Annotated in this window: 58 protein-coding genes, 1 pseudogene and 1 riboswitch (2 of these 60 only partly in view); of the genes and pseudogenes, 44 read left to right on the top strand and 15 right to left on the bottom strand. The window is 39.5% G+C overall.

Going from position 1 to position 57,671, the window contains the following annotated elements; genetic code table 11:
• The 10 genes from MKY71_RS13795 to MKY71_RS13750 form a co-directional block, all read left to right on the top strand.
• Nucleotides 1-1,878 carry the 3' portion of a 3-hydroxyacyl-CoA dehydrogenase/enoyl-CoA hydratase family protein gene (locus MKY71_RS13795; protein WP_340732960.1) on the top strand. The gene continues 507 nt to the left of window position 1, outside the view, so the window shows 1,878 of its 2,385 coding nt (coding positions 508-2,385); its start codon lies off the left edge, out of view; its stop codon occupies nucleotides 1,876-1,878.
• Nucleotides 1,879-2,052: 174 nt separating this feature from the next.
• A complete protein-coding gene (locus tag MKY71_RS13790) occupies nucleotides 2,053-3,225 on the top strand; it encodes an acetyl-CoA C-acetyltransferase (RefSeq protein WP_339172880.1) in 1,173 nt (390 codons plus the stop codon).
• 253 nt (nucleotides 3,226-3,478) lie between these two features.
• On the top strand, nucleotides 3,479-5,263 hold the full coding sequence (locus MKY71_RS13785; RefSeq protein WP_340732959.1) for an acyl-CoA dehydrogenase family protein: 1,785 nt from the start codon (nucleotides 3,479-3,481) through the stop codon (nucleotides 5,261-5,263).
• Nucleotides 5,264-5,574: 311 nt separating this feature from the next.
• Nucleotides 5,575-5,931: an arsenate reductase family protein gene (locus tag MKY71_RS13780; protein WP_251690097.1), complete on the top strand. Its 357-nt coding sequence runs from the start codon at nucleotides 5,575-5,577 to the stop codon at nucleotides 5,929-5,931.
• An 80-nt stretch (nucleotides 5,932-6,011) separates the two neighbouring features.
• Complete coding sequence (gcvH, locus tag MKY71_RS13775) at nucleotides 6,012-6,392, top strand: glycine cleavage system protein GcvH (protein ID WP_008408686.1); 381 nt, start codon at nucleotides 6,012-6,014, stop codon at nucleotides 6,390-6,392.
• A gap of 102 nt (nucleotides 6,393-6,494) precedes the next feature.
• Nucleotides 6,495-6,821: a toprim domain-containing protein gene (locus tag MKY71_RS13770; protein WP_339195575.1), complete on the top strand. Its 327-nt coding sequence runs from the start codon at nucleotides 6,495-6,497 to the stop codon at nucleotides 6,819-6,821.
• Between the two features lie 7 nt (nucleotides 6,822-6,828).
• Nucleotides 6,829-7,131: a thioredoxin family protein gene (locus tag MKY71_RS13765; RefSeq protein ID WP_339172869.1), complete on the top strand. Its 303-nt coding sequence runs from the start codon at nucleotides 6,829-6,831 to the stop codon at nucleotides 7,129-7,131.
• A 61-nt stretch (nucleotides 7,132-7,192) separates the two neighbouring features.
• Nucleotides 7,193-7,295: riboswitch (SAM riboswitch) on the top strand.
• A gap of 145 nt (nucleotides 7,296-7,440) precedes the next feature.
• The gene (locus MKY71_RS13760) at nucleotides 7,441-8,469 is read left to right on the top strand and encodes a methionine ABC transporter ATP-binding protein (RefSeq protein WP_340732958.1); all 1,029 of its coding nucleotides are present in this window, start codon (nucleotides 7,441-7,443) and stop codon (nucleotides 8,467-8,469) included.
• Nucleotides 8,462-9,130 (top strand): methionine ABC transporter permease, encoded by a 669-nt coding sequence (locus MKY71_RS13755; protein ID WP_340732956.1) that lies wholly within the window; start codon nucleotides 8,462-8,464, stop codon nucleotides 9,128-9,130. The genes MKY71_RS13760 and MKY71_RS13755 overlap by 8 nt, the downstream gene beginning before the upstream one ends.
• A 153-nt stretch (nucleotides 9,131-9,283) precedes the next feature.
• Nucleotides 9,284-10,090, top strand: coding sequence for a MetQ/NlpA family ABC transporter substrate-binding protein (locus MKY71_RS13750; RefSeq protein WP_340732955.1), 807 nt, complete (start codon nucleotides 9,284-9,286; stop codon nucleotides 10,088-10,090).
• Nucleotides 10,091-10,180: 90 nt separating this feature from the next.
• Here the strand turns inward: MKY71_RS13750 and MKY71_RS13745 are convergent, their stop codons facing one another.
• Nucleotides 10,181-11,083, bottom strand: coding sequence for a LysR family transcriptional regulator (locus MKY71_RS13745; RefSeq protein WP_340732954.1), 903 nt, complete (start codon nucleotides 11,081-11,083; stop codon nucleotides 10,181-10,183).
• 118 nt (nucleotides 11,084-11,201) lie between these two features.
• Between MKY71_RS13745 and gltB the strand changes: the two genes are divergently transcribed.
• The 8 genes from gltB (at nucleotide 11,202) to MKY71_RS13705 (ending at nucleotide 23,321) form a co-directional block, all read left to right on the top strand.
• Entirely contained in the window at nucleotides 11,202-15,722 is a 4,521-nt protein-coding gene (gene gltB / locus MKY71_RS13740) for a glutamate synthase large subunit (RefSeq protein ID WP_340732953.1), read from the top strand.
• Between the two features lie 15 nt (nucleotides 15,723-15,737).
• The gene (locus MKY71_RS13735) at nucleotides 15,738-17,219 is read left to right on the top strand and encodes a glutamate synthase subunit beta (RefSeq protein WP_340732952.1); all 1,482 of its coding nucleotides are present in this window, start codon (nucleotides 15,738-15,740) and stop codon (nucleotides 17,217-17,219) included.
• Nucleotides 17,220-17,577: 358 nt separating this feature from the next.
• Nucleotides 17,578-18,357, top strand: a complete 780-nt coding sequence (gene sufC / locus MKY71_RS13730) for a Fe-S cluster assembly ATPase SufC (protein ID WP_008408673.1) — start codon at nucleotides 17,578-17,580, stop codon at nucleotides 18,355-18,357.
• Between the two features lie 18 nt (nucleotides 18,358-18,375).
• Nucleotides 18,376-19,683: a Fe-S cluster assembly protein SufD gene (gene sufD, locus MKY71_RS13725; protein ID WP_339172854.1), complete on the top strand. Its 1,308-nt coding sequence runs from the start codon at nucleotides 18,376-18,378 to the stop codon at nucleotides 19,681-19,683.
• Nucleotides 19,683-20,912: a cysteine desulfurase gene (locus MKY71_RS13720; RefSeq protein ID WP_339172851.1), complete on the top strand. Its 1,230-nt coding sequence runs from the start codon at nucleotides 19,683-19,685 to the stop codon at nucleotides 20,910-20,912. Before sufD ends, MKY71_RS13720 begins: the two co-directional genes overlap by 1 nt.
• Nucleotides 20,902-21,342, top strand: a complete 441-nt coding sequence (gene sufU / locus MKY71_RS13715; RefSeq protein ID WP_008408670.1) for a Fe-S cluster assembly sulfur transfer protein SufU — start codon at nucleotides 20,902-20,904, stop codon at nucleotides 21,340-21,342. Before MKY71_RS13720 ends, sufU begins: the two co-directional genes overlap by 11 nt.
• Nucleotides 21,343-21,411: 69 nt before the next feature.
• Nucleotides 21,412-22,809: a Fe-S cluster assembly protein SufB gene (gene sufB, locus MKY71_RS13710; RefSeq protein ID WP_339172847.1), complete on the top strand. Its 1,398-nt coding sequence runs from the start codon at nucleotides 21,412-21,414 to the stop codon at nucleotides 22,807-22,809.
• A 368-nt stretch (nucleotides 22,810-23,177) separates the two neighbouring features.
• Nucleotides 23,178-23,321, top strand: coding sequence for a hypothetical protein (locus MKY71_RS13705; RefSeq protein ID WP_339172844.1), 144 nt, complete (start codon nucleotides 23,178-23,180; stop codon nucleotides 23,319-23,321).
• A 46-nt stretch (nucleotides 23,322-23,367) separates the two neighbouring features.
• Here the strand turns inward: MKY71_RS13705 and MKY71_RS13700 are convergent, their stop codons facing one another.
• Nucleotides 23,368-23,721, bottom strand: coding sequence for a thioredoxin family protein (locus tag MKY71_RS13700; RefSeq protein ID WP_445265751.1), 354 nt, complete (start codon nucleotides 23,719-23,721; stop codon nucleotides 23,368-23,370).
• Nucleotides 23,722-23,790: 69 nt separating this feature from the next.
• On the opposite strand from MKY71_RS13700, the gene MKY71_RS13695 reads away from it, so the two are divergent.
• From MKY71_RS13695 to MKY71_RS13670, 6 genes are all read left to right on the top strand, one after another.
• Nucleotides 23,791-24,642 (top strand): DUF72 domain-containing protein, encoded by an 852-nt coding sequence (locus MKY71_RS13695; protein WP_340732951.1) that lies wholly within the window; start codon nucleotides 23,791-23,793, stop codon nucleotides 24,640-24,642.
• Nucleotides 24,643-24,667: 25 nt separating this feature from the next.
• On the top strand, nucleotides 24,668-26,032 hold the full coding sequence (locus tag MKY71_RS13690) for a bifunctional metallophosphatase/5'-nucleotidase (protein WP_340732949.1): 1,365 nt from the start codon (nucleotides 24,668-24,670) through the stop codon (nucleotides 26,030-26,032).
• 66 nt (nucleotides 26,033-26,098) lie between these two features.
• Complete coding sequence (locus MKY71_RS13685) at nucleotides 26,099-27,202, top strand: HD-GYP domain-containing protein (protein ID WP_340732948.1); 1,104 nt, start codon at nucleotides 26,099-26,101, stop codon at nucleotides 27,200-27,202.
• Between the two features lie 42 nt (nucleotides 27,203-27,244).
• Nucleotides 27,245-28,015 (top strand): sporulation protein YunB, encoded by a 771-nt coding sequence (yunB, locus tag MKY71_RS13680; protein ID WP_340732947.1) that lies wholly within the window; start codon nucleotides 27,245-27,247, stop codon nucleotides 28,013-28,015.
• Nucleotides 28,016-28,127: 112 nt separating this feature from the next.
• Nucleotides 28,128-29,039 (top strand): lipoyl synthase, encoded by a 912-nt coding sequence (gene lipA, locus MKY71_RS13675; protein WP_340732946.1) that lies wholly within the window; start codon nucleotides 28,128-28,130, stop codon nucleotides 29,037-29,039.
• 155 nt (nucleotides 29,040-29,194) lie between these two features.
• Complete coding sequence (locus MKY71_RS13670) at nucleotides 29,195-29,542, top strand: YutD family protein (RefSeq protein WP_340732945.1); 348 nt, start codon at nucleotides 29,195-29,197, stop codon at nucleotides 29,540-29,542.
• 39 nt (nucleotides 29,543-29,581) lie between these two features.
• On the opposite strand, the gene MKY71_RS13665 is transcribed toward MKY71_RS13670, so the two are convergent.
• Nucleotides 29,582-29,848: a DUF3055 domain-containing protein gene (locus MKY71_RS13665; protein ID WP_339172824.1), complete on the bottom strand. Its 267-nt coding sequence runs from the start codon at nucleotides 29,846-29,848 to the stop codon at nucleotides 29,582-29,584.
• 91 nt (nucleotides 29,849-29,939) lie between these two features.
• Between MKY71_RS13665 and MKY71_RS13660 the strand changes: the two genes are divergently transcribed.
• On the top strand, nucleotides 29,940-30,392 hold the full coding sequence (locus MKY71_RS13660; RefSeq protein ID WP_340732943.1) for a DUF86 domain-containing protein: 453 nt from the start codon (nucleotides 29,940-29,942) through the stop codon (nucleotides 30,390-30,392).
• Nucleotides 30,392-31,156 carry a TIGR01457 family HAD-type hydrolase gene (locus MKY71_RS13655; protein ID WP_340732942.1) on the top strand — a complete coding sequence of 255 codons (765 nt, stop codon included), beginning with the start codon at nucleotides 30,392-30,394 and terminating at the stop codon, nucleotides 31,154-31,156. The genes MKY71_RS13660 and MKY71_RS13655 overlap by 1 nt, the downstream gene beginning before the upstream one ends.
• Nucleotides 31,157-31,178: 22 nt before the next feature.
• Here MKY71_RS13655 and MKY71_RS13650 read toward each other — a convergent pair whose 3' ends face one another.
• Nucleotides 31,179-31,418, bottom strand: a complete 240-nt coding sequence (locus MKY71_RS13650; protein WP_079524177.1) for a YuzB family protein — start codon at nucleotides 31,416-31,418, stop codon at nucleotides 31,179-31,181.
• Nucleotides 31,419-31,695: 277 nt separating this feature from the next.
• Between MKY71_RS13650 and MKY71_RS13645 the strand changes: the two genes are divergently transcribed.
• On the top strand, nucleotides 31,696-32,763 hold the full coding sequence (locus MKY71_RS13645) for an NAD(P)/FAD-dependent oxidoreductase (protein ID WP_340732940.1): 1,068 nt from the start codon (nucleotides 31,696-31,698) through the stop codon (nucleotides 32,761-32,763).
• A 93-nt stretch (nucleotides 32,764-32,856) separates the two neighbouring features.
• Here MKY71_RS13645 and MKY71_RS13640 read toward each other — a convergent pair whose 3' ends face one another.
• A complete protein-coding gene (locus MKY71_RS13640) occupies nucleotides 32,857-33,189 on the bottom strand; it encodes a YuzD family protein (protein WP_340732939.1) in 333 nt (110 codons plus the stop codon).
• A 28-nt stretch (nucleotides 33,190-33,217) separates the two neighbouring features.
• Between MKY71_RS13640 and MKY71_RS13635 the strand changes: the two are divergent.
• Nucleotides 33,218-33,510, top strand: a pseudogene (locus MKY71_RS13635) (NifU family protein).
• 52 nt (nucleotides 33,511-33,562) lie between these two features.
• Here the strand turns inward: MKY71_RS13635 and MKY71_RS13630 are convergent.
• Nucleotides 33,563-34,255: a DUF2225 domain-containing protein gene (locus MKY71_RS13630; RefSeq protein WP_340732938.1), complete on the bottom strand. Its 693-nt coding sequence runs from the start codon at nucleotides 34,253-34,255 to the stop codon at nucleotides 33,563-33,565.
• A 211-nt stretch (nucleotides 34,256-34,466) separates the two neighbouring features.
• On the opposite strand from MKY71_RS13630, the gene MKY71_RS13625 reads away from it, so the two are divergent.
• The gene (locus MKY71_RS13625) at nucleotides 34,467-34,841 is read left to right on the top strand and encodes a HesB/IscA family protein (protein ID WP_079524175.1); all 375 of its coding nucleotides are present in this window, start codon (nucleotides 34,467-34,469) and stop codon (nucleotides 34,839-34,841) included.
• 309 nt (nucleotides 34,842-35,150) lie between these two features.
• Nucleotides 35,151-36,620 carry a methyl-accepting chemotaxis protein gene (locus MKY71_RS13620; RefSeq protein ID WP_340732937.1) on the top strand — a complete coding sequence of 490 codons (1,470 nt, stop codon included), beginning with the start codon at nucleotides 35,151-35,153 and terminating at the stop codon, nucleotides 36,618-36,620.
• Nucleotides 36,621-36,719: 99 nt separating this feature from the next.
• Here MKY71_RS13620 and MKY71_RS13615 read toward each other — a convergent pair whose 3' ends face one another.
• Nucleotides 36,720-37,958 carry an IS110 family transposase gene (locus tag MKY71_RS13615; protein ID WP_340716285.1) on the bottom strand — a complete coding sequence of 413 codons (1,239 nt, stop codon included), beginning with the start codon at nucleotides 37,956-37,958 and terminating at the stop codon, nucleotides 36,720-36,722.
• A gap of 337 nt (nucleotides 37,959-38,295) precedes the next feature.
• Here MKY71_RS13615 and MKY71_RS13610 point away from each other — a divergent pair, with 337 nt between their 5' ends.
• The 5 genes from MKY71_RS13610 to MKY71_RS13590 all read left to right on the top strand — a co-directional run bounded on the left by MKY71_RS13610 (nucleotide 38,296) and on the right by MKY71_RS13590 (nucleotide 42,442).
• The gene (locus MKY71_RS13610; RefSeq protein ID WP_340732936.1) at nucleotides 38,296-38,538 is read left to right on the top strand and encodes a hypothetical protein; all 243 of its coding nucleotides are present in this window, start codon (nucleotides 38,296-38,298) and stop codon (nucleotides 38,536-38,538) included.
• 239 nt (nucleotides 38,539-38,777) lie between these two features.
• Entirely contained in the window at nucleotides 38,778-39,989 is a 1,212-nt protein-coding gene (locus tag MKY71_RS13605; RefSeq protein WP_340732935.1) for an EAL-associated domain-containing protein, read from the top strand.
• A 150-nt stretch (nucleotides 39,990-40,139) separates the two neighbouring features.
• Entirely contained in the window at nucleotides 40,140-41,351 is a 1,212-nt protein-coding gene (locus MKY71_RS13600) for an NAD(P)/FAD-dependent oxidoreductase (RefSeq protein ID WP_340732934.1), read from the top strand.
• A gap of 144 nt (nucleotides 41,352-41,495) precedes the next feature.
• A complete protein-coding gene (locus MKY71_RS13595; protein ID WP_340732933.1) occupies nucleotides 41,496-41,993 on the top strand; it encodes an NUDIX hydrolase in 498 nt (165 codons plus the stop codon).
• A gap of 122 nt (nucleotides 41,994-42,115) precedes the next feature.
• On the top strand, nucleotides 42,116-42,442 hold the full coding sequence (locus MKY71_RS13590; RefSeq protein WP_339172800.1) for a YuiB family protein: 327 nt from the start codon (nucleotides 42,116-42,118) through the stop codon (nucleotides 42,440-42,442).
• Between the two features lie 76 nt (nucleotides 42,443-42,518).
• On the opposite strand, the gene MKY71_RS13585 is transcribed toward MKY71_RS13590, so the two are convergent.
• Nucleotides 42,519-42,998, bottom strand: a complete 480-nt coding sequence (locus MKY71_RS13585) for a divergent PAP2 family protein (RefSeq protein WP_079524169.1) — start codon at nucleotides 42,996-42,998, stop codon at nucleotides 42,519-42,521.
• 157 nt (nucleotides 42,999-43,155) lie between these two features.
• On the opposite strand from MKY71_RS13585, the gene MKY71_RS13580 reads away from it, so the two are divergent.
• The 3 genes from MKY71_RS13580 (at nucleotide 43,156) to MKY71_RS13570 (ending at nucleotide 45,637) form a co-directional block, all read left to right on the top strand.
• Nucleotides 43,156-44,655 carry a leucyl aminopeptidase gene (locus tag MKY71_RS13580; protein ID WP_339172798.1) on the top strand — a complete coding sequence of 500 codons (1,500 nt, stop codon included), beginning with the start codon at nucleotides 43,156-43,158 and terminating at the stop codon, nucleotides 44,653-44,655.
• Between the two features lie 119 nt (nucleotides 44,656-44,774).
• Nucleotides 44,775-44,981 carry a hypothetical protein gene (locus MKY71_RS13575; protein WP_339172795.1) on the top strand — a complete coding sequence of 69 codons (207 nt, stop codon included), beginning with the start codon at nucleotides 44,775-44,777 and terminating at the stop codon, nucleotides 44,979-44,981.
• Nucleotides 44,982-45,076: 95 nt separating this feature from the next.
• Nucleotides 45,077-45,637, top strand: a complete 561-nt coding sequence (locus MKY71_RS13570) for a YufK family protein (RefSeq protein WP_339176638.1) — start codon at nucleotides 45,077-45,079, stop codon at nucleotides 45,635-45,637.
• A gap of 64 nt (nucleotides 45,638-45,701) precedes the next feature.
• On the opposite strand, the gene MKY71_RS13565 is transcribed toward MKY71_RS13570, so the two are convergent.
• Both MKY71_RS13565 and MKY71_RS13560 read right to left on the bottom strand, forming a co-directional pair.
• Nucleotides 45,702-47,552, bottom strand: a complete 1,851-nt coding sequence (locus tag MKY71_RS13565) for a transglycosylase domain-containing protein (protein WP_340732932.1) — start codon at nucleotides 47,550-47,552, stop codon at nucleotides 45,702-45,704.
• A 122-nt stretch (nucleotides 47,553-47,674) separates the two neighbouring features.
• On the bottom strand, nucleotides 47,675-48,883 hold the full coding sequence (locus MKY71_RS13560; protein ID WP_339176637.1) for an MFS transporter: 1,209 nt from the start codon (nucleotides 48,881-48,883) through the stop codon (nucleotides 47,675-47,677).
• 196 nt (nucleotides 48,884-49,079) lie between these two features.
• Between MKY71_RS13560 and MKY71_RS13555 the strand changes: the two genes are divergently transcribed.
• Both MKY71_RS13555 and MKY71_RS13550 read left to right on the top strand, forming a co-directional pair.
• A complete protein-coding gene (locus tag MKY71_RS13555; protein ID WP_079524164.1) occupies nucleotides 49,080-49,667 on the top strand; it encodes a peptidylprolyl isomerase in 588 nt (195 codons plus the stop codon).
• Nucleotides 49,668-49,689: 22 nt separating this feature from the next.
• On the top strand, nucleotides 49,690-49,923 hold the full coding sequence (locus MKY71_RS13550) for a hypothetical protein (RefSeq protein ID WP_339172788.1): 234 nt from the start codon (nucleotides 49,690-49,692) through the stop codon (nucleotides 49,921-49,923).
• Between the two features lie 73 nt (nucleotides 49,924-49,996).
• On the opposite strand, the gene MKY71_RS13545 is transcribed toward MKY71_RS13550, so the two are convergent.
• Nucleotides 49,997-51,172 carry a MalY/PatB family protein gene (locus MKY71_RS13545; RefSeq protein WP_340732929.1) on the bottom strand — a complete coding sequence of 392 codons (1,176 nt, stop codon included), beginning with the start codon at nucleotides 51,170-51,172 and terminating at the stop codon, nucleotides 49,997-49,999.
• 78 nt (nucleotides 51,173-51,250) lie between these two features.
• On the opposite strand from MKY71_RS13545, the gene MKY71_RS13540 reads away from it, so the two are divergent.
• Nucleotides 51,251-51,511 carry a DUF1871 family protein gene (locus MKY71_RS13540; protein ID WP_339176635.1) on the top strand — a complete coding sequence of 87 codons (261 nt, stop codon included), beginning with the start codon at nucleotides 51,251-51,253 and terminating at the stop codon, nucleotides 51,509-51,511.
• A 37-nt stretch (nucleotides 51,512-51,548) separates the two neighbouring features.
• Here the strand turns inward: MKY71_RS13540 and MKY71_RS13535 are convergent, their stop codons facing one another.
• Together MKY71_RS13535 and MKY71_RS13530 are read right to left on the bottom strand one after the other, a co-directional pair.
• The gene (locus MKY71_RS13535) at nucleotides 51,549-51,755 is read right to left on the bottom strand and encodes a helix-turn-helix domain-containing protein (protein ID WP_339172783.1); all 207 of its coding nucleotides are present in this window, start codon (nucleotides 51,753-51,755) and stop codon (nucleotides 51,549-51,551) included.
• Nucleotides 51,756-51,867: 112 nt separating this feature from the next.
• Nucleotides 51,868-53,196, bottom strand: coding sequence for a sodium-dependent transporter (locus MKY71_RS13530; RefSeq protein WP_339172781.1), 1,329 nt, complete (start codon nucleotides 53,194-53,196; stop codon nucleotides 51,868-51,870).
• A 246-nt stretch (nucleotides 53,197-53,442) separates the two neighbouring features.
• Between MKY71_RS13530 and yugI the strand changes: the two genes are divergently transcribed.
• From yugI to MKY71_RS13515, 3 genes are all read left to right on the top strand, one after another.
• Nucleotides 53,443-53,817, top strand: a complete 375-nt coding sequence (yugI, locus tag MKY71_RS13525) for a S1 domain-containing post-transcriptional regulator GSP13 (RefSeq protein ID WP_079524158.1) — start codon at nucleotides 53,443-53,445, stop codon at nucleotides 53,815-53,817.
• A 231-nt stretch (nucleotides 53,818-54,048) separates the two neighbouring features.
• Nucleotides 54,049-55,293, top strand: a complete 1,245-nt coding sequence (locus MKY71_RS13520) for a Glu/Leu/Phe/Val family dehydrogenase (protein ID WP_079524157.1) — start codon at nucleotides 54,049-54,051, stop codon at nucleotides 55,291-55,293.
• Between the two features lie 69 nt (nucleotides 55,294-55,362).
• On the top strand, nucleotides 55,363-56,526 hold the full coding sequence (locus MKY71_RS13515; protein WP_340732926.1) for an iron-containing alcohol dehydrogenase: 1,164 nt from the start codon (nucleotides 55,363-55,365) through the stop codon (nucleotides 56,524-56,526).
• Nucleotides 56,527-56,577: 51 nt separating this feature from the next.
• Here MKY71_RS13515 and MKY71_RS13510 read toward each other — a convergent pair whose 3' ends face one another.
• Together MKY71_RS13510 and MKY71_RS13505 are read right to left on the bottom strand one after the other, a co-directional pair.
• Entirely contained in the window at nucleotides 56,578-57,567 is a 990-nt protein-coding gene (locus tag MKY71_RS13510; protein ID WP_339172771.1) for a cation diffusion facilitator family transporter, read from the bottom strand.
• A gap of 13 nt (nucleotides 57,568-57,580) precedes the next feature.
• On the bottom strand, nucleotides 57,581-57,671 hold the final stretch of the coding sequence (locus MKY71_RS13505) for an MgtC/SapB family protein (protein ID WP_340732925.1). Its footprint extends 629 nt past the window's final position; the window shows 91 of its 720 coding nt (coding positions 630-720); the start codon falls outside the window, past its right edge — the gene reads right to left on this strand; it ends in the stop codon at nucleotides 57,581-57,583.

The raw sequence follows: 57,671 nt of genomic DNA, 5'->3' as shown, positions 1-57,671 counted from the left end.
TTACTTGAGATCATTCCGGCTAACACGACAAAACCGGAAGTTGTAAGTTTCATGCAAACATTCGGCGAGGATGTATTAGGTAAAGGTGTTGTTATCGCAAAAGACACACCGAACTTTATCGCGAACCGAATCGGAACATACGGCTTGATCGTAACAATGAACGAAATGATTGCACGTAACTATACAGTAGGTGAAGTAGATTCAGTAACAGGTCCACTAATCGGCCGTCCGAAATCTGCAACATTCCGTACATTGGACGTTGTTGGTCTTGATACTTTTGCACATGTTGCAACAAATGTATATGACCAGACAACAGGTGAAGAACAGGCAGTATTTGAAGAATCACCTATTTTAAAGAAAATGATCTCAAATGGCTGGATCGGTGCAAAATCGGGCCAAGGTTTCTTCAAAAAAGTAGGAAAAGAAATTCTGCAATTGAATTTATCGACATTTGAATATGAACCGACTACTAAACTAGTTGCTCCGTCACTAGAAATGGCAAAACAAGCGAAAGGTCCAGGAGGTAAATTAAAAGTTTTAATTTATGCTAATGACCGCGTAGGGGAACTATTATGGAATTCATTCGCACCGACATTAATTTACTCTGGAAAATTAGTAGGTGAAATTGCAGACGATATCGTTGCAATCGACAATGCGATGAAATGGGGCTTCGGCTGGGCTCAAGGTCCATTCGAAATGTGGGATGCAATCGGCGTAGAAAAATCAGTCGCTAAAATGAAAGAAGAAGGCCGTGAAATTCCCGAATTCGTTACTGGCTTATTAGAAAAGGGTCTGAAAACATTCTATTCGGAAATCGATGGCGATCTAGCTTACTACAACGGTTCAGAATACGTAAAAGTACCGGTGAACGAAAAAGCAATCGACTTAAGACGCTACAAGAAGAAACACGGTGTGATCAAATCAAATTCAGGTGCAAGCCTAATCGATTTAGGTGATGGAATCGCATTACTTGAATTCCACTCAAAATCAAATGCAATCGGTTTAGACATTGTTCAAATGATCAACTATGCGATTGATGAAGTGGAGAAAAACTTTAAAGGTCTCGTAATCGGGAACCAAGGCAAAAACTTCTGTGTCGGTGCAAACCTTGCCATGATTTTAATGGAAGCACAAGATGATAACATTTTCGAACTGGACTTTGTTATTAAGTCATTCCAGCAGGCAATGCGCCGTATTAAATATTCTACAAAACCGGTTGTTGCGGCACCATTCCAAATGGCGTTAGGTGGCGGAGCGGAAGTATGTTTACCGGCTGCACATATTCAAGCATCGGCTGAAACATATATGGGTCTTGTAGAAGTAGGTGTCGGCTTAATCCCAGGAGGCGGCGGTAACTTAGGTCTTTACCAAAAGTTCATCAAAGGCTTGCCAAATGGCGTAGATGTAGACTACCAGCAAATTGCGAATAAAGTATTCGAAACAATTGCAATGGCAAAAGTTTCGACTTCTGGTGAAGAAGCGCGTGAAAATAACTTCCTGGACTTTGCAGACGGTATTTCAGTAAATCCGGATCACTTAATCTATGATGCAAAACAAGCAGCACTTGCACTTGCAGAAGCAGGCTATACACCACCAGTGAAAAAGCCGGTGAAAGTAGTAGGCGCACCAGGTTATGCAACATTACTGTTAGGTGCTCAAGGAATGTTCGATTCAGGCTATATTACAGAGCATGATTTGAAAATCGCGAAGAAACTTGCATATGTAATCGCGGGCGGTAAAGTACCATACGGAACAGAAGTTTCTGAAGAGTACTTATTAAACCTGGAAAAACAAGCATTCTTAGAACTGGTTGCAGACCAAAAATCACAAATGCGTATGCAGCACATGCTTGTAAAAGGAAAGCCATTACGTAACTAAAAATGATTGATGACTAAGGCATTTTAAATACACATTTAGTTGATTGGAATGTAGGCGACGACTCCTGGAGAAAGCGTTCGCCGAAATGGAAATCAACGGGTATGTCTAGAATATTTTGCCGGCAACTAGCTTACGAGTTTACTTGCTGGCTAATCACAAGGGGGAAACATCATTATGCGTGAAGCCGTTATCGTTGCAGGAGCACGAACACCAATCGGACGTGCGAAAAAAGGATCACTTGCGAACACTCGTCCAGATGATTTTGGTGCAGTAGTAGTAAAAGAAGCATTAAAGCGCGCGGGCTATGAAGGTCCGGTTGATGATTTAATTATGGGATGTGCAATGCCAGAAGCAGAACAAGGGATGAACGTTGCCCGCTTAGTTGGGGCATTGGCAGGATTACCGGATGAAACACCGGCATTAACAGTGAACCGTTTCTGTTCATCAGGGCTACAAACAATTGCCTATGCTGCAGAGCGTATTATGCTTGGCCATGCAAAAGCAATCGTTGCAGGTGGTACAGAATCGATGAGTATGATTCCGATGACTGGTAATACAGTTCGTTTAAACCCGAAAATTGCTGAAGATGCACCACAATACTATATCGGTATGGGTCACACAGCTGAAGAGGTAGCGAATCGTTACAATGTAACACGTGAAGAGCAGGATGCATTTGCAGTACGTTCACACGAGTTAGCTGAAAAAGCGATTAAAGAAGGCAAATTCAAAGACGAAATCGTTCCGGTTGAAGTGACGGAATATTATGTTGATGAAAACAACCAGTTAAAAGAAAAAGTGACGATTTTTGATACAGATGAAGGGGTTCGTCCAGGTACATCGGTAGAAACGTTGGCAAAATTACGTCCAGCATTCAATGTTAAAGGTTCTGTAACAGCAGGGAATGCTTCTCAAACTTCGGACGGTGCAGCAGCTGTACTAGTAATGGACCGTGAAGAAGCAGAGAAACAAGGCATGCAGCCACTAGCGAAATTCCTAGGATTTGCTGTCGGCGGAGTTCCACCGGAAGTAATGGGTATCGGACCAATCGTAGCAGTACCGAAAGCACTTGAAATTGCAGGGATTACACAAGATCAAGTAGACCTATGGGAAATTAACGAAGCATTCGCATCACAATCGATTCAAGTAGTTCGTGAGCTAGGCATTGATATGGAGAAAGTGAATGTTAACGGAGGGGCAATCGCATTAGGTCACCCACTTGGTGCAACAGGTGCGATTTTAACAGTAAAGCTGATCAATGAATTAAAACGCCGCGGCGGTAAATACGGTGTCGTAACAATGTGTATCGGCGGCGGAATGGGCGCAGCAGGGGTATTTGAAGTTCTTTAATTGTCTGGGGAAATAATAAGTGTTGTTTGTAGTGAAGGTTCGAGTGTAGCTGACGGCTGTGCCTTTCGCTACAAGCGAGCTTCCAGCGGGAAAAGCACGACGCCTGAGACTAGGAACAAAAGCTAAGGGCGCCACGTCCTGTGGCAACGCTTTTGTGACCAACATCCTGTTGGCCTCGTGCCCGCGGAAAGCGTAACCGAAACGGAAAACAACACAATAAACAATCACAAAGGAAACTAGGGAGGAATTTATAATGGCACAAACAACAAACAGCATTATTAAGGGTGGCGGCTTTTTAATCGAGGACGTGGATATTAACCGAGTAATTACACCGGAAGATTTCACAGACGAGCAAAAAATGATTGCTCAAACAACACAGGAATACGTAACGAACGAAGTATTACCAGTAGTTGAAAACTTAGAGCACCATGAGTTCGATCACTCTGTACGTCTATTAAAAACAGCAGGAGATTTAGGTTTACTAGCAGCTGACGTTCCTGAAGAATACGAAGGCTTAGGCTTAGACAAAATTTCTTCTGCATTAATCGCAGAAAAAATGTCACCGGCTGGCGGTTTCTCAATTACGCACGGTGCCCATGTTGGGATCGGTTCATTACCAATCGTATTATTCGGTAACCATGAGCAAAAAACGAAGTACCTACCGAAGTTGGCTTCAGGTGCTTTAATCGCAGCATATGCATTAACAGAGCCAGGTTCAGGTTCGGATGCATTAGGTGCTAAAACAACTGCTAAGTTAAATGAAGCAGGAACACATTACGTATTAAATGGTGAAAAACAATGGATTACAAATGCAGGCTTTGCAGATGTATTCGTTGTATACGCGAAAATCGATGGCGATAAATTTACAGCATTCATCGTTGAGCGTTCATTCCCAGGTGTTTCTGTAGGTCCTGAAGAGAAGAAAATGGGGATTAAATCATCTTCAACTCGTACATTAATTTTGGAAGACGCAGAAGTACCTGTAGAAAACTTACTAGGTGAAGTAGGCCGCGGTCATATTATCGCGTTCAACATTTTAAATATCGGACGTTATAAATTAGGAGTAGGTACGGTAGGTGCATCTAAACGTGCATTTGAATTAGCAGTTGCTTATACAAACCAACGCCAACAATTCAAAACAAAATTATCGGACTTCAACTTAACAAAAGAAAAGATCGCATCAATGGCTTCTCACATTTATGCATCTGAATCGTTAAACTACCGTACAGTTGGTTACTTCGAAGACCGTTTAAGCCAGTTATCTGATGAAGAGCAAAAAGACGGCAAATCAATTGCAGCAGCAATCGCTGAATATGCAATTGAGTGCTCAATCGCAAAAGTATTCGGTTCTGAAACATTGGATTTCGTAGCGGATGAAGCGGTTCAGTTACACGGTGGTTACGGCTTTATGGCTGAGTACGAAGTAGAACGCATTTACCGCGACTCTCGTATTAACCGTATTTTTGAAGGTACAAACGAAATTAACCGTATGATCGTACCAGGCACATTCATGAAAAAAGCATTAAAAGGTGAGTTACCACTATTACAAGTAGCACAAGAACTTCAAAACGAACTATTAATGCTTATGCCTGAAGAAATCGGTCAAGGTGCATTAGAGCAAGAGAAATACTTAGTGAAAAATGCTAAGAAGATCGCAGTACTTGCAGCAGGTGCAGCAGCACAACGCTACGGTGCAAAACTGGATGCAGAGCAAGAATTGTTAGTGAACATCGCGAACATTGCAAACCAATTATACGCAATGGAATCTGCAGTAATCCGTACACAAAAAGCTATCGAGCGTGACGGTGAAGAAAAAGCAGCACAAAAAATTCTTTACACTCAAATTTTCTGTCAGGAAGCATTCGCAGAAATCGAAAAAGAAGCAAAAGAAACATTAATCGCTTCAGTTGAAGGTGACGATGCACGTATGATTTTATCAGCATTACGTAAATTAACGCGCAACAACCCTTACAACTTAATTCCGAAAAAACGTGAAGCTGCAGCGAAACTAATCGAAGCAGAAAAGTATGTAGTTTAATAAAGACTGTCATCGGGTGCATGAAAGTGCACCCGATTTTTCTGTCGTTTTCTAACAAATCGTAAAATGTTCCAATATAATTTCAGAAATTCTAATATATCTTGGAACTTCTAATATAAGTACTATATTTTCTAATATGTCACGCAAAGGTTCAAATAAGTGAAACCGTTCTTCTAATATAAGTCCGGCATGTTCTAATATTTTCATACATCTTCTAATAAAAACCGCTCCGATCATGCGAACACATTTTTGATTTGTCCTTCTATATCCGTTACAATATAGGAAAATCCAGGGCAAAAAGGAGTACTTACATGACAGTAAAATTCATCCAATATCCAAAATGTACAACTTGTAAAAAAGCGCAAAAATGGCTAGATGAGCAAGGTGTGGACTATGAAAATATTCATATTGTAGAACAGACACCATCGAAAGAAGAACTTAAAGCCATTTACGAAGCAAGCGGTGTACCGTTGAAGAAATTCTTTAATACTTCAGGCATGAAATATCGTGAGTTAGGCCTAAAAGATAAACTACCGACAATGTCCGAAGATGAGCAATTAGAGCTATTAGCATCGGACGGTATGTTAATTAAGCGACCGATCGTTACAGATGGAAAAAAATTAACTTTAGGATTTAAGGAGTCTGACTTCTTAGAAACTTGGAAATAAACAGTTATTCACATTGTATTTCCGAACGAAATATGGCAAAATGAACTTGAATGTACTACATATAACATGGAGGTTTTCAAATGAGCACACCAAAAGAATTACGTTATTCAAAAGAGCATGAGTGGGTAAAAATTGAAGACGGTAAAGCGACAATCGGTATTACGGATTTCGCACAATCTGAATTAGGCGATATCGTATTCGTAGAGTTACCTGAAGTAGGCGATGAAATTTCAAAGGATCAGCCTTTCGGTAGTGTAGAATCTGTAAAAACAGTTTCTGAACTATATGCACCACTTTCTGGTAAAGTTGTTGCAATCAACGAAGAATTACTGGACAATCCTGAATATGTAAATGAATCACCATACGGTAATGCATGGATGGTTACTGTTGAGTTAACAAGTGAAGCAGAAGTTGAAGAATTATTAGACGCAGACGCTTACACTGCATTAATCGAACAATAAGATTAAACAATAAGACCAAACACTAAAGCCTTCTAATTAAAGGTTTTAGTGTTTTTTTGTTATTCTATATATAAAGGTGATGGATGAAAGGAAGCGTGTACTATGGGAAAATGCATCGTTGTTGAAGGACGTGCCGATAAACTGAGAATACTTCCGATATTAGCGGAAGACGTGACGATACTTTGCACGAATGGCACAATAAGTGAAGTCAATTTGATTGATTTATTGGATGAATATGAGCAAGATGAAATTACGACTATGTTTGATGCAGATAAAAACGGTGAAAAGTTACGTAAACTGATGAACCGTGCATATCCTGAAGCGACACAGCTTATCATACCTCACGAATATGTGGAAGTAGAAAAAACACCTACTAAAATCTTAAGGGATATGTTACTACAAGCAAAATTTATAGTAAACGAAGGATGACAGTATAATGGAACAATGGACGAAACAGCAGTGGGAACAGAACGTACAACAGCATGATCAGACAGCGTTTTTCTTATATACGCCGATGTGCGGCACATGTGAAGTATCGGAAAAAATGTTGGATGTAATTGAGAAATTACTCCCAGATCTCCCGCTTGGTATGGCAAATATCAATTATTTGGGAGATTTACCATATGAATTGAAAATTGAAAGTGTACCTTGTTTAATCGTTTCAGACAAGGGAGAACTAACGAATAAAATTTACGCATTTAAATCCGTACCGTTTCTGTATGAAATATTAAAAAAGTAATTGACGAAGTCTCTTTATCGTGATAAAGTAACATTCATAATAATAAAACTTAATAATGTTACTCTTATAAAGAGAGGTGGAGGGAAGTGCCCTATGAAGCCCGGCAACCAGCGTTTACGCAAAGGTGCCAATTCACACAAAGTTTAAACTTTGAAAGATGAGAGAACGGTTTACCGTATAAATGTATGTGAAACCTTTCTACTTGTCATGGTAGAAAGGTTTTTTTCATTCAACGGATGTTTTGGATGAAAAATGAACATGATTTTGAAATAGCAGGAAGGTTATTTCAATTTAGAAGGAGTACAACCGATGATTGATATACAAAATATTACTAAAGTGTATAACACGAAAAACGGTAAACTTACAGCGGTTGATAATGTAAGCTTATCGATTAACAAGGGAGAAATATACGGTATTATCGGCTACAGTGGTGCCGGTAAAAGTACAATGATCCGCCTGCTGAACGGTTTGGAAAAGCCGACAACAGGTTCTGTTGTTGTAGGTGGCCAGGATATCGCGAAAGCTTCCGGGGCAAAATTACGAGAAGCACGCCAAAAAATCAGTATGATATTCCAGCATTTCAACCTGCTTTGGTCACGTACCGTTGAAGAAAACATCGCATTTCCACTTGAAATTGCGGGTGTTTCAAAAGCTGATCGTGAAAAGCGAGTAGAAGAGCTGATTGAACTCGTTGGTTTAAAAGGAAGAGGGAAAGCGTATCCTTCTCAATTGTCAGGAGGGCAAAAGCAGCGTGTCGGCATTGCCCGAGCGTTGGCAAACAATCCGGAAGTGCTTTTATGTGATGAAGCGACATCAGCGCTTGATCCGGAAACAACGGATTCGATTTTGGAACTACTGCTCGATATTAATAAAAACATCGGACTTACAATTGTACTCATTACACATGAAATGCATGTTATCCGCAAAATCTGTAACAGAGTAGCGGTGATGGAAGCCGGAAAAGTAGTGGAACAGGGCGATGTATTGCAAGTGTTCCAGCATCCTCAAGCACCCATTACGAAAAACTTCGTATCACAGGCTTCTGGTGAAACACCGGAAACACAAGCATCACTGGAACAAATTTTTGCCAACTATCCAGGAGGCAAAATCGCCAAATTAATATTTGCCGGTGCTACGACAGAACAGCCTGTCATCTCGCAAATGATCAAGCAGTTTGACGTAGTTGTAAATATTGTGCATGGTAAAATCTCGAATACAACGGGCGGTTCGTTTGGTACATTGTTTATTCATATCAATGGCGAACCAAATGCAGTCGCGGAAGCACTGAGCTTTTTAGCGAAGCAAGAAATTCAAACGGAGGTGATTGAGCATGTTTAATCAATTATTTCCGAACGTCGACTGGGGTAAAATGCTCGACGCAACATATGAAACCATTTATATGACAGCTGTTGCGACAGTCATTACATTTATACTCGGCATTCTGATTGGGATTGTCCTATTTTTAACGAGCGACAATCAATTATGGGCTAATAAAATTGTGCACTTTTTAACAGGATCACTCGTAAATATTTTCCGGTCGATTCCATTTATCGTCTTAATCATTTTATTAATTCCGTTCACAAAGTTTTTACTTGGAACAATCCGTGGCGCCAATGCAGCATTACCTGCGCTAATTATCGGTGCAGCACCGTTTTATGCACGCATGGTATTAATAGCGTTACGAGAAATTGATAAGGGTGTTATTGAAGCAGCCCGCTCAATGGGAGCGAAAACTTCTACGATTATTTGGAAAGTATTGATTCCGGAAAGTTTACCGGCATTAATTTCAGGTATTACGGTTACAGCTGTCGCTTTAGTAGGATATACAGCAATGGCCGGCATTATCGGTGCGGGTGGTTTAGGGAACCTGGCATTCCTTGACGGTTTCCAGCGTAACCGAACAGATGTGACATTAATGGCAACTGTTTTAATTTTAGTTGTCGTATTTATTATCCAGTATATTGGGGACTTCATTACAGCAAGAGTGGACAAACGATAGTTAGTGGCTTTTTAGGCCGTAATTATAAATATTGGTGCATCGAAACAATATGGACGCAAACTTTTAAAAAGTGCGCGTCCATCAGAAAAATAATCAGAATATAAAAAAGGTTTCGATAAACTGAACAAACTAAAAAAAGGGTAGGTAAAACAGATGAAGAAATTATTATCAAGCGTTATTTTAGGAGCTTCAGTACTAGCTTTAGCAGCATGTGGCGGCGAAGATGAAAAATTAGTAGTTGGTGCATCAAATACACCACACGCAGTAATTCTTGAAAAAGTTAAACCAATTTTAGAGGAACAAGGTATCGAGCTGGAAATCGAACCTTATACAGATTACGTATTACCAAACCAGGATTTAAATAACGGTGATTTAGATGCAAACTACTTCCAGCACATTCCATACTTCGAAGCACAAAAAGCGGATTTCGATTATGACTTTGCAAATGCTGGCGGTATTCACATCGAGCCAATCGGTGTTTACTCTAAAAAATATTCATCTTTAGAAGAACTTCCTGAAGGTGCAACAATTTTACTTTCCAACTCAGTAGCAGACCACGGACGTATGCTTTCATTACTTGAAGCAGAGGGATTAATCAAGTTAGCTGAAGGAATCGATAAAACAAAAGCGGAAACAAAAGACATTGTTGAAAATCCGAAAAACTTTGTGTTCGATGCAGACACAGCAGCTGAATTATTAGTGCAAATGTACGAAAATGAAGAAGGTGACGCGGTATTGATCAACTCAAACTTCGCAATCGATAACGGCATCAACCCATTGGAAGATTCAATCGCAATCGAGTCTAGTGAATCACCATATGTAAACATTATTGCAGTTAAATCTGGCGATGAAGATTCAAAAGAAATTAAAGCATTAGTAGAAGCATTACGCTCAAAAGAAGTTCAAGACTTTATCGTTGAAGAGTGGGGCGGCTCTGTAGTACCAGTCTCAGGCGAATAAAATAATCAAAAACCCATTTTCTCTCTTAAATATACTGGAGAAAATGGGTTTTTTTACTGTGCGTCAGTACTTTATTTCTGTCCACGTCTATTATTGGAACCTTGTTAATCGAGAATAAAAATTAGATATAAATTTGACGAATACTTCTTCGGATGGGGCAAGATCTCTTGATGTCGGTGCAATGATGCCGACTGTGCGTCTTATATTAGGAATGGCGATCGGCACTTTGACGGTCATGCGCGGTGTTGAATCGTAGAGTGAACTTTCCGGTAAAAGTGTCACACCGATACCTGCCGCTACAAGCCCTTTTAATGCATCCATATCTTCTCCCTCGGTAGTAATATTCGGTATAAAACCAACAGAGCGGCATGCATCAACAGCCACTTTATTTAAAATATAACCTTCCGGAAAAAGTACAAACTGGTCATGACGCAAATCGACAAGGTTAATCGACTCTTTTTTTGCTAGTGGATGTGTTGCAGGCAACAAAGCATGGATGTTTTCACTGAACAGTACAGTCGTATTTATTGCTTCGTCTTTTGGTGGTAATGGCCCAAGCAAAGCTAAATTCAGCTCGCGATTTTTAACCGCATCAATCAAATACTTATAGGAGCCCTGTCGTAAATGGAAAGAAATGTCCGGGTATTCTTTTTTAAACGCGGAAATGACGGTCGGCAATACATAGCTTGCCAAACTTGTAGGGAAACCTATTTTAATTGTCCCTTTTGCCGGATCCAGATATTCTTCCACCTGCTTTGCAGCAAAATCAATTCCCTTGAGTGCGGTAATACAATGTTCCAAAAAAATCTTCCCGACCGGTGTCAACTTTACGTTACGCCCAATTCGTTCAAAAAGCGGTGTGCCGAGTTCTTCTTCCAAGTTGGCAATTTGTCTGCTGATTGCAGACTGGGCAACGTGTAAATGCTCCGCTGCTTCAGAAATATGCTCCCGTTCTGCCACCTCTACAAAGTAACGTAACTGTCTTAATTCCACAATTCCCACCCCATTCATCTAAAAAGTAGATTGTTTATATCCAAACTATATATTGTTTATATTATTTCGAAAACTTTAAAATGTAAATAAGGGATTGAAAGAATGAGGGGGAATGAATATGAGTTTTCATCAGTTACCAGAAGCACAAGGGTTATATAATCCTGAATTTGAACATGACGCATGCGGTATCGGCATGTATGCAAATATAAAAGGAATACCTTCACATCAGATTGTAAAAAAAGGATTGGAAATGTTATGTCGCTTAGAACACCGTGCAGGACGCGGCGGGGACGGCAAGACAGGTGATGGGGCAGGGCTGTTAGTTCAAATCCCACATGCGTTCTTTCAACAAAACTGTACGGAACTTAATTTACCTGAAATGGGTGAATATGGTGTCGGTCAGGTTTTCTTTACAGAAAATGAAGACGAACGCCTAAAAATTGAACAAAAGATGAACGAATTAATTGAACAGGAAAATCAGCAACTAATCGGCTGGAGAACTGCTCCGACAAATAAAGAAAATTTAAGTGAGATTGCTAAATCGACTGCACCGGTTGTTCGCCAAGTATTTATTCGGTCAAACGAAAACGACAATAAGGCATTCGAACGGAAATTATATGTCATCCGCAAACAGCTTGAACATTGGGCAACGGAGCAACAATTCGAACTGTATATACCAAGTCTTTCAAGTCAGACGATTGTTTTTAAAGGTTTGCTTTCACCAGAAGAAGTAAGTGAATTTTATGTGGATCTGCAGGATGAAAGCTTTGTATCCGCATTGGCACTTGTGCATTCACGTTACTCAACGAATACATTTCCATCTTGGAAACGGGCCCATCCGAACCGCTATATTATCCATAATGGGGAGATAAACACATTACGCGGCAATATAAACTGGATGCGTGCACGTGAGCAGCAGTTCGTATCTGAAGCGTTTGGGGATGACCTTGAAAAGCTATTGCCGATTATTGATACGACAGGTTCGGATTCTTCGATGCTTGATAATGCCTTTGAATTTTTCGTATTAGCTGGACGTTCACCTGCAGAGACAGCGATGATGATGATTCCGGAGCCATGGACAGAAAATCCGCGCATTGATGAAGATCGCAAAGCGTTTTATCAATATCATGCCAGCTTAATGGAGCCATGGGATGGACCGACTGCAATTTGCTTCACGGACGGCAAACAGATCGGAGCAATTTTGGACCGTAACGGCTTGCGACCAGGAAGACTGTATGTGACGAAAGACGATCATGTTATTTTCTCATCTGAGACAGGGGTTGTCGATTACGCTGAGGAAGACATTCTTTATAAAGACCGATTAAGCCCAAGTCGCATGCTGTTAATTGATTTGGAACAAGGGAAAATCATTTCGGATGACGAGCTGAAATCTGCAGCAGCGGCAGAAAAACCGTATGCAGCATGGCTGGAAGAAAATATGATCAAACTTGAAGAGAAGGATGAGCAGTTACCGGAAATTAATGATCTTACTTTACGCCAGAAAATTCACGGTTACACATTTGAGGACATACAAAAGTATATTGTACCTCTTGCAAATGAAGGAAAAGATCCGCTTGGTTCAATGGGAAATGATACACCATTAGCTGTTCTGTCAGATAGACCGCAATCCTTATTTAATTACTTTAAGCAGCTATTTGCACAAGTAACGAACCCGCCGATTGATTCGATTCGTGAACATGTCGTGACATCGACAATGACATTGCTTGGAGCGGAAGGCGATTTATTACAGCCAAATGCACAAAATGCACGTCGCCTCTTGCTGAAAACGCCGGTTTTAACGACTGCAGAATATGAGCAAATCGTAAATAATAACGAAGAACATTTTGAAGTGGCGGAAATCTCGCTAAAATTCACGGAAAATTTAGAAAGTGAACTTAACAGAATCAAAACAGAAGCAGAAGCGGCAATCTTTGGCGGCAAGACAATCATTGTACTGTCTGATTATATGGATGACGCCAAGCAGCTAACAATGCCTGTTCTTCTGGCAGCGAGTACAATCCATCAATATTTAGTACGAATCGGTTTACGTACGAAGGCAAGCATTATCGTTAACAGTGCGGAAGTTCGGGAAGTTCATCATTTTGTTGCGCTAATCGGCTTCGGTGTTGATGCGATTCACCCGTACTTAGCATATGCAACGATTGATGAAGCAATTGAAAAAGGTCATTTATCTGTACCGTTTGAAAATGCGGTTCAAAAATTCAGAAAAGGTGCAGCGGACGGTGTCGTAAAAGTAATGTCGAAGATGGGGATTTCTACAGTCCAATCTTATCGCGGTGCCCAAGTATTCGAGGCAGTCGGAATTTCAAAAGAAGTGATTGACGAATACTTCACAGGTACAGCTTCACAAATTGACGGCATTGACTTACAAACAATCGGTGAAGAAGCGAGACGCCGCCATGAGGAAGCAATGCAGTCGATGTCAGCACAACTGCAATCAGGTTCAGATTTCCAATGGCGTGCAGATGGGGAGCATCACGCATTCAATCCGAAAACAATCCATACTCTTCAGTGGGCTACACGTAAAAATGATTTCGGTTTATACCGGATGTATGCGGAAATGGCCAATGAGGAGCGAATCGGGTTTTTACGTAATTTATTCGACTTTAAAAAGAATGAACGCAAAATCCCGATGGAAGAAATCGAGTCAGTGGATTCCATTGTGAAACGCTTCAAATCAGGGGCTATGTCGTTTGGTTCGTTATCGAAAGAAGCACACGAAACGTTAGCAGTAGCGATGAACCGCCTAGGCGCACGCTCAAACTCTGGTGAGGGTGGGGAAGATCCGGCTCGTTTTACAATCGAACCGAATGGTGACAACAAGCGCAGTGCAATTAAACAAATTGCTTCAGGACGTTTTGGGGTGAAATCGCATTATTTAGTAAATGCCGATGAGCTGCAGATTAAAATGGCGCAAGGAGCGAAACCGGGCGAAGGCGGTCAGCTGCCAGGCAATAAAGTATATCCATGGGTAGCGGATGTACGCGGTTCTACTCCTGGGGTAGGGTTGATTTCACCGCCGCCGCATCACGATATCTACTCAATCGAGGATATGGCACAATTAATTCACGATTTAAAAAATGCAAACCGTCATGCAAGAATTTCAGTAAAGCTCGTAGCAAAAGCGGGTGTTGGTACAATTGCTGCCGGTGTTGCTAAAGGGGCAGCAGATGTTATCGTCATTTCAGGCTATGACGGAGGTACAGGGGCGTCGCCGAAAACATCAATCAAGCATACTGGCTTGCCGTGGGAGCTTGGTTTAGCAGAAGCGCATCAAACATTAATGCTCAATGGACTGCGCGACCGCGTGACACTGGAAACAGACGGTAAGCTCATGACGGGCAAAGATGTTGTAATGGCAGCACTTTTAGGAGCAGAGGAATTTGGCTTTGCGACAGCACCGTTAATCGTTTTAGGCTGTGTTATGATGCGTGCCTGTCATTTGGATACTTGTCCAGTAGGCGTAGCGACACAAAATCCTGAACTTCGTGCTAAATTTATGGGTTCAGCTGATCATGTTGTTAATTATATGCGTTTTGTTGCAGAAGAAATGCGTGAATATATGAGTATTTTAGGATTCCGTACTGTGGAAGAGATGGTCGGTCGTACAGATGTACTGCAAATTGCTGATCGTACGGCAAAACATTGGAAAGCAAGCCAGCTTGATTTAACGGCATTGCTTCATCAAATCCAAGGAACACGCACGAAGCAGCATCAGCAAAACCATAATATAGAGGAAAGCTTTGATTTACGCGAGTTATTGCCGAAAGTGTCAAAGGCCATTGAGGGCAATGAACGCATCGAATTAAATTATCCGATTAAAAATACAGACCGTGTAATGGGTACGATTATCGGCAGTGAAATTTCCCGCAAGTACGGGGAAGCAGGCTTACCTGATAACACAATTAACTTAACGTTTACAGGTCATGCCGGCCAAAGCTTCGGCGCATTCATCCCAAGAGGCATGTCGATGCGCGTAATCGGGGATGTGAATGATTACTTCGGTAAAGGTTTGTCAGGAGGTAAAGTGACAGCCATTGCACCGATTAAAGGTGATCAAGAGAAAAACGTCATTGCCGGAAATGTTTGTTTATACGGGGCAACAAGCGGTAAAGCCTTTATTAACGGGCGTGCAGGACATCGATTCGGTGTTCGTAATTCAGGTGCTGAAATCGTTGTTGAAGGGATTGGAGATCACGGCTGTGAGTATATGACTGGCGGTAAGATCATTGTATTAGGTGATGTCGGTCAAAACTTTGGTGCCGGAATGTCTGGAGGAATCGGCTATATTCTGCCGAGTGACGAAGAAAAATTCAAAGCACAATGCAATATGGAAATGATCCACTTTGAGAAAATGACAGACAAAGCGGAGATCGAATCTGTTCGTCAGTTAATTATTCAGCATTTGGAAGAAACAGATAGTACCTACGCATTGGATGTATTAGCGAAGTGGGAGCAATTTATTCCGAAGTTCGTCAAAGTTGTGCCAACGGATTATAAGATAATGGTAGATAAAATTAATCAATACACTGCAACTGGGTCTGCGAAAGAAGATGCAGCAATGCAGGCATTTACGGAAGTGACGACTAGTCAGAAGAAGCTTGTAAGCACAAAATAAGAGGGGGTTTCTAGCATGGGAAAAGCAACGGGTTTTATGGAATTCAAACGAGAGAAAGTTCAGGAACAACGACCACTAGAGCGTCTTTCAAATTGGGGTGAATATACAAGCAGGCTATCTGATGAAAAATTACAGACACAAGGTGCGCGCTGCATGGATTGCGGAACACCATTTTGCCATATGGGGATTGAAATTCGCGGTACTGCAGCAGGGTGTCCGATTCAAAATGTCATCCCTGAATGGAATGACTTAGTCTATAAAGGGAAATGGCAGGAAGCGTTGGAACGTTTGCATATGACGAATAATTTCCCTGAATTTACCGGCCGTGTCTGCCCTGCACCATGTGAAGGGTCTTGTACACTGGCTATAACAGATCCGGCTGTAGCGATTAAATCAATTGAACGTACGATCATTGATAAAGGGTTTGAAAACGGCTGGATCACACCGCGTATCCCGGCAACGCGTACTGGCTATAAAGTGGCGATTGTCGGTTCAGGTCCTGCCGGCTTAGCAGCTGCAGATCAACTGAACCAGCTTGGCCATTCTGTAACAGTGTTCGAACGTTCCGACAGATTTGGCGGGTTATTAATGTATGGTATCCCGAATATGAAGCTGGAAAAAGATGTGATTGAACGTCGTGTTCATTTATTATCATTGGAAGGCATCGATTTCGTTGCAAATACAGAAATCGGTAAAGATATAACAAAAGAGCAATTACAAGCAGATTTCGATGCGGTCATTTTATGTACAGGAGCTCAAAAACAACGAGTTCTTCATCTAGAAGGAAGCGATGCAGGCAATATTCATTTAGCGATGGATTATTTAACAGATGTTACGAAAAGCCTGTTAGATTCTGATTTTGAAGATAATCAGGCATTAAATGTTGAAGGAAAAGATGTCATTGTAATTGGGGGCGGTGATACAGGGGCTGACTGTGTAGCAACAGCACTTCGTCAAAAATGCCGTTCTGTCTACCAATTCGGTAAACATCCGCAACAGGCCACTACTCGTACAGATGAAACGATGTGGCCAAAAGACCCGAACATTTACACAATGGATTACGCTTATGCCGAAGCAGATGCAAAATTTGGCCGTGATCCACGGGAATATTGCATTCAAACTACGAAAATAGAAAAAGATAGCGATGGTAATGTAAAAGCACTTCACACAATTCAAATGGAAAAAATTCTTGGTGAAGATGGCTTCCACTTCTTTAAAGAGTTGCCGGGTACTGAGAAAGTATGGCCGGCTCAGCATGTATTTGTCGCAATCGGCTTTGAAGGTGCTGAAAAAGAAACGCCGGAACATTTCGGAGTAGAATTAACAAACAACCGCATCCGTGCATCGATTAAAGACTACGAAACAAGTATTCCTGGTGTATTTGCAGCCGGTGATGCACGCCGAGGCCAAAGCCTTGTCGTATGGGCAATCAAAGAAGGCCGCGGAGTAGCTGCGAGTGTTCATTATTATTTAAGTGAAGTGCTAGTGAAAAATTAATAGAACCGTTTAAACGGATTTTACACACTGCAAAAACGTCATTTTTCTCCCATAGAAAAATGGCGTTTTTTAGTTTTGCTCAAACTTTAAATATTTTTGGGGGAATTTAATAACAACCATTTTAATAAGTGAAATTAATTCTCAATTAAAGGATTGCTATTGAAAAAATGAAAAGCTAAATTATTACTATTTAAATAGTAGAAATAAACTGCAGTAACGCGTTTTCTAAGATTGATAGGGATTTTTTAATTAAAATCATTCTAAACTATTTGCAACCCACAATCATTTCGGTTAAGATTGGTAATGAACTTAATTTGGCGTACAGAAAGTATGCAAATGAATATTTGGAGGTAATTTAATGTCAACATTAGAAATTAAAGATCTTCACGTTGAAATCGACGGAAAAGAGATTTTAAAAGGTGTAAATCTAACTATCAATACAAACGAAGTACATGCGATCATGGGTCCTAACGGTACTGGTAAATCGACATTAGCTTCTGCAATTATGGGTCACCCAAAATATGAAGTAACTTCAGGTGAAATTTACCTTGATGGTGAAAATGTTTTAGAAATGGAAGTAGATGAGCGTGCACAAGCTGGTTTATTCCTTGCTATGCAATACCCATCAGAAATTCCTGGTGTAACAAACGCGGACTTCTTACGTTCAGCAATCAATGCTCGTCGTGAAGAAGGACAAGAAATTTCATTAATGAAATTCATCCGTGAATTAGATAAAACAATGGAATTCCTTGAAATGCCTGAAGAAATGTCTCAACGTTACTTAAACGAAGGCTTCTCAGGCGGTGAGAAAAAACGTAACGAAATTCTACAAATGATGATGATCAAACCAACATTCGGTATTTTAGATGAAATCGACTCTGGTTTAGATATCGATGCATTAAAAGTAGTTTCAAAAGGTATTAACGAAATGCGCGGCGAAGGTTTCGGCTGCTTAATGATCACTCACTACCAACGTTTATTAAACTACATCACTCCTGACCATGTTCACGTAATGATGCAAGGTAAAGTTGTAAAATCAGGTGGTGCTGAATTAGCACAACGCTTGGAAGCAGAAGGTTATGAGTGGATTAAAGCTGAATTAGGTATTGAAGATACTGAAGAAGTAACAGAAGCATAATTAAGGAGGACGACGAAGATGACGGTTGAAACAAAATTAGCGTTATCAGCAGAAGAAGTACGCTCGTTCTCGCAAAAACATGCTGAACCAGCAACATTTGCTGATTTCCGTGTGAGCGCAATGGAAAAAGCTGCTGCGCTTGACTTACCAAAACCAGACAGAACGAACATTAGCAAGTGGAACTTCATTGATTTCCCTAACCACACAGTAGAAAGCGCTCCATTCAATTCATTGGAAGAGCTGCCTGTAGAAGTGAAATCAGTAGTTGATATTGAAACACAAGAAAACCTGTATATCCAACGCAACAATACACCGGCGTTCATTAAAGTATCAGAAGAACTGAAAAACAAAGGTGTAATTTTCACGGATATCCAAACAGCGGTTCGCGATCATAAAGATTTAGTTGAAAAATACTTTATGACGACAGCTGTAAAAGTGGATGAGCATAAATTAACTGCTTACCATGCAGCACTAGTAAACGGTGGTATTTTCGTATACGTACCACGCAACGTTGTAATTGAAGCACCTCTACAAGTTGTATTTTTAAATGACGATGCAGAAGCTTCATTATTTAACCACGTGTTAGTAGTAGCGGAAGAGTCTTCGGCTGTTACTTATGTTGAAACTTATATTTCTACATTTGATGAAGCACATGGTCAAGTAAACGTTGTAACAGAAGTAATCGCAAAAGATAATGCACAAGTAACATTCGGTGCAGTCGACAACTTGGCTCATGGCTATACTTCTTATGTAAACCGCCGTGGACATGCTGAGCGCGATGCAAAAATTGACTGGGCATTAGGTTTAATGACGAACTCAGATACAATTTATGAAAATACTACAAACCTAGTTGGCGACAACTCTACTTCAGATTTCAAAATGGTAACTGTAGGTAGTGGAGATCAAAAACTTAACTTCACAACATTAATCCGTCAATGGGGTAAAAATTCTGACGGTCAAATTTTAAAACACGGTGTAATGAAAGATTCTGCACAGTCAATCTTTAACGGAATCGGTCATATTATGCATGGTGGTACAAAAGCAAATGCAGAACAAGAGTCTCGTGTATTGATGCTTTCAGAAGGTGCACGCGGTGACGCTAACCCGATTTTATTAATTGATGAAGATGATGTAACAGCAGGACACGCGGCATCTGTTGGACGTGTTGACCCAACTCAACTGTACTACTTAATGAGTCGTGGTATTTCTAAAGCAGAAGCAGAGCGCCTTGTAATTCATGGATTCCTTGCGCCAGTTGTTGCTAAATTGCCAATCGAAGGCGTTAAAAAGCAGCTGACGGAGGTTATCGAAAGGAAAGTTCGATAATGATACCTAACGATATTAAAAGTTATTTTCCAATTCTAAATCAGGAAGTCAATGGACATCCTTTAGTTTATTTGGATAGTGCGGCCACATCTCAAAAGCCGATTCAAGTTATTGAAGCAATCTCAAATTACTATAATTTAGATAACTCAAACGTTCACCGTGGTGTTCATACACTTGGTAACCGTGCTACGGATTCCTATGAAGGTGCTCGTGAAAAAGTTCGTAAATTCATTAATGCTAGTTCAACACAAGAAGTAATTTTCACTCGTGGTACAACGACAGCACTTAATACAGTTGCTGCAGGCTATGGTCGCCAAAATGTACAAGAAGGTGATGAAATTGTCATTACGTACATGGAACACCATTCAAACATTATTCCTTGGCAGCAGCTTGCAAAAGAAAAAGGCGCGGTATTGAAATATATCGACCTTGAAGCAGACGGTACAATTTCACTGGAAAAAGTACGTGAAACAATTACGCCACAAACGAAAATTGTTTCTATGATGTATGTTTCAAACGTATTAGGTACGATCAACCCGATTAAAGAAGTTGCACAGATTGCCCATGAAAATGGTGCGGTAGTTGTTGCTGATTTAGCTCAGGCAGCACCGCATCTGAAGGTAGACGTTCAAGATCTGGATGTAGACTTTGCAGCATTTTCAGGACATAAAATGTGTGCACCAACTGGAATTGGGGTACTATATGGTAAAAAGGCGCTTCTTGAAGAAATGGAACCAGTAGAGTTTGGCGGAGAAATGATTGATTTCGTAGGTTTATATGAATCAACATGGAAAGAGTTGCCGTGGAAATTCGAGGGTGGTACGCCGATTATTGCAAGTGCAATTGGCTTAGGTGCCGCAATCGACTTTTTAGAGGAAATCGGATTAGACAATATTGCAGCCCACGAACATAAGTTGGCTGGTTATGCAATGGATCAATTGGAAACGATTGATGGTCTTCAGATTTTCGGTCCACGTGACCCGATGAAACGATGCGGACTTGTTACATTCAACCTAGATGACGTGCATCCACATGATGTAGCGACAGTATTGGATATGAGTGGAATCGCAGTTCGCGCAGGACATCATTGCGCCCAACCTTTAATGAAATGGCTTCAAGTAACAGCAACAGCACGAGCAAGCTTCTACATGTACAATGATGAAGAAGATGTGGATCGTCTAGTTGCAGGATTGCGCTCAGCGAAGGAGTATTTTGGCGATGTCTTTTAATAATTTAGATCAACTTTATCGTTCCGTAATTATGGACCACTATAAAAACCCTCGTAACAAAGGGGCTCTTGAAGAAAACAGTGTGACAATCGATATGAATAACCCTACTTGCGGTGACCGTATCCATTTAACATTGAAGCTAAACGATGGGGTCGTAGAAGATGCGAAGTTTGATGGAGAAGGCTGTTCTATCTCCATGTCTTCAGCCTCAATGATGACTCAAATTGTCAAAGGCAAAAAATTGGACGAAGCTTTGGAACTGGCAGATATTTTCTCGAAAATGATGCTGGGCGAAGATTTTGACGATGAAAAGTACGACCTTGGGGATGTTGAAGCACTGCAAGGTGTAGCTAAATTCCCGGCCCGTATTAAATGCGCTACATTAGCTTGGAAAGCGATGGAAAAAGGCGTAAACAACGAAAAGAAATAAACAGTAGTAAGGCTAAAGTGTGTTTATGCACATTTTAGCACTTCTCAATAGATGAACGGAGGAGACAACATGGCTAAAAAAATGCCTGAAATCGGCGATTACAAGTATGGCTTCCATGACAAGGACGTATCTATTTTCCGTTCTGAACGTGGACTTACAGCAGATATCGTTCGTGAAATCTCAAGTATGAAGGAAGAGCCACAGTGGATGCTTGACTACCGCTTAAAAGCTCTTGAAAAATTCTATGAAATGCCAATGCCTCAATGGGGCGGTGACCTAGCGTCATTAAACTTCGATGAAATTACGTATTACGTAAAACCATCTGAAGCAACAGAACGTTCTTGGGATGAAGTACCTGAAGAAATCAAAGCAACATTCGATAAATTAGGTATTCCTGAAGCTGAACAAAAATATCTAGCAGGTGTATCTGCTCAGTATGAATCTGAAGTAGTTTACCACAACATGAAACAAGACCTTACTGACTTAGGTATTGTGTTCAAAGATACTGACTCGGCATTAAAAGAAAACGAAGAAATCTTCAAAAAACACTGGGGTACAGTAATCCCTTATACAGATAACAAATTCGCAGCATTAAACTCTGCAGTTTGGTCTGGTGGTTCATTTATTTATATGCCTAAAGGCGTTAAATTAGACACACCATTACAAGCATACTTCCGTATTAACTCTGAAAATATGGGTCAATTCGAACGTACGCTAATCATCGTAGACGAAGATGCATCAGTACACTACGTAGAAGGTTGTACAGCACCAGTTTACACAACAAACTCTCTACACTCGGCTGTAGTTGAAATCATCGTTAAAAAGAACGCTTACTGCCGTTACACAACGATCCAAAACTGGGCGAACAACGTTTATAACCTTGTTACAAAACGTACAGTTGTTGAAGAAAACGGTACAATGGAATGGATCGATGGTAACATCGGTTCAAAATTAACAATGAAATACCCTGCTTGTATCCTTAAAGGTGAAGGCGCACGTGGTATGACATTATCAATTGCCATTGCAGGTAAAGGTCAACACCAACACGCTGGTGCGAAAATGATTCACTTGGCACCAAACACATCTTCAACAATCGTTTCAAAATCGATTGCTAAACAAGGTGGTAAAGTTACGTATCTTGGTCAAGTAAGATTCGGTAAAAATGCTAAAGGTGCACGTTCGAACATCGAGTGTGACACATTAATCATGGATAACGAATCTACTTCTGATACAATTCCTTACAACGAAATCTTAAATGATAACGTTTCTTTAGAGCACGAAGCGAAAGTTTCTAAAGTATCTGAAGAGCAATTGTTCTACTTAATGAGCCGTGGTGTTTCTGAAGAAGAAGCGACAGAAATGATCGTAATGGGCTTCATCGAGCCATTCACAAAAGAATTACCAATGGAATATGCAGTAGAAATGAACCGTCTAATCAAATTCGAGATGGAAGGTTCTATCGGATAATTTTTATCCAGGCACCTGTCTTCGATTTATCGGAGACAGTTTTTTTTATTGCTGGATGTCTCTTGAATATTTACTTTGACTAAAATCTCTCTTAGTATGACTAAAAAATGCCGAAGTTGGCCAAATAGCAAGTAGCGTTGACTAAATTGCTAAATAAGATGACTAAATTGCTAAATAACTTGACTAAAATTATTTGCCGGGCGTCCCATACCTCAAATGCAAACCTGTTAATTTAACAAAATTGTGTTGAATTCGTGAAGAAATAAACAACTTTACTAGAAAGATTTAAGAAAGCGCAGAGTATCCATTTACAATAATTGTATTAGATGGAATAATAGATTTAGATATATACATAAAGGAGCGACAAAATGGAAAACTTATTTTGGCCAGTAGTTTTAGGGGTTCCGGGTGCTGTAGTAGTAGTTGCAGTAGCACTCACTTTTTGGGCTTTAGGGGAAAAGAAGAACGGTAAGATGATGAAAAATGAAGAACATGAAGGTATTATTAAATAATATTAAAATGGCTTCAAACGACTGCTTATGCGTTTGAAGCTTTTTTCTATTTTAAGTTGGAAACAAAGTTTTCGATTTCCTGTTGTGTTTTACGGTCTTTGCTGACGAAACGACCAAGTTCCTTGCCATTTTCATAGGCTAGAAAGCTCGGAATACCAATAATGCCTAAATCAATACATAAGTCCAGAAACTTATCACGGTCAACTTTAACGAATGTATATTCGGGAAATTTTTCAACGACTTCCGGCATAAACGGATCAATAAAACGGCAATCTCCACACCAGTCGGCTGTAAATTCGAAAATAACGGCTGAACTGCTTTTAAATTGCTCAAATTCCTCTGTTGATTGTAAAATATGCATAAACTTGTCCTCCTTTTTTCTATTATTATGATAGGAAATGTAGCTTTTTGCAATGAATGACCATTGAAAAGGGTAAGGTATTATACAATGCTAGAGAGGTGAAGAACGATGATTTCAATCGGCTTAACTGGTTGGGGAGATCACCCGGAAGTATATAGTGAAGTTACTGCAGCAAAAGATAAATTATTTGATTATAGCGGGCATTTTCCTGTCGTAGAATTAGATACGTCCTTTTATGCAATACCATCACCGGCAAACGTTGAGAAATGGTGCAAAGAAACACCGGATAGCTTCCAGTTTGTCGTGAAGGCTTATCAGGGCATGACAGGTCATTTACGCGAGGAACTGCCTTTTGAGACGAAAAATGATATGTTCAACGCATTTCGAAATTGCGCCGATACATTTAAAAAGCATGGTAAGCTTGCAATGGTTCTTGTTCAGTTTCCTCCTTGGTTTGACTGCCAAGGAAAAAACGTTCAATATATTCGATATATAAAGCAACAATTACAAGGTTATCCAATTGCCATTGAGTTTCGAAACCAGACTTGGTACAGCCCGCAAATGAAAGAGAAGACACTGCAGTTTTTGAAGGATCATGAACTGATTCATACGGTCTGTGATGAACCGCAGGCAGGAAACGGCTCTGTTCCTTTTGTTCCGATTGCTACAAGTGGGAAGGTACTTGTACGTATTCACGGGCGCAATGTACATGGCTGGCGAAATATAGGACATGGGGAGAACTGGCGCAAAGTTCGGTTTTTATATGATTATAATGAGGAAGAATTGCAGAAACTTGCAGAGGAAGTAAAATTTTTGGCACGCCAGTCAAAACATGTTTTCGTCTTATTTAATAATAATTCGGGAGGACATGCAGCAAAAAATGCAAAGCGAATGCAGCAAATTCTTGATCTTGAATTTGATGGTTTAGCGCCAAAGCAATTAGGTCTTTTTGAAGAATAATGTAGAGCGAGGTGGCAATGCAAAAGTGCGAGAAGTAATTCATATATTCCATACAAATGATTTGCATAGTCATTTTACGTACTGGAAGCGCAGTCAGTCGTTTATTCAAATACAACGTCAAATACTGGCCGGAAAAGGTGAAACTAGCTTCTTGGTTGATTTAGGAGATCATTTGGACCGTTCCAATTTATATACAGAGGCAACACTAGGCAAAGGGAATATCAAAATGCTGAATGATGCTGATTATGATGTAGTGACAATCGGAAACAATGAAGGCATAACGCTCTCCTATAATCTGCTTTATCAGCTATATGATGATGCAAAGTTCGAGGTAGTTGTTGCCAATCTATATTCACAATCAGAACAAAATCCTCAGTGGATGAAACCTTATACAATATTAACTACTCAGTACGGCACAAAAATCGCTGTAATAGCTGCAACTGCCCCGTTCGATCTGTTTTATAAGGAACTTGGCTGGGACGTTACAAACCCGCGCAAAGAGCTTGTGAAGCTGGCATTTGAATTAAAAAAACAGGCGGATATAATCGTTTGTTTATCTCATTTAGGCATTACCGAAGATGAATTGCTGGCACAGGAATGCCCAATCATCGATGTGATCTTCGGTTCACACACACATCATGTTTTTGAAAAAGGTAAAGTAGAAAATAATGTCCTTTTAACCGGAGGCGGAAAGTTTGGACAGTATACCGGTCAGTTAACGATGGAATTTGACCACGTGTCTCGTAAATTAGTAGAAAAATCAGATCAATTATATGAAAATGCTCTTTTACCGACTGTCGAAGAAGAAGAACAATGGTTGTCTAATCTACAAAAAGAAGCAAAGGCTATAATGGAAAAACCTATTTTCACTTTAACGAAACCATACAATAAAGAATGGTTTCACCGCTCCCAATTATCGGATTTATTTGCAGAATGTATGTATGATTATACAGAAGCGGATTGTGTCATGTTCAATGCAGGAATCTTTGTTGAACCATTGCGTAAAGGGTTAATTTCTACATATGATATTCATAAAATTTTTCCCCATCCGATAAATATATGTGTTGTACAAATAACAGGTAATGAATTAAAAGAAATTTTCACTCAATCGGAAAATGAAGAATGGCCGCGTCTTGAATTAAAAGGCCTTGGCTTTAGAGGTGTTATTTTCGGGAAAATCTTGAATTACGGTATTGAGATGACGAAGCAGCGAGAACTTTATATTAACGGAGAACTCATGGTGCCGGATCGAATTTACCGTTTAGCAACGCTGGATCTGTTTACATTCGGCTATTTTTTCCCAAGTTTTAAGTATGCAAAAAAACAATATATGCTGCCGGAATTTATCCGGGATGTGTTTAAAAATTATTGTATGAAAAAGTTTCAATAAAATTTCCCAAAAGCCCCTTTCCAATTATATAATGAACGTAATAGTAGAATGGAGAAATTAGTATAGATGCGATTAATATCGATAAATGTTTTGAAAGAAGGTATGGCAGTCGGCAGAACGATCTGGAATGAAGCCGGACATCCGCTGCTTCATAAAAATGTCATTGTAACTAGCCGGATTATTGAAAGGCTGCGAGCACTAAATATTCATTATTTATACATTGATGATAAACTATCAGCCGGAATTGAAATTGAAGAAACGATTGAGCCGTTAAAAAGAATGGAAGCCGTTAAAAACATGGCGAAATCGTTCGAAAATGTAAAGAATGCGAAACGGAATCAGGCATCATATGTACTTGATCAACAGTCAAAAGTAATTGGCTTAATTGTCGATGATATTATGAATGCGATTATTAATAGCGAAGAAGTATTAATGGTGCTGACGGATGCTTATTTGTATGACAAATATATTTACCAGCATTCATTCCAAGTAGCCTTGTATTCAATCGCGATTGCTAAAGAAATGGGCTATTCATACGAAGACATACGATTAATTGGAATTGGGGCAATTTTACATGATGTGGGAAAGCTGCTTATTTCGCCGGATATATTATTAAAGCCGAGTAACTTAACGGATGAAGAGTATGAAGAGATGAAAAACCATGCCCGTTACGGGTTTGATTTATTACGCAATTTACATTCAGTATCATTGCTTGTAGCACATTGCGCGTTCCAGCATCATGAACGTATTGATGGGAGCGGATATCCGCGAGGTCTTGTTAACAATGAAATTCATCCGTTTGCAAAAATTATCGCTGTTGCGGATGTATTTGATGCGTTGACGTCCAATCGGATTTACCGAAAGAAAATGTTGCCGTCAGAAGCGATATCTATCATCAGTAGGGGTGACGGGAAGCAATTTGATGCAAAGGTAATGGAGGCTTTCCGACGGAGTGTCGTCCATTACGCAAATGGATCAATTGTCCTGCTGTCAGATGAACGACGGGGAATTGTATCAAAGCAAAATATTGTTGATGTGACACGTCCTTGGATTCGTATTTTCCAGGAAAACGGCAAAATGTTGGACGCTACATATGAAATATGTTTAAGTGATTACCCGACTGTCGACATAAAAAAAGTCGATGTAGATTTTGAAGTAAATGTAGTATAGAAAAATCCTCCTGCTCATATTTTATGGGAAGGAGGATTTTTTTTGCGTTTTCGTAAAAGAAAGTGGAATTCCTATGGCAGAAGAAGGGGCAAAATGCATAATGCCGTAACGGTCGTTATCGTCAGTATTATCGGTATGGTTTGTTTTAGTATATATGTAATTAACGATAGATTAATGCCAACCTATTTACAGTACGCTGAAGTCCAAACATTCAAAGTAGCTTCATATGTTGTGAGTAAAGCAATTAATTCAAGGACATCAAGTGTGCTTGATGTAAATGATGTCATTGTCGATTTACCGACCCAATCAGACGATATGATTACGACAAAATTCAATACGGAAATCATTAACCAAGTACGGGCAGAAACAACAGCTTTAGTAAAAGAGTATTTAGAACAGGCCGAAAATGGAGATTTATCACATTTGCCGAATTTGGAAAATGTAGAATATGACGTAGGTAAAATGGAAGCCGGGGACGGAATTGTATTTTTCGTACCGTTAGGGCAGGCTTTAAACCTTCCGATTATCGGGAATTTAGGGCCGAAAATACCGATTCGCTTTCATATTATCGGGAATGTAAGCAGCGATGTTGAATCAACAGTAAGTGAATTTGGCATAAATAATGCAATTGTAGAAGTGAATTTGCTTATTGGAGTAAATGTCCAGATTATCGTGCCATTTGCCAGCAAGTCAGCAGCAGTCGAACAGAAAATCCCGATAGCAATTGGTTTAGTAAGAGGAACAGTGCCGCATATTTATAGTGCAGGTGAAGGGGCACAGCCGTCTATCGAAGTACCAATCCCTTATGAATAGTAACTTAATTACGATAAATTCAAATAATAAGAATACTCTGTTGTTGGAAAGTGGTTAATATGATACTCTGACATCAGAACATCGTAGCATTTGAGTGAGGGGAGTAAATGATATGACATCTTGTAAACCAACCAATCCGAGGGAAGAACACTTGCGCAAACCGGAATGGCTAAAAATTAAGCTGAATACGAATGACGAATACAAAGCATTAAAAAAATTAATGCGAGACAATAATTTGCATACGGTATGTGAAGAAGCTCGCTGCCCGAATATCCACGAATGCTGGGGTGAGCGCCGTACAGCAACAATGATGATTTTAGGCTCTGTATGTACGCGTGCATGCCGTTTCTGTGCAGTTAAAACTGGTTTGCCTAATGAACTGGACTTGGCTGAACCGGAGCGCGTAGCAGATTCTGTTGCGTTAATGAATTTAAAACATGTTGTTATTACAATGGTAGCGCGTGATGACCTGAAAGACGGGGGTGCGGAAGTATTGGCGGAAACGGTGCGTGCAATCCGCCGTAAAAGCCCGTTAACTTCTGTGGAAGTACTACCATCTGATTTAAGCGGCCGTGAAGAAAGTTTACGTATTCTAATGGATGCAAAACCGGACATTTTAAACCATAATATCGAAACGGTACGCAGTCTGACACCACGTGTTAGGGCAAAAGCGACATACGACCGTTCACTGGAATTTTTACGCAGAGCAAAAGAAATGCAGCCGGATATTCCGACAAAATCTTCTTTAATGATCGGTTTAGGAGAAACGTTAGAGGAAATCTATGAAGTAATGGATGACCTGCGTGCAAACAATGTTGATATTATGACAATCGGACAATATTTACAGCCGACAAAAAAACATTTGCCGGTAAAAAAATATTACTCTCCAATTGAGTTTGGCAAGCTGCGTAAAATCGCTATGGAAAAAGGCTTCAGCCATTGTGAAGCAGGTCCGTTAGTACGCAGTAGTTACCATGCTGATGAACAAGTGAACGCAGCAAAACAATCAAGTGTCACATTGTAGAAAATAGACGTTTTACTTAAGTTAGGCGGGTATCATAATACACACCGAAAAACGGACTATAGCTGATTTCACCATATTTACCTATAAAATTTGTTGTGAATATTGCTTTCATGTTCAATATTCATTAACATGGAAATAGATAGGTGGTGTCTAGTTTGATTATTGCAGATGGGTATGCTTATGAAGTGATCGAAAATGTACGGGAAGGTTTTCAGGAAGATGCATTTATCGCACGATACTCAGATATTTTATCGAAATATGATTATATTGTAGGGGACTGGGGTTATGGTCAGCTACGTTTAAAAGGATTTTTTGATGATAAAAATCAAAAATCCACGTTTGATACAAAAATTAGTACGATTCAAGACTATTTGTACGAATATTGTAATTTTGGATGCGCCTATTTTATACTTCAAAAAACAGGGCGTGCACAAGAACAGAAGAAAGAACAAATAGTTGCACAACAAACTGAGGCAGAAGAGCCGGTTGAATCAGCTGAATAACGTACAAAAGAGGAGGCGTCGTATGGCGCCCCCTCTTTTTTAGCTTAATAGTTCACGTAAATATTCACGTAAATCGACCGTCTCTTCTTCTGTACGGTTATATACATGCTCAAGATAACCCGGCTCCTCCACATCATCCGCTCCGATAATAGCGAAACGTCCGAACTGGATATCAAGAACAAGCACTTTTCCGAAAAAGCGACTACTTTGCAATATGGCTAAATCATAACGCTGAGTCTTTCCTGCAAAGCTGACGAAGCGCGTTTTTGTATCTTCTACATCATCATATAAGAAAAATCGTTCCATTTTGTTTTGTACCCCTTCCATCTCTATAGAATATGGTACTATATAAAGGAAAACACTATCAACTTTTATTGATTGAATGGAGGCTTTATCTATGTACTTCGTAGATAGAAATAAAATTACAAACAACTTAGCACACTTGGACGAGTTACTGGCGATCTTTGAATCGACAGAAAACTGGTTGGCAGATGATATTCATAAGCTGGCATTACAACGTATCGGCCATAATGTAATGGAAGCGATGATGGATGTAGGAAACTTGGTGATTGACGGCTTTATTATGCGTGATCCTGGAAGCTACGAAGACATTATCGATATTTTCGTTGATGAAAAAGTGATTACAGAACAGATGGATGCACCATTGAAAGCGGTTGTCGGCTTACGCAAAATGATCGTTCGTGAATTTATCGCTGTAGATAGTGAAGAAATTTTAAATGTATTAACAGCAAACTTAAATATACTGAAACAGTTCTCCCCAAAAGTTCACGATTACTTAACGAATGAATTAGGACCTGTTTCAGCATTTTTACCAGAGGAACAGGCATAATGTTCCCTTATAAAGCGTATTGCTTTGATTTGGACGGGACAATCTATCGGGGGAGTGAAGCGATCGATTCTGCCGTGAAATTTGTTCACCTTTTGCAGGATGAGGGAATCGAGCCGTATTACTTAACGAACAATTCATCGAAAACCCGCGAAAGACTGCAACAGGTTTTACAGGATATGGGCATAGATGCACCGCTTGATCATATTTATTCAAGCTCGCTTGCAACGGCAGCGTATGTTGCGAAGATGAGTACAAACAAAAAAGTGAATGTTGTCGGGGAACTTGGCATTCGTACTGCTTTGATCGATCAAGGGCTGGAGATTACCGATGAGCAGAGCGATGTGCTTGTTATGGGCATCGACCGTCAAATCTCATATGAGAAACTTGTAAAAGCATGCGACTATGTCCAGAATGGCGCGAAGCTCATCGGAACAAATGGTGATATTAAATTTCCGAATGAAACGGCTTTTACTCCCGGAAATGGTTCATTTGTTCAATTAGTGGCAAATGTATCGGGGGTTACACCGATTTTCGTGGGAAAACCATCACCGGTTATGCTGCAGATCATTGCCGAAGAGCACCACTTTGAAAAGAGCGAAATGGTCATGGTCGGGGACAATTATGATACCGATATTTTATGCGGGATAAATTTCGGCTGTGATACGATTCATGTCAATACGGGAGTTACTCCTGCTGAAATTGTAAAACAGCAAGCCAAGCTGCCTACGTATTGTGTAGACAATTTAATGGAATTTACTAAATAAAAAAAAATCCGGTGCGGGGCGTTTACCACATCGGATTTTCTTCTATATATTTATAAATGCGCTTCGTCAGCTCTTCTGGAGTATCTGCCTCAACGATATCGCCGTTCACAACGGCATAAAAGTTTTCGGCACATTTCGTGCAGTAGCTTAAGCAGCCATATTCCAATACATCAATATCAGGATCTTGCTCCAGTTGTTCATATGTTTGTTGCGCACCATTTGCTAAATTGCTGATGCAAAATTCGACTAATGGATTTAACATGTTGTCACCTCACTATTAGCAATCCTACTTTTTTTTGCAGCGAACGTCAATTTCTCCGATTTGATATCTTTCAATACATGTTTGAATATGCTGCAATTGCACCAAAATAAATAAAATAGGAGAATAATAAAATTATGTGAATAAATTCACAAAATATCATTTAATATATTGTGAAACTTATCACAAACAGTTATAATACTTATGGAAACTTTGTGAACACAATTATGATGCGTTAAAGCTTCGTAATTGATTACTTACAGATATGAGGGAATATGCTATGCAAAAGTTAGTATTATTAGGTGGCGGCTACGGAAATATGCGAATTTTACTTCGTCTATTACCAAGCTTACCGGCAGATGTAGAGATTACATTGGTAGATCGTACACCATTCCATAGTTTGAAAACAGAATTTTATGCACTTGCTGCAGGTACATCAACAGATAAGGAAGTCCGTGTTGCATTTCCGGAACATGAGCGCTTAAAATGCGTGTACGGAGAAGTAGTACGCATCGACCGCGAAGATAAAAAAATTTACTTGGGTGACGGCGAAGAGCTTTCGTATGATCAGCTTGTTATTGGTTTAGGCTGTATCGATAAATATCACGGAGTGCCGGGTGCCGATGAATTCACATACAGTATTCAAACAATCGCCAAATCACGTAAAACTTTCGAAAAAGTATGCGGATTGGCTCCAGGTTCGACAGTTGCCATTATTGGTGCAGGTCTTTCAGGGATCGAGCTTGCAAGTGAACTACGTGAAAGCCGTTCAGATTTAAATATTAAATTATTTGACCGCTCACACCGTATTTTACGCGATTTCCCGGAAAAACTAAGTGAGTATATAAAGTCCTGGTTTATTAAACACAACGTCGATGTAATTGCGGAATCGAATATTACACGTGTGGAAGAAGGCCGTTTATACAACCATGATGAAGTCATTGAAGCTGATGTAATCGTATGGACAGCTGGGGTACAGCCTGTGAAAATCGTTCGTGAGCTGGATGTTGAAAAGGATAAATTCAATCGTCCGATCATTACGGATCATTATCATGTAGTTGGAGATGAAAATGTATTTGTAGTAGGAGACTGTGCTTCTTCTCATTTACCTCCAACAGCGCAACTGGCTGAAGAACAGGGTGAACGTATCGTTAAAGTATTAAAAATGCGCTGGAAAGGCGAGCCGCTTCCAGAAAAGCTTTCAGAAATCAAAATGAAAGGTTTTATGGGCTCCCTTGGTAAAAAGCAAGGCTTCGTTCATCTCGCTGATACAACGGTAACAGGACGCATTGCACGCCTTATGAAGTCGGGTCTGCTTTGGTACTATAAAAAGCAGAACGAAAACTAAAATTGAGTCCCTGCAAAGGAAATCAGTTGCACTTTAAACAAAAAAATTCAATTTCCTTTAGGAGAAAATTGAATTTTTTGTTTATGTTATAATTTACTCTTCAGTTGATATAAAGCCTGCCGATTCGAGCGCTGTAAATACAGGCTTGATCTGCACATAGCCTTCACCAACTACTTCATCATTGACTAGAACTAAAGGGTAGAAAAATTCATCTTCTTGAATACGGTTTGCATAATCTTGATCACGTTCATTATCAATTACACCTTCAATATCGATATAGCGGATAGTAAACGGGTGTTCCGGATATTTTCGTGAAATTGCAGCTTGGAGCCATTCGTATGTATCTTTGGAAGAAGGTGCATTTACACAGCTGGCACAGATGATGTCAGCGCCGAATACTTCTATAACTGGATGAGATTGTGACATAGGAATTCCAACCTTTCGTTATTCAATAATGGATTTTTTTGCTCCTTCACATTATAATGATTTTAATGAAGGGAGTCGAGCAAAATGACAGAAACAGAACAATATGCACAAGTACAAGAAGTTTTAGATAAATTACGTCCGTTTTTATTACGTGACGGCGGAGACTGTGAATTGGTAGATATTGAAGAAGGTATCGTAAAATTGCGTTTATTAGGCGCATGCGGTAGCTGTCCAAGTTCTACAATCACATTAAAAGCAGGTATCGAACGTGCGCTGTTAGAAGAAGTGCCAGGTATCTTCGAAGTAGAACAAGTTTTCTAATTCAAATTGAAAGAGCTGCCAAGAAAGTTATCGCTTACTTGGCAGCTCTCTTTTATTGGGCGATTTTACCGCGTTCTTCACGAACTAATTCCCATTGCTCTTTAGCCATGTTAACAAGTTTGGCTTCACCGCCTACACGTTGACTTTCAATGACACGTGAAAAGAAGCGCGTTGCATTTTCATAATCTCCGATGCGACGGGACAGTTCAGCAACCATGTATACAATCCGTACATCCGACATCGATGTACCTGCATAATCTTCCGTAGAATAGCTTTCCATGTAATGATCACGGGCCAACTTTAAAAAGCGCTGTTCCTGTATATCATTTTTTATTGACCGATATAACCATGCCAGGCGCAATGCCAAGCCGGAAGTAATGACAAATTTTTCTTTTTTGATCGTTGCACAAAACAACGCGAGCTTATAGGTTTGAATTGCTTCCAAAACAGTACGCTCTTTACTGAAACTGTGCGGTACCCAATGACTGCAAATTTTTTCATTGATTTGTTCTTGCACACCTGGAGCAAAATATTTACTGAAGTCTTCAGTAAATGAAAACCCGCAATGCTGACAGACAAAAACATTATAATATAATGCATTTACGTTATTGTCTGTATAGACCGGCTGAAAATCGGATGCTGTATGTTCAATTTTTATGGATTTGGTACGAACTTTAAGTGTTGAAAAACTTTTCTTGCAATGAATACAGTTCACTGTCTTTTCGTAATATGGGGAAATTTCCATAAAGTTTCATACCTTTCGTTTAAATATGTTCCCTTATTATAGCAAGGAAATTTAAAAAAGTGTGAGTAATTTACTGAATTTGTGTGATTTTTTTAGGTATTTTATCCTTATCCCTTTTTAGGTAACACAGGAATATAATCAGGTAGAGCAGTTTTGTTGTCAGATAGCTTTTACAATTGTTATGATTAATAAAAGAAAGTAGGTGACTGGAATGGCAAGTGAAAAACAAGTAATCATTTTAACAGAAGCGGCCTCATTTCAAGTCAAAGAAATGATGGTTCATAACGAAGAAGAAAATGCGAGCCTGCGTGTAGCCGTTAAAGGCGGAGGTTGCAGTGGTCTTTCATATGGTATGGCATTTGAACAAACAATTAATGACGATGACTTTGTTGACAACCAACACGGCATTCAAATTATCGTATCTGAAGAAGATGCGGGCATTTTACAAGGAACGAAAATTGATTTTAAGCAATCATTAATGGGCGGCGGTTTCACAATCGACAACCCGAACGCACTTGCTTCATGCGGATGCGGCACAAGCTTCAAAGCAGCAGCACGTCCGGCAGTAGAACAACCATGTGAATAATGGATTGTGAATAACGAGTCTCTTTGATTTGTGATGTTAATAAACATTACAAATTAAAGAGGCTTTTTTTATGTGAAAAACAAAATAAACTACTGAAAGAGTAAATTCTGTAAAAATATGTTGGATTAAGTAAAAAGTTGGGGTAAAATAACATTCGGGAATTAAAACTAGTACTTTTATCTATATTATATAGCTATAGGGAAGTAATTTATACTCTATTATATCGTGAGTAATAGTTCATTAACTCTATAATTATATAGGTTAATTAGTTTCAGTAACCAAATATATTAATACAAGGGGTGTATAATAATGAAAAAACAATCTAAATCCAGATCTAAATCTAACTCTTCCATTAAATCAAAGTTAATTGTTATTTCTATTTTACTTTTGATTGTGCCGATGATTGTAATTGGAATGACAAGTTACCAGAAAAGCTCTACCAGCTTAGAGAAATTAGGTAAAACAAACTTGCAAAACAGTGTTGAATTTACGCTTGCTACAATAGATGCTTATAATGCGGAAGTTGAAAAAGGGAATATTCCACTTGAAAGTGCTCAAGAGAAAGTAAAGGAGATTATATTAGGCGAAAAGAATGGGGATGGCGTTCGACCTATAAACTCTTCAATCGATCTTGGGGAAAACGGCTATATGATTGTGTATAGTCAAGATGGAACCCGTATAGCGCATCCATCTAAAGAGGGTGCGAGTGCATGGGATGATGTGGATGAGAACGGTGTGAAATTCGCTCAAGAGATGATTAAAACAGCAAATAACGGCGGTGGGTTTACTTTTTATAATTCCGCATTGCCAAATAATAAAGAGCAAGTTGAGGAGAAGGTTTCCTATTCAAAAATAGATCCAAACTGGGACTGGGTAGTAACTGCCAGTACCTATATGATGGATTTTAATCAGCCTGCTACAGAGTTGTTGACGATTATTCTTGTTGTTATGGGGATTTCAATTATTCTAGGGGTAATCATTATTTGGTTCTACACTAATTTAATTACTAAGCCAATTATTAAAGTTACTGAACAGATGGGGTATTTGGCCAATGGTGACTTAACGAAAGAATTGCTGCTAGTTAAATCAAAAGACGAAATAGGCAAATTGGCGGATGCCATCAATCTATTACATAAAAATCTTAAAAATTCGATGAAAAAAGTTGCCGATACTTCAGAGTTATTAACGAGCCAAAGTGAAGAACTATCACAATCGGCAGATGAAGTAAGGTTGGGATCGGAGCAAGTGGCATCTACTATGCAAGAATTGGCTGCAGGTTCGGAAACACAGGCTCATAATGCGAGTGAACTGGCATCGGTGATGAATACGTTTGTTGAAAGAGTCCATGATGCGAATGAGAATGGGTTACGGATAGAGGAGAATTCAAAAGACGTCTTAAATATGACCAATGACGGATCTGAACTAATGAAAAAATCAATTCAGCAGATGGAAAAAATTCATGCCATTGTAAATGAATCAGTAAATAAGGTTGCAGGATTAGATAAGCAGTCACAGGAAATATACAATTTAGTGACCGTCATTAAAGATGTAGCCGATCAGACGAATCTCCTTGCTTTAAATGCTGCAATTGAAGCTGCAAGAGCTGGAGAACACGGAAAAGGATTTGCTGTAGTTGCGGATGAGGTAAGGAAACTGGCTGAGCAAGTATCTAATTCTGTAACAGATATTACGGGGATTGTGGACAATATTCAAAAGGAAACTTTTTTTGTTTCTGACTCACTGCAAAACCAGCTAATAGTTGTCAAGATTTTTCGATAAAAATATTAAATCCTACATGATATACTAAAAAAGGGTACACCAAATAAGCCTTCCTCTTTAAAATTGGAAGGTTTTGTTTAATCCACTTAAATATACTTTTTAAACCGCATTTTGGAAGGCTTCTTTCCTTTTAAGTAGGGCATATATCCAATGTAAAAGCTTATTAGCACATGCAATGATTGCTACTCTAAATGGCTTTCCTTCTTCGCGTTTTTTATCGTAGAACTCTCGTAATTTCTTATTTCTAGGGAGTATTTCATCACTTGTTTTTTGCTTACGTGCATCTCTTATACCGCATTGTACAGCCATAAATAACGCTTGTCTTAACCTGCTGGAACCTCTTTTGGTTATACGATTGATGGAAGCAGTAAATCGACCAGAAGAGTAAACGCTAGGATCTATCCCGGCGAATGCTACTAGCTTTTTAGGATGGTTAAACCGTTCTATCTCTCCAATTTCAGAGATGATTGTTGCCGCAATCTTTTCTCCAACACCAGGAATAGACTGGATTATCTCATATTCTTCAATTTCTTTAGCGAGGGCATCTATTTCTGCTGCTAACTTTGATAGATGCTCTTGATATTGAAGAACAATGTTAATAAACATTCTTAGGTTAAAGATATGGCTTTGATACAAGTTGTTTTGAAATGGATTACGTAATGCAGCCTCTCTCAATTTAATTGCCTTTTCTTTTGCCCATCTTTCTGAACGGGTTGTACATAATTCCGCAATTTTATTAGTAAGTTCTGATTCGCTAACACTTAAAACCTCTTTGGAGGTTGGGAAGATGGATAGAATCTGTAACGAAATTTTTGAATAGAGATTTCCAAAGACACCTCTGTATTCAGGGAAAACCTGATCTAAGATGGACTGTAGCTGTAACTTTGTTTGTGCAGCTGTGCTTGATACTGTTTCTTGTTGTCTAGTGAGATTACGAAGATTTAAGAGTTGTATACCTCTCTTTTTATATGGCTCTAACTCTTCCTTGTAATACAATTCGCATAGATGATAGGCATCAATGGCATCGGTCTTTACCTTGCGTAAATTTGTACTTCTAGCTCGATGAGAGATAAGTGGATTAACAATAATATAGACGTATTGTTGCTCCTCCAAAAATTGAATAACGGGCATATGATATTGACCTGTAGATTCTAAAATAACCGAAGGTTGCTTACCATCAGCTAATTTCTCTACTTCCTTTAGAAATTCTAATAAACTATCTAAACCATCAAGAGTATGTTTAATACTAAAGCTCTTACGATATGGTTTGCCTTTATCTAAAAAGGCTTGAACCTGACTTTCTCCTTTTGAAACATCCAGACCAACGACTGGATTCATAATTACATCTCCTCCTAAAGAAAACTAAATTCGTCGGTAACCCCTATAGCTGCTTGTAATGTCATAGGTTCGCTTGTTAAACGGGATCCTTGTCCCAACCAGCTCGAAACATGTTTATACAAGTAGGGGGTGAACAGTTTTGCGGACGGGATCAAGTCCCACGGGCCAGACGTTCTACCCCGACTACCGTTATAATAAGACCTAAACAAAAAAGGTCAACCAGAAAAATCTGGCTAACCTCATATTACGAACGGGCTATAAAGAAGTCGAGCAAGGAAAAATCCAAATTGAATCAACAGGTGAAACTTTCGAAGGAATTAGTAATGCTGTAAAAGAAATGGTAAACAGTATTACAACGATCGGCCAAAACTTATCGGAAATTACAGCCAGTACACAAGTGATGAACGGTTCTGTTGAAGAGGTTGCATCGGTCTCCGAGGAATCCGCTGCCGGCATTGAACAAACAGCAGCATCTGTTCAACAAACGAGCAGTATTATGGAGGAAGTAGCAGGCAGTTCGAAACATCTTGCCGATTTGGCGGAAGAACTCAATGCATTAGTGGGAGAGTTTAAACTTTAATTAGTTTAGGCAGCATGACTGCACTGTGAATAAAATATAACCAATGTTGAAACCTTTAGCGGTAAACTGCCGTTAAAGGTTTTTATGTAATATCGACCTTTTCATAGACAAAATAAATTCTCTTAATTTTAAAACTTATATTTCCTATAAAATAACTATGTTTTATTGGTTGGTTTTGTATTATTATAAGGATTGAATTATTATAGATTTATTACCATACTGCTAGGGGGCTTTTTTAAATGAGTGTTTTAGAGTTACTGGACAAGTTAGATCAAATCGAAATTTTATATGAGCCAATCTATAGTGCAGATGGTCATCGCATTGTGGCTTATGAAGCGATAGGCCAAGTGGAAAGTGAAAATGAAAATGAACCGATCAATATTGAGCAATTTACATATGAAAAAGACGTACCAGCAGATATTAGAGCAGAAATTGAGCAAATTTTTGTTCGCCGATCATTGCAAAATGTTGCTCATTTGATTGACGAAGTTGGCTTGTATATTCCATGCAACCCCGAACTGCTTTTACTGGATTTTGGGGAAAGTTATTTTACGATGCTGAAAGAAACAGTTGCCGAATCGAACCTCCCAAACATTACCCTTGTCATGACGGAACACCTTTATGAAGGAGAGCTGAATCAGCTGCAGCATTTAATTCGCTATATTAAAACATATGGCATCAAAATTGCTTTGGCAGATGTCGGTCCGCAAACCCAGCTTGAAAATATTTTACTGCTTGAACCGGCTATCCTTAAAATTAATGTTGCCCAGTTGAACTATAATTTATGGGGAGCGCAAAACCATGCGTTTTCAACAATTCGAACACTTGCCGTAAAGATGGGGACGCAATTATTAGTCGAAAATATTGAAACAGTGTACCAATTACAGCACGGATGGAAAAACGGTACCCGTTATTTTAAAGGACCCTATTTGCAACTGCCGCATAAAGAGCTGCAAGTACGTGATGCTTTAAAAGAACGCTTCCGCAAAGATTGTGAACAGTTTATTGCAACGGAAAAGAAACTCCTTCTTCAAAAATATGAAGAAATGAAACGTCTTGAACGGACGATTTGTTCAACAGTCGATCAAATCAATCCATCCACTTCACAGATTGATAAAATGATGCAGCTGGCAAATGCTTTGGAAAAATGCGCATTTCGTATTTATATTTGTGACAGCAATGGTTTCCAGACATCGCCGAATATCCGCTGGAACGAGGGGAAATGGGAAAAGCAAGAAGAGATCATCGGCAAAAACTGGAGCTGGCGACCATACTTCCTATTGAACATTATTAAAATGACAAAAGACAATAAAGGTGAGTTGTCTTCCGTGTACAGTGACATTGAAACAGGCGAATTGACACGTACGTATTCAATGGCTATTTCAAACGAAGAGTTTTTGTTTATCGATATTAAATACGATTATTTATATGAACATAACATTGTAAATTGACGAAACGATTAATATCCATATGTTTGAAATCATGCAGGAAAAACGCTACTATTATGTTAGTATTTCAGTAAATTACCGTTTGCTGGCGCTCTATAAAAATGGCAAATAGATTTATAGCGCCGGTTCATTAAAATGAAGGGGTTTGATTGAATGAAAAGACCGACTATTTTAGTATTAGGCGCAGGGTATGGAGGATTAACAACAATTGTAAATCTCCAAAAATTAATCAATACAAATGAAGCAGAAATTATTTTAGTGAACAAAAACGACTATCATTATGAAACAACTTGGCTGCATGAAGTAGGGGCTGGTACGATTTCTCCGGATAAAGCCCGTTATCCGATTTCAAAAGTTATTAATCACAATGTAACGTTCGTCATTGCGAATGTAGAAAACATTGATGTCAATACAAAGAAAGTTGACACATCAGCGGGAGAGTTTTCGTACGATTATTTAGTGATCGGCTTAGGCTTTGAAGGGGAAACATTCGGCATTCCTGGTCTGAAGGAACACGCATTATCATTGACGAATATTAATACTGCACGTCAGGTCCGTGAGCATATTGAATATCAGTTTGCTTCTTGGACATTGGATGAAGTGAAAGACGACAGTAAACTTACGATTGTCGTAGGCGGTGCAGGCTTTACAGGCATAGAATTTTTAGGAGAGCTCGGTAACCGAATTCCTGAGCTTTGCAGAGAATTTGATATTCCTCAAGAAAAAGTGCGTCTTCTTTGTGTAGAAGCAGCACCTACTGTATTACCTGGTTTTGATCCGGAGTTGGTCGATTATGCGCAGGAACAGCTGCGTAAAAAGGGTGTGGAATTTTCTATCGGCACACCGATAGTGGAAGCGACAGCAGAAGGTGTGAACATTAAAAAAGATGAAGAAAACACGGAATTCATTAAAGCCGGTACTGTTGTATGGGCAGCGGGAGTCCGAGGAAATGCATTAATCGAGTCTTCCGGTATTGAATCGAACCGCGCACGTATTGCGGTCCGTGAAGATATGCGCGCACCAGGCTTTGACGATGTCTTTGTCGTAGGGGACTGTGCATTTTTACTGAATGCGGAAGCGGGCAGACCTTATCCGCCAACAGCTCAGATCGCGATGCAGCAAGGTGAAATCATTGCCAAAAATATTAAGCATTTAATGAATGATGAGCCGACGGAAGTCTTTGCTTACGATGATAAAGGTGCTGTTTGTTCATTAGGTCAAGAAGATGCAATTGGAACAGCATTCGGCCGTAAATTTACTGGCAAGCCAGCATCGGCATTAAAGAAAGTCGTTGATGACCGCGCATTGTATTTAGTCGGCGGTGTCGGCTTAACATTGAAAAAAGGCAAATTCAAATTTATATAAACAAACTTCAAACTTGCAAACGAATGTGTAACGCTTCCTTTGCAAGTTTTTTTACACCGTATTAGCGGAAAGCAACAATTAAGCAGTTTCTAATCAGTGGAACATGAAGTCAAATACTATCACAGCAAAGGGGGACTGTTATTTATGAAAAAGGATCGAGGAAAAGTTTGGCTTGGAGTTGCCGCGATTGTTGAAAATTCAGCAGGGGAATGGCTGCTCGTGAAAAAAACATATGGAGGACTAAAAGGAGCATGGTCTTTACCGGCAGGATTTGTTCAGCCAGCCGAAACCGTTACAACGGCTGCTGTGCGTGAAGTGCTGGAAGAGACGGGGATTCTCTGTGAAGTAAAGGGACTTGTTGGTTTTCGTTCCGGCGTCATCCTGAATGATATTAGTGATAATATGGCGATTTTTTATTGTAAGCCGGTAGATGATAATCAGCCTTTTACTTTGCAGGAAAGAGAAATCGGCGAAGCATGCTGGATGGCACCGAGTGAAATTATTCACAATGAACTGTCATCGGTTATGCTCAGAGAAATGGCTAACCAGCACGCAGCGCAACATATTCACCCGATTATTGAAGGGGTGAACCCGGGGGACGTGTTCGGCTATAGCGAATACCATTTATTTTTCAAAAAATAAGCGATTTACGTTATGAAGGATTTCTTACAATATTAGTATTCTATACGTTATTTTGGATGTTGAATTGAAAGCACCCGTTATATCATGTAAAATTATGATAGATTAATGGGGGTATACATAACATGAATGATGTTTCGTTAGTACAAGTAATTATTTCCGTCGTATTATTTTTTGTCATGTTTTTCGGGATCGGCTTTTTATTGAATATGTTATTGCGGATGACATGGTTAATGGCTATTGTCTATCCGGTTGTCGTAATTTTTATCATCGATGAAGTAAGCTTTTTGGATTATTTCTTTAAGGCAGGGACAGCATTTCCGGCTTTAAGCGACAAAATTCAGGCATTACAGATTGTGGATATCGTTATCTTGGCTGGTGGCTTTGCCGGGGCGATCGTATCCGGCTTTGTAATGATAGCACTGCGAAAAGCAGGATATCGCATGTTTTAGTTTACTTCTGCAAGGTGTCTGCAACAGAATAAAGGGGGATGTTAAAAGCCGGTTTAGCCTTTAACATCCCCTTTTTTTATAACACTTGAATGGTGTACCATAAAGCTGCAAAAACAATTCCTGCCAATCCCCCGATGAACACTTCACTTTTTTTGTGACCTAATAATGTTTTTAAATCCTCAATTTTTTCTTGTTCATTCATTTCCGGCCAGCGTTTAATTTCATCAAAAAACAAGCGGAGATCGTGGCGCAGTTCGTTTAAAACGGCCGCGTGTTGTCCAGCCTGAAAGCGTACATGGCTTGCATCGTACATGACAATTCCGGCCAACATAGCTGCAACAGCAAAAGTCGGTGAATCAAATCCTGTCTCAATACCGACTGCAGTAGCAACACTTGTTACAGCTGCAGAGTGGGAACTTGGCATTCCGCCGGTAGATGTCAGCAAGCTCCAATCCACTTTTTTCGTTACAATAAAATGGATCGGTACTTTTAGGATCTGTGCAAAAACAATTGCAAAAACCCCAAGCCAAAGCGGCGTATTTTGTAGAAGTTCGATAATTACACCTACTTTCTCCTCATTGCTATAATTATATCATTTTCCCTATAATCGTTTGAATTTAAACTTGCAGAAAAATAAAAATTATTGGATGTTTCGATACCCGAATTAAAAGAATTTGTATATAATGAAACTATACTTTAGGAGGTTTTTAACTATGAATATTGAATCAACAGCAAAAACGTTTGAATCACAAACTTCTGAAACATTGATTATCGGAGTACAAAAACATCGTGAACAAATGAAAAACTGGTCAACGTTTACTGAATTTTATGGAGATGTTATTGACACATGGCTACATGCAGGTGAAATTTCATCAGATACAAAAAAGATTACGAAATTACCGTATTCGGGCAACCATTCTTCACTTAAACGTATATACTTTGTCGGCCTAGGTGAACGCAAAAATATAACAGCGAACGAATTACGTGAAGTATTTGCAGCAGTAGGTAAAGAACTGAAAGCGGCAAAAGTAGGCGATGTGGCAGTTTGGGTAGAATCTTTTACAACAGATCAGCTGGAAGAATCGGAAGTGGCTTACTTAGCTGGTGAAGGTTTAAATTTAGGCTATTATTCAGTACAAAATTATAAAACTTCTTCAAATGAGCCGAACACGTATTTTGATCAAATTCAATTTGTTACAGAAGCGAACATGGAAGATGTGATCGGTAATTTCGAAGTAGGGAAAATTTATGCGGATGCGGTAAACGAAGCGCGTACATTAATCAACTTGCCTCCTAATTTACTGACAGCAAGTGATTTGGCGGATTACGCAACAGAGCTTGCGAATATTTATGGATTAGAAGTTGAAATTTTAAACAAAGCACAAATGGAAGAACTGGGTATGGGTGGTATTTTATCTGTCAATAAAGGTTCTGTAGAAGAGCCGCGTTTAATTACATTGAAGTATAAAGGGAAACCGGAATGGGAAGATGTAATCGGCTTTGTCGGAAAAGGTGTAACGTACGATACAGGCGGTTACTCATTAAAACCGCGTGAAGGCATGGTCGGCATGAAAGGCGATATGGGCGGAGCAGCTGCTGTTCTTGGTGCGATGCGCATTATCGGTGAAACTCGCCCGAAACAAAATGTTGTTGCCGTAATCGGATCTACAGACAATATGGTATCAGGTGAAGCATTCAAGCCGGATGATGTTATTACAATGTACAACGGCAAAACAGTTGAAGTATTAAATACAGATGCGGAAGGCCGTTTAGTATTGGCGGATGCTATGACTTATGCGAAGCAGCAAGGAGCAAACTATTTAATCGATGTAGCGACATTAACGGGTGGAGTAATCGTTGCGTTGGGCAAAGATAAAACAGGCGCTTTAACAAATAACGAAGAATTCTTTGAAGAGTTTATGGGTGCGGCACTTGAAACAGGTGAGTTCGTATGGCGTTTACCATTAACAGAAAGCGATAAAAAGCGTATCCGTAAATCGGAAGTGGCAGATTTAAACAACTCTCCGGGTCGTGACGGCCATATGATTTTCGGCGGTGGCTTCGTTGGAGAATTTGCGGAAGGAACTCCTTGGGTTCACCTTGATATTGCAGGGACTTCTGATGCGGATGCACCGCATGCATTAGGACCAAAAGGCGGTACAGGTGCCATGGTTCGTACTTTAGCAACACTGGTAGAATTACGCGATAACTAATTATTAAAGAGATGCTTTGCGAGGAAAAAACTTGCAAGGCATCTTTTTCATTTTTAGGCGGGTGACTAGCGGCTCTCATAATTATGAATACACTATTCATAAGGGAGGAGGACATGAACATGGTTAATCGCAATCGTTACTATAATCCAGGTTTTGGATTCGGATATCCGTTTGGGGTTCCTTTTTTAGGGAGCTTTTTAGGAGGGTTTTTAGGGGGGTCACTGAATAATAATCGATACGGACCATATCCGCCGTATTATCAACCGTATCCGCCTAATTACTACTATCCACCTTATTATCCGCGCTATCCGAGACGCTACTGGTAAGAATGCGGTAAGTAGTGAAGGAGAGGCTTGCTCGTCTCCTCATTGTTAGCTATGATGAGGAAAAGAAATATTACGAGTTTTGAGGGAACAAGATGATGAAAAATCCTTATTTGTATGGCTACTTACCATTCATTACAATTATATTATTTAGTTTTTCGTTCAGTATGTTAGCCATATCAGAATCGCTACAACTGCTTCATGCAATCGGTGTCTATAATGGGATGCGTGAATTTTTATCGGATCTGGAGCTGCGCTTTGTATTACTGATTGTATTTGTATTACTATTTTTCATGATTTTTTCAGCATTAAAGCTGATCGGGGAGACGATTCACGAGCTTGGAATGCTGTTCTTCTCAAAAGATAAAGAAGGGCAAACGATTCATGCTGCACGCGGTGGATATGTCATCTTCTTTTTTGGAGCATTTGCTTCAATAATTGGGAGCCAATCCTTACCGATCTTAGTCGGCATTTTTATTTTTACGATTTTTTGTTATTTCATTTACAACGTTTATAAAAAGAGTCAGTATATGTCCATTCCAGGTGTGATCGGATTAATCTTTTATGAAGTACTTACCTGGTTCCTGTTATTGGCTCTCGTGATCTATGCAGTTATTAAGCTGTACAACGGAATTCTTGCGAGCTTGCCGTTCGCATAGTATAAAAAAAGCTTGTTAGGATTTTAGCGGGGGAGGTGCGCTATTTAAAACTAACAAGCTTTTTTTATTCTGTTATCGCATTAAATATAGCAAAATGAATTTTTGCGCGTTCGATCGCTTCCATTGAACGGGGCTGATCATAGCCAATCCAAACGGCTGCCGTATAGTCATTCGTCAATCCGGCAACCCAATAATCTTTGAATTCGTTTGTCGTTCCGGTCTTGGCCCCGATATAGCCGGATGCGCTATAGAGGCCTCTCCCTGTTCCGGTAGCCACCGTTTCATTCAAAAGGCTGCGCATTGTTTTTGTAGTCGATGCAGACCATATTTCCTCCCGTTTGCGCGGCCAGCTAAAAATCGTTTCTCCATTTAAATCAGTTACTTTACGAATGCTATGGGCAGGTACATAATAGCCGTCGACAAAACTGGAGTAAGCATCGGCCATTTCCAGTGAAGTCACCCCGTATGTTAACCCGCCCAGAGCTGCGGCAAATGTGCGGTCTTTTTCTATGATCGATTCAAAACCGAACCGGTTAATATAACGGAATGCTGTTTCAACCCCTACAGCATTAAACAGTCGTAAAGCACTTGTATTAACACTGTTTTTGAAAGCTGTTTCCACAGTTATATTGTTGTACCAGATACGTCCATAATTATCAGGACAGAAATTTCCTACACAGTACGGCCCGCCATTTACGATTGAATAAGGTGTAGCGGATGTTTCTTCAAAGTAAGGGGCAAACACACTGATTGGCTTAAATGCAGAACCCGGCTGTCTCGGAGATTGAAAAGCACGGTGCAAATCATGCTTCCGATAATTTTTACCACCAAATATACTGATCACTTCACGTGTTTCATTATCAATAATCGTTGCACTTGCCTGTAAATCGGTCTTCGGTATAATCCGGTTAATAGCCATTTCATCCTGTCGCTGTTTCTCAGGCTGCAGTGCTGTATATACATGAACACCTTGACGTAAAATGGCGTCCGTTTTTTTCTTCAGCTCCAGCTGTAGAAATTCCTTTTCCATCTTATCGGAAGTGTTGTCGATTTTTTCACGGTAACCTGTTTGTTCGGCAATGAGCCATTTCAGTTCTTCTAAAACGTATGTACTGTAGCTCGGATACTGCTGTGCTTTTTGTTTAATCGTCAATTGAATCGGCGTATTTTTATACATTTTTGCTTCATCAGCTGTAATAACCCCATGCTCTGTCAGTTTATCGAGTAACCGTTCCTGCCTGCTTTTGGTATTATTAAAGTGCACGGACGGGTCGTATAATGAGGGATTGTTCGGAATCGCCGATATAAAAGCAATTTCGGGTATGGACAGTTTTGCCAAAGGACGATTGAAGTAATAAGTTGCCGCTGCTCCTATGCCATATACTTGATTGCTGAAATACATTTCATTTAAATACATCTCAAAGATTTCGTCTTTTGAATAAGTTTTCTCAATTTCGTAGGCGTAAAAAAGCTCCATCAGTTTCCGCTCATATGTTTTGTCCGTTGTTAAATAACGCATTCGGACAAGCTGTTGTGTAATAGTGGAACCGCCTTGCTGAATGGACTGCTCCGATTTATTTGCAATGAGGGCACGGGCGATTGCACTCACATCAAAGCCTATATGTTCATAAAAACTTTCATCTTCACTGAATATAAACAGCTGCTTAGCAATTTCAGGGACTTCATCCAGCGCAAGTGGCTGTGACCATTCAGTATATTCTTCACTGAAAATTTTGTTGTTTGCATCGTATAACGTAATGGGCGATGTGGAAGTTACTTCAGGGAGCTTGATCGACTGCTTGATTAATTGTTCATGCTGCTCCGCTTTCGCAAGTTCTTTCCAGGCCGCATTCCCGATTAGTAAAAGTAAAGGAATGCTACATAAAATGACAATGTAGCCGAAAAGTTGTTTCATGGATAATTGGCCCCCAAATAGGATATTCATTAAAATTGTCCAAATAAAAAACAACAAAATGAAAACGTTAGAAGCGTAATCATCTGTTGTTTTTTAAAGGATACCATATATACATTGAACATTTAAGCATGTTTTTTTAACATCTCGTCCATGTACTGCGTCGGAAGCTTTTTCAAGAAGGACATAATGACAAAGCCGATTAAAAATAGTAGGCCGGTCGTATAAAATACGGAATGAATTCCGCCAAAGCTTGCTACCACTCCGCCTAATACCGGTCCGATGATATTGCCAAGGAAACGGAAACTCTGGTTGTAGCCCATAATTTCGCCTTGCACTTCAACCGGTGCTTCACGGCGAATAAGAGCCGAAGTAATCGGAATGAGACCGCCGGATATAATACCGAACAAGAATCGTAAAATGATAAGCTGCCATAAATCTGTAACGAAAGCCTGTGGAATGATGAAAACGACGGCAAGGACTAACAAGTACGATAAAATTCGTTCATATCCATAATGGTCGGCCAATTTCCCCCAAAATCTCGCGAAACATATGTTACCTAGGCCGGCAGCACTAAAGGTAATACCGGCGAGCATAGCAACTTCCTGAGAAGGGGTCAGTTCAGATACGTAAAGGGACAGCAGTGGCTGAATACTAAAGTTCCCGATCTGAATAAGTGACGTTACGAACATTACATTTAAGATGAGGCGATGATGGAAAATAGCCCATATGACATTTCTCCGTGAATAAATCTCATTTTTAACTTTCCGAATAATGGCCGGCTCATGAATACCGAAAATAATAATAATCGCCGCAATTGTAATTGTGACTGCTGTAATGAGGAACGTGTACTGAAAACCAAAAGTATCCGCCATCAATCCGCCGATTACTGGACCGAATAATGTCCCACCAACACTGCCCATCTGCAATGTCCCGAGTGTTTTTCCTGCTACTTCTTTCGGAGTATGCTTACTTATGAACGCAATGGAAGTAGGGATAAAGCCGGTTACAACACCCATCGCAAGCCTGAGTACAAAGAATTGCTCGACATTTTGAACATAACCCATTAATAAGATACTTAACCCAACCCCGAAGCAGTTGATGATCATAATAGGCTTGTACCCATATTTGTCGGCAATTCGCCCCCAAATCGGTGACATTAAAAATGCTGTAATAAATGTTGCCGCAAAGATGATTCCGGCCCATGTCTGGACATAGCTATCTGTAAAGTCGCCGAGCGTATCAATATATAAAGACAAAAACGGCATGATCATCGTAACAGAAGCCGCAACAATAAAGTTTGCTATTAAAATGATGATGAAATTATGTCTCATATTTTTCTTCAATTTATCACTTTCTTCCTTTTTAATTATTTAGTATAACTTATTTCGGAATACGAAGGAAGTTCTTCACAAGATATTGGCTTAAAATATTAGAGTTATGGTAAACTTGGACTTGGTATTAAAGGGGAAGTTTGGTTTCTATACCTATACCCATCCATTCCACAATTTATTTAAAGGAGAGACAAAAATGTTTCCACAATTATCGAAAGAATTAAATCCAGGTGAAGTAATGGTAGAAATGAACACAACTATGGGTTCAATCAAAATTAAATTATTCCCGGAGCACGCACCAAAAACAGTTGAAAACTTTTTAGGGCATGCAAAATCAGGTTATTATAACGGTATTATTTTCCACCGTGTAATTCCAAACTTCATGGTACAAGGTGGCGACCCAACTGGTACTGGTATGGGCGGCGAGTCTATTTGGGGCGGTACATTCGAAGATGAGTGTGTACCTGAATTAATGAACATCCGTGGCGCATTATCAATGGCCAATGCGGGTCCTGGTACGAACGGATCTCAGTTCTTCATCGTTCAAGCACCTCAAGTTGAAGTATCTATGCTAAAACAAATGGAAGTGCGCGGCTGGTCTAAAGAAGAAGTGGAGTTTTACAAACAAAACGGCGGTACACCATGGTTAGACGGCAAGCATACAGTATTTGGCCAAGTAGTTGAAGGTATGGATGTTGTTGACAATATTGTTAAAGTTGACCGAAATATGCACGATAAGCCTAAAGAAGATGTTAAGATTGAGTCAATCACTGTAATTGACTAATTTTTAAAGGACGTGTGGGCAAGTGAACCAATTTTTAATGAATTTCTCTGGTGGCTTTTTGTATTTCCCGGAAGACAAGTCATTGTATCTTCCCGCTGCAATTGAATTCGCAATACTACTGATTATTGTTTTTTTTACATTCCGGTTCGTCCGCCGTATCGCTGCTCGTCAGGCTGCACAGGCTAAAATTTTAGAGGAACGCGCATTAAAAGAACGTGATGCTCGTATCGCTAAAGAAACCATTAAGGAAGAATAAAACAATAATCAAAAACATGTTATAGAAGTAGGGGCAGTCCGGAGTGATTATTCCGGCTGCCCCTTTTGTTTGATTATTCGAATGTAGCCATCGTTCGTTTTATGCGTTCAACCCCATCTTGCAATAGTTCAAATGGACAAGCAACATTGATGCGCAAGAAACCTCTTCCTGCTTCACCATATTTTGTCCCCGGATCTAACGCAACTTTTCCTACCGAAAGAAGGCGTGCCATCAGTTCCTTTTCTTCAATTCCTGTTTTGCGGTAGTCTATCCACATTAAGTATGTTGCATCAGGAAATTCTACATGGATACCTTCAATAGCATTCAATTCTTTTACGACATATTCCATATTGTTTTTCAAATAACTAAGAAGCTCGTCCAACCAAGGTGCTCCTTCTGTATAGACAGCTTTTACAGCAGTCGAAGCAAAAGTATTTAAACCTAAGTTGCCGTGTGCCTGTGTATTTTTCTCGATTGCTGTATATAATTTTCGGTCCGGTGCAACGATCATAGCAGCATGAATTCCGGCAATATTGAATGTTTTCGTTGGCGCAATACATGTAATAATTTTTGCCTCGTTTGCATTCGCTAATGTTAAGACAGGTGTATACGCTTTTTGAATTGAAATATCGGCATGAATTTCATCGGATAATAGATACACATCATATTGAATACATAGTGCAACTAACTGTTCCAATTCTTCGGGACTCCATACAATACCGATAGGATTATACGGATTACATAAAACAAACAGTTTAATACCGGCGCGGAATATTTCTTCAAGCTTCTCAAAATCCATCGTATATTGCCCGTTTTGTTCGGTTAATTCACATGTCACGACTTCACGTTTCTGAGCCGCCGGTACGTTTGTGAATGGCGGGTATGCCGGTGTGGACATTCCGATTTTATCGCCAACCTCTGTAAAAGTTTCGATAATCGTCGCGATTGCCGGCACAACACCCGGCTGGAAAATAATCGTGTTTGGATCGATCGACCATTGATGGCGTGTATCATACCAGTGAACAATCGCATTTTTTACATCATTGTCGGCAAAAGTATAGCCGAAGATTGGATGCTCCAATCGAGCCTTTAACGCGTCTGTTAAAGCAGCAGGTGGAGGGAAGTCCATATCTGCTACCCACATCGGCAGTAATTCTGTTGTATCTTTCAAATTGTAAACGACATTCATCATATCCCATTTTACAGATGCGGAACTGCGACGCTCATGAACTTTATTAAAAATAGACATTTGAACCCTCTTTTCTTATGCTTTCTTTCAGATTATGGTATCATACTAACTATTATAAGAGGTAGTTAGGTGAATCAAATGGATAATATTGAAATGAATCAAAAATGTGTACATTTATTGGAGCAGTGGGATCCTTTTAACTACGGTTCCGAAAGTTATGCTACTGAAACGGCAGATGTTGTCGCTGCGCTTCAAAATATTGACGATCCAACAACATTGGCAAAAGTCATTCAAAGAGTTTACGAATACTCCTTTGAACAATGGATCCCTTTTGAGCAATGTGTTGCCATCGCATATAAATTAATTGCCGTAAAATTCGAAGCGAAGTGTATTATATAAAAATGCAGGCGACCTGTAGATTGAGGTCGCCCGCATTTTAATGTAACCCGTCGATTAAGTTAGAAACCGGTACTTCCAGAACAGTCGATAAAATTAAAATGGTTTGGGTTGAAGGAATTTGCTCACCGTTTTCGTAGGCTGTCAGTTTTTCCGTACTTACTTGTGTTCGTAATGAAAGCTCTTCAATTGATAAATTCTTTTCCGAACGTAAAGATTTTAACTGTTCCTGAAACTGCAATTTCATTTCCCATCTCCTCCCCGTATGTTTACTATCATATGAACAATAGCTTATTAGGTCCCTTAATTGTAAAAATAAAAAAACTTGCCCGAATTTCATATCGAACAAGTTTTTTTAATTAACTAAAGAAAACTTTATTAATAAAGATAGCTGCAATTGAAAGTGGTGCTACATAGCGTACTATAAACAGCCAACAATTATAAACAACAGGTGATGCCTGCATTTCTTCACGAGAAATTTTCTTCGAATAATAATATCCCGCAAAAATAGATGTTAAAAAGGCACCGATCGGCATTAAAATCGCGCTCGTTACATAATCGACAAAGTCAAAAATGGAACGTTCAAAAATGGTGATATCCGATAAAATCCCGAACGATAAAGCACTAGGAATACCGATGATAAAAATCATTGCTGCCAATAACCAAGAGGCTTTCTTACGCTGCGCTGTTTTTTCCCGAATCCCTATGGAAACGACCACTTCCAACAATGCAATCGCTGAAGTAACTGTCGCAAACAACAGCAAGATGAAAAATACGAGCAATAAAAATCCGCCAAACGGCAATTGCTCAAAAACAGCTGGAATCATTATAAATACTAAGCCAGGCCCTTCTGTAGGAGAAAAGCCTAATGCGAATACGGCAGGGAAGATAACAAGACCCGCCAGTAGAGAAATCGCGATATTCATACTCGCTACATTAACTGCAGAAGTTACAATCTTCTCTTTTTTGGATAAATATGAGGCGTATGTAATCATCGCCGCAACTCCAATACTAAGAGAGAAGAATGCTTGGCCTAACGCCAACATTAACGTATCGCCGTTCATGTATGACCAGTCTGGTATGAACATGAACTTAACGCCTTCCATCGCACCATCCAATGTAATCGAACGGATAAACAATAAAATGAAAAACAAGAATAAAATCGGCATCATCCACTTACTTGCAGTTTCAATCCCGTTTTTAATTCCCGCTTGTACTATGAATAATGTTAAAAGCATGAAAGCAGCTTGTGCGATTAACACTTCCCAAGGATTCGCAATAATATCAGAAAACAAAGTCCCGAAGTTAACACCTTGTCCCGTAAGTGAAAAACTAATTGCCCGTAGTATATAACTTAATATCCAACCACCTACAACACTATAGAAAGATAATATTAATCCGCATGCTACTAGGCCAATCCAGCCGATCATAAACCACGGTTTGTTTGGAGCCTGCTCTTTAAATGATGTAATCGGATCTTTTTGACCGCGTCGTCCAATCATAAATTCCGCAATTAATATCGGCAAGCCAATTAAAACTGTACATATAACAAATAAAATAATAAATACACTACCGCCATTCGTACCCGCCATATAGGGGAACTTCCAAATCGCGCCAAGACCGATTGCGCTTCCTGCTGCCGCAAGTATGAATCCTATCTTAGATGTAAATTGATCTCTAGATGACAAAACAAAACCTCCTCATATATATGCAAGTACTCATTTTACAGCACGAATCCCGTATTTAGCAAAAAGTTTTGTGAATTTATCGGAAGTGTAAATCGAAAGAGAGAAAATTTTCACATTTTTTTAACCGGACTCTTATTTAATGCCTTGAAAATGCTAGATTAAAGCGATTCTTTGTTACAGCCCGTCTCATATGTTATAATTTAACATGACATTTACGTATATACGAAAAGAAGGTAGGAACAAAGTATGGCAAAAAAAATTGAAGTGGGTGACGTGCTAACGGGTAAAGTGACAGGAATTCAACCATACGGAGCTTTTGTTGCTTTAGATGAATATACGCAGGGACTTGTGCATATTTCTGAAATCACATACGGTTTTGTGAAGGATGTAAGTGATTTTTTATCCGTCGGGGATGAAATACAAGTTAAAGTTCTGGATGTGGATACAGATCAAAAAAAAATAAGCCTATCGATACGCGAATTGCAGGAAGTGCCGTTCCATAGGAAAAGGGATATGCCGCCACGGCGTACTTTGCAGGATCGGGTTGATGAAGTGGATGCGGATGGCTTTCAAGTTTTAAAGGAAAAATTGAAAGATTGGATCGAACAATCTGGACATTAAGCAGGACATGTTCAATTTATTTTTAAATAAGTTGGACATGTTTTTTTTATGGGGTAAATTGGTCGGATTTGAGCAAATTTCGTGAAAAAAGCGCTTTCTTCGTCAATTATCAACGGAAATATTAAAAGTGTATAAAATGTGGCTAAATATTTAACAAACTCTGAATAAAGTATGTTACAATGTTGGCGGAAAGACCCAAATACATCAAAATTTAAAGAGGCGAATTATAAAATGGCTGAAAATTTGAACTTATTTACATCAACTCAAGAAGTAATTCATGAGGCATTAAATAAACTAGGCTATGATGAAGCAATGTATGAATTATTGAAAGAACCGGTTCGTATGTTGACTGTGCGTATTCCTGTAAAAATGGATGACGGTACGACAAAAGTATTTACTGGTTACCGTGCACAGCATAATGATGCAGTAGGTCCAACAAAAGGTGGCGTACGATTCCACCCGATGGTATCGGAAGAAGAAGTGAAAGCGCTTTCGATGTGGATGACGTTAAAATGCGGCATTGTTGATCTTCCATATGGTGGAGGTAAAGGTGGCGTTATTTGTGACCCGCGCGAAATGTCAATGGGCGAAATTGAACGATTAAGTCGTGGCTATGTTCGTGCGATTAGTCAAGTAGTTGGTCCGACGAAAGATATTCCCGCACCAGACGTATTTACAAATGCTCAAATTATGGCTTGGATGATGGATGAGTACAGCCGTATGGATGAATTTAACTCGCCAGGATTCATTACAGGTAAACCAATCGTTCTTGGCGGTTCACAAGGTCGCGACCGTGCAACTGCAGAAGGTGTTACAATTGTTATCGAAGAAGCTGCAAAAAAACGCAATATCGATATTAAAGGTGCACGAGTTGTGATTCAAGGCTTCGGTAACGCAGGTAGTTTCTTAGCGAAGTTTATGAGTGATTTAGGTGCAAAAGTTATTGGTATTTCAGATGCACACGGTGCGTTGCATGATCCGAACGGTTTGGATATTGATTACTTATTAGACCGCCGTGATTCGTTTGGAACGGTTACGACATTGTTTGAAAACACAATTTCAAACAAAGAGCTTTTAGAACTGGATTGCGATATTTTAGTGCCTGCTGCCATTGAAAATCAAATTACAGCAGACAACGCACATCAAATTAAAGCAAACATTGTTGTAGAAGCAGCAAACGGTCCGACAACAGCTGAAGCGACAAAGATTTTAACAGAGCGCGGTATTCTTCTTGTACCAGACGTTTTAGCATCAGCTGGTGGTGTAACGGTGTCTTACTTTGAATGGGTTCAAAACAATATGGGTTATTATTGGACGGAAGAAGAAGTACGTGAAAAATTATATTCAAAAATGACTGCTGCGTTCGAAAATGTCTACACAACAGCACAAAACCGCAATATTAATATGCGTTTAGCTGCTTATATGGTAGGTGTTCGCCGCACTGCCGAGGCCTCTCGCTTCCGTGGATGGGTATAATCATTATATTATTAAGTCTCACTCTTATTATTGGAGTGGGACTTTTTTGAAAAATAGGGGGAACCATTGATGAACGAATTTTCATTTTATAATCCAGTAAAGATTCATTTTGGTAAAGGGAGTATCGAACATTTACGAAAAGAACTTCCTCAATACGGCCAGAACATTTTAATTGTGTATGGTGGAGGAAGTATTAAATCAAATGGTGTATACGATGATATTATGGCCATTTTAAATGACTTGAATATGAACGTATTCGAATTATCAGGTGTCGAGCCTAACCCTCGTGTAGAAACAGCTCGTAAAGGTATTGAAATTTGTAAAGAAAATCAGGTTGATATCGTATTGGCAGTAGGGGGCGGTTCGGTAATTGACTGCTCTAAATTAATCGTTGCAGGTGCAAAGGTAGAAGCGGATGCTTGGGATATTGTTACAAGAAAAGTAATGGCAACTGAAGCACTACCATTGGCAACTGTTTTAACATTAGCTGCAACAGCTTCTGAAATGAACTCAGGTTCGGTTATTACAAACCTAGAAACAAAAGAGAAGTATGGTTGGGGCAGTCCGGCAACTTTCCCGAAATTCTCAATTTTAGATCCGTCTTATACTTATTCAGTGCCTGCAAACCAAACTGTAAATGGTGTTGTTGATACAATGTCGCATATTTTTGAACAGTACTTCAACAATGCGACAAACACGCCGATTACAGATGAAATGAGCGAGGGAATTTTACGTACGCTTATTGATGTTGCGCCAAAAGCATTGAAAGATCCGTCTAACTACGAGCATCGTGAAACATTAATGCTTGCAGGAACAATCGGATTGAATGGATTCCTTGCATTAGGTTCACGCGGTGACTGGGCAACACATAATATTGAGCATGCAGTTTCAGCGTATTACGATATTGCACATGCAGGCGGCTTAGCTATTATATTCCCGAACTGGATGAAGCATAATTTACATGTGAATCCTTCCCGTTTCGCAAAAATAGCTGTCAATGTATTCAAAGTGGATCCGACAAACAAAACTGAGGAACAAGTTGCATTGGAAGGTATTGAGGCATTATCAGCATTCTGGACATCTCTTGGAGCTCCGAATCGTTTGGCTGATTACGATATTGATTCGACATACTTCGAACAAATGGTGGAACATTGTATGGTATATGGTCCATTCGGTAACTTCAACAAACTTGAAGCAGACGATGTACGTAAAATTTTAGAAATGTCATTATAAGAACATAAAAAAAGGGAAGCGGTCTATATGTGGACCAGCTTCCTTTTTCAATTAAATCATGCCTTTTTCAGATTCAGGCTTTGATGCGGTATGTTTCCAGCTACGTTCGCCATTATCTTCATCGAATGCCATCGTAACTTTTGTAACACCTTTTTGGTTTAGCAGCAGTGTTGTCAAATTGTCACGCACATCATCCAAATAGGCGAGGGATAAATTCGGGTCTGTTTCTGCAATCAGTTCAACATGTAAAAATTCGCCTTCTTTAATTACTTCAAGTCGTGCGATGTCTGCTATATTTGGATCTTCCATAACAAGATTTCCAATATGCACAAGCATTTCTTCATCGGTTTCACCGATTGCGCCACGTGCGTTATCTAAGAAGACACGACCTACTACATAAAACATCATTAAACCGATGACCATCGATATAAAACCTTCCAATCGGTAGAAACCGGTAAAGTATGCGATGATAATCGCCAAAAACGCCAGGACATTACCTGAAGTAGCGACTAAGTCTTCCATCCATACAAGCTTGGTTGCCGGTTTTGCGCGCTTTAAATACTTTGATGACTGGAAAATTATTATTCCTTTAGGTTCAACACCAACTTCATGAAGCACTTCTTTAGCAGCTTTATTTAAAACAAAACCTTCCAGAAGAATACCAATTGCCAATACACCAAGGGCAATCCAAATTCCGGATGATTCCGTTGCAGGATGGATGAAATGGTGCCAACCTTCTTTAATTGTTTCATATGATAGGATTGCTACAATTAAAACGGCACCCAGACAGACTAAGTTAACAATACGACCGTATCCATTCGGAAATTTTGGTGTAGGAGCTTTCTTTGCTAAGGCTGAACCTATGAATACGAAAAACTGGTTTGCTGCATCCCCGAAAGAGTGCATCATTTCGGCAAACATTGCAACATTTCCTGTAAAGAAGAACGCAATCCCTTTAATGGTACCTAAAAATGTATTGACGAATGCTGCAAGTAAGGACGGTTTATTCCCATCCTTTAGTAATCTGAAAAATTCTCCCATGGCACTTCCTCCGTTAATCTAAATATTCGATTTTAATATTTACTACATAATCCAATTTTCGTAGCCGGTTATAAAGCTCGATTGTATGGTTCGTTTCGACCGTA

The organism is Solibacillus sp. FSL W7-1324, assembly GCF_038008025.1.
In the GTDB taxonomy this organism is placed as follows: Bacteria; Bacillota; Bacilli; order Bacillales_A; family Planococcaceae; genus Solibacillus.
The sequence above is the reverse complement of the archived record's forward strand: the minus strand, read 5'-3'. Positions and strand labels throughout refer to the sequence as shown.

Bases quoted from the DNA above. Each gene is read 5' to 3' on its own strand.
- MKY71_RS13790 (WP_339172880.1), top strand. From the start codon at position 2,053: ATGCGTGAAGCCGTTATCGTTGCAGGAGCACGAACACCAATCGGACGT.
- MKY71_RS13785 (WP_340732959.1), top strand. From the start codon at position 3,479: ATGGCACAAACAACAAACAGCATTATTAAGGGTGGCGGCTTTTTAATC.
- MKY71_RS13780 (WP_251690097.1), top strand. From the start codon at position 5,575: ATGACAGTAAAATTCATCCAATATCCAAAATGTACAACTTGTAAAAAA.
- gcvH (WP_008408686.1), top strand. From the start codon at position 6,012: ATGAGCACACCAAAAGAATTACGTTATTCAAAAGAGCATGAGTGGGTA.
- MKY71_RS13770 (WP_339195575.1), top strand. From the start codon at position 6,495: ATGGGAAAATGCATCGTTGTTGAAGGACGTGCCGATAAACTGAGAATA.
- MKY71_RS13765 (WP_339172869.1), top strand. From the start codon at position 6,829: ATGGAACAATGGACGAAACAGCAGTGGGAACAGAACGTACAACAGCAT.
- MKY71_RS13760 (WP_340732958.1), top strand. From the start codon at position 7,441: ATGATTGATATACAAAATATTACTAAAGTGTATAACACGAAAAACGGT.
- MKY71_RS13755 (WP_340732956.1), top strand. From the start codon at position 8,462: ATGTTTAATCAATTATTTCCGAACGTCGACTGGGGTAAAATGCTCGAC.
- MKY71_RS13750 (WP_340732955.1), top strand. From the start codon at position 9,284: ATGAAGAAATTATTATCAAGCGTTATTTTAGGAGCTTCAGTACTAGCT.
- gltB (WP_340732953.1), top strand. From the start codon at position 11,202: ATGAGTTTTCATCAGTTACCAGAAGCACAAGGGTTATATAATCCTGAA.
- MKY71_RS13735 (WP_340732952.1), top strand. From the start codon at position 15,738: ATGGGAAAAGCAACGGGTTTTATGGAATTCAAACGAGAGAAAGTTCAG.
- sufC (WP_008408673.1), top strand. From the start codon at position 17,578: ATGTCAACATTAGAAATTAAAGATCTTCACGTTGAAATCGACGGAAAA.
- sufD (WP_339172854.1), top strand. From the start codon at position 18,376: ATGACGGTTGAAACAAAATTAGCGTTATCAGCAGAAGAAGTACGCTCG.
- MKY71_RS13720 (WP_339172851.1), top strand. From the start codon at position 19,683: ATGATACCTAACGATATTAAAAGTTATTTTCCAATTCTAAATCAGGAA.
- sufU (WP_008408670.1), top strand. From the start codon at position 20,902: ATGTCTTTTAATAATTTAGATCAACTTTATCGTTCCGTAATTATGGAC.
- sufB (WP_339172847.1), top strand. From the start codon at position 21,412: ATGGCTAAAAAAATGCCTGAAATCGGCGATTACAAGTATGGCTTCCAT.
- MKY71_RS13705 (WP_339172844.1), top strand. From the start codon at position 23,178: ATGGAAAACTTATTTTGGCCAGTAGTTTTAGGGGTTCCGGGTGCTGTA.
- MKY71_RS13695 (WP_340732951.1), top strand. From the start codon at position 23,791: ATGATTTCAATCGGCTTAACTGGTTGGGGAGATCACCCGGAAGTATAT.
- MKY71_RS13685 (WP_340732948.1), top strand. From the start codon at position 26,099: ATGCGATTAATATCGATAAATGTTTTGAAAGAAGGTATGGCAGTCGGC.
- lipA (WP_340732946.1), top strand. From the start codon at position 28,128: ATGACATCTTGTAAACCAACCAATCCGAGGGAAGAACACTTGCGCAAA.
- MKY71_RS13665 (WP_339172824.1), bottom strand. From the start codon at position 29,848: ATGGAACGATTTTTCTTATATGATGATGTAGAAGATACAAAAACGCGC.
- MKY71_RS13660 (WP_340732943.1), top strand. From the start codon at position 29,940: ATGTACTTCGTAGATAGAAATAAAATTACAAACAACTTAGCACACTTG.
- MKY71_RS13655 (WP_340732942.1), top strand. From the start codon at position 30,392: ATGTTCCCTTATAAAGCGTATTGCTTTGATTTGGACGGGACAATCTAT.
- MKY71_RS13650 (WP_079524177.1), bottom strand. From the start codon at position 31,418: ATGTTAAATCCATTAGTCGAATTTTGCATCAGCAATTTAGCAAATGGT.
- MKY71_RS13645 (WP_340732940.1), top strand. From the start codon at position 31,696: ATGCAAAAGTTAGTATTATTAGGTGGCGGCTACGGAAATATGCGAATT.
- MKY71_RS13640 (WP_340732939.1), bottom strand. From the start codon at position 33,189: ATGTCACAATCTCATCCAGTTATAGAAGTATTCGGCGCTGACATCATC.
- MKY71_RS13630 (WP_340732938.1), bottom strand. From the start codon at position 34,255: ATGGAAATTTCCCCATATTACGAAAAGACAGTGAACTGTATTCATTGC.
- MKY71_RS13625 (WP_079524175.1), top strand. From the start codon at position 34,467: ATGGCAAGTGAAAAACAAGTAATCATTTTAACAGAAGCGGCCTCATTT.
- MKY71_RS13620 (WP_340732937.1), top strand. From the start codon at position 35,151: ATGAAAAAACAATCTAAATCCAGATCTAAATCTAACTCTTCCATTAAA.
- MKY71_RS13615 (WP_340716285.1), bottom strand. From the start codon at position 37,958: ATGAATCCAGTCGTTGGTCTGGATGTTTCAAAAGGAGAAAGTCAGGTT.
- MKY71_RS13610 (WP_340732936.1), top strand. From the start codon at position 38,296: ATGGTAAACAGTATTACAACGATCGGCCAAAACTTATCGGAAATTACA.
- MKY71_RS13605 (WP_340732935.1), top strand. From the start codon at position 38,778: ATGAGTGTTTTAGAGTTACTGGACAAGTTAGATCAAATCGAAATTTTA.
- MKY71_RS13600 (WP_340732934.1), top strand. From the start codon at position 40,140: ATGAAAAGACCGACTATTTTAGTATTAGGCGCAGGGTATGGAGGATTA.
- MKY71_RS13595 (WP_340732933.1), top strand. From the start codon at position 41,496: ATGAAAAAGGATCGAGGAAAAGTTTGGCTTGGAGTTGCCGCGATTGTT.
- MKY71_RS13590 (WP_339172800.1), top strand. From the start codon at position 42,116: ATGAATGATGTTTCGTTAGTACAAGTAATTATTTCCGTCGTATTATTT.
- MKY71_RS13580 (WP_339172798.1), top strand. From the start codon at position 43,156: ATGAATATTGAATCAACAGCAAAAACGTTTGAATCACAAACTTCTGAA.
- MKY71_RS13575 (WP_339172795.1), top strand. From the start codon at position 44,775: ATGGTTAATCGCAATCGTTACTATAATCCAGGTTTTGGATTCGGATAT.
- MKY71_RS13570 (WP_339176638.1), top strand. From the start codon at position 45,077: ATGAAAAATCCTTATTTGTATGGCTACTTACCATTCATTACAATTATA.
- MKY71_RS13565 (WP_340732932.1), bottom strand. From the start codon at position 47,552: ATGAAACAACTTTTCGGCTACATTGTCATTTTATGTAGCATTCCTTTA.
- MKY71_RS13560 (WP_339176637.1), bottom strand. From the start codon at position 48,883: ATGAGACATAATTTCATCATCATTTTAATAGCAAACTTTATTGTTGCG.
- MKY71_RS13555 (WP_079524164.1), top strand. From the start codon at position 49,080: ATGTTTCCACAATTATCGAAAGAATTAAATCCAGGTGAAGTAATGGTA.
- MKY71_RS13545 (WP_340732929.1), bottom strand. From the start codon at position 51,172: ATGTCTATTTTTAATAAAGTTCATGAGCGTCGCAGTTCCGCATCTGTA.
- MKY71_RS13540 (WP_339176635.1), top strand. From the start codon at position 51,251: ATGGATAATATTGAAATGAATCAAAAATGTGTACATTTATTGGAGCAG.
- MKY71_RS13535 (WP_339172783.1), bottom strand. From the start codon at position 51,755: ATGAAATTGCAGTTTCAGGAACAGTTAAAATCTTTACGTTCGGAAAAG.
- yugI (WP_079524158.1), top strand. From the start codon at position 53,443: ATGGCAAAAAAAATTGAAGTGGGTGACGTGCTAACGGGTAAAGTGACA.
- MKY71_RS13520 (WP_079524157.1), top strand. From the start codon at position 54,049: ATGGCTGAAAATTTGAACTTATTTACATCAACTCAAGAAGTAATTCAT.
- MKY71_RS13515 (WP_340732926.1), top strand. From the start codon at position 55,363: ATGAACGAATTTTCATTTTATAATCCAGTAAAGATTCATTTTGGTAAA.
- MKY71_RS13510 (WP_339172771.1), bottom strand. From the start codon at position 57,567: ATGGGAGAATTTTTCAGATTACTAAAGGATGGGAATAAACCGTCCTTA.